We start from the raw sequence: 56505 nt of genomic DNA, 5'->3' as shown, positions 1-56505 counted from the left end.
AGGGCCGCCTTGGTGCGCTCCTCCGCCAGACGGGCCTCCACCTCACCCTGGATGTCACGCCAGCTGCCCACCATGCCCAGCACGTCGCCATCGGCGCCGGACATCGGCCGCAGGGCCATGGAGATCCAGCGACCGTCGCCGTCGGCGGCACGGAAGCGCACATCGCAGCCGCTGCTCTCCCCCTGGAGGACCTGGCCGATGGCCCGATCCAGCCGGGCACGGTCCGACTCCAGCACCAGTTCGGCGATGGTCCGGTCCTTGAGGTCGCGGGCGTCGTGGCCCAGCAGTTGACGCACCGACGGGGAGACCCAGGAGATCCGCCCCTGCCGGTCGCTGCTGAGAACGACGTCGGGGGCGTTTTCGGCCAACAGCTGGTAGTGATCCTTCAGCTCCCGGTTGCTGCGTTCCTTCGCCTGCAGTTCCCGTGCCAGGTGCATCGCGACCCAGGCCATCCCGACCAGGCCGGCCAGCCGCAGCAGCAGCTTCAAGGTGCTGGCCTGGGGTGAGTGGAGCGACCAGACGACCGTCAGGACGATCGCCAGGCTCGTGAACCAGCCCACCTGGCGGGGCGTGGCGAACGAGGCGGCCAGGACCACGGGGATCCAGTAGTACGGAAACAGCGTGATTCCCAGGCGTCTCGACAACAGCAGATCGACGAGAAAAAAGCCGATCAAGGCCGAAGCCAGGAGGACCAGTCGTGATCGATAGCGACGTTGGAAAGAACGCAAATTGTGGTGACTGACGAAGGAAACGGACAATCACGGAGCCGCCGATGCCACCGACTGCCGGTGGTTCAAGGCCTCAGCGGTTCATGCCTTCCGTCTGGGTCTCGGAGCTGTTCTGGTGCCCCTTGAGGTGCTTCTCACAGGCCAGGGTCGCCGAGGCGAAGACCAACGCCATGCCGAGCATCACCGCCTGAAGTTGGGCCTGTCGCAGGAGGGGAGTCATGGGCCGGCGTCCGTCCATATCAAGAATGATTATAGGTATGGCTCCCCCCGTCTCGTCTGCAGGTCTTCTGCCCAGGGCCGTGATGACCTTCGCCCCGACGGTGGCTAACACGAAGACGTGGGAGACCTTCGGCATGACCAGCTCCACCGCAGAATCAGCAGCAGCAGCAGCAAAAGCCGCCGCCGCCGCCGCCAGCGACGATCCGCGCATCGCCCAGGTGGTGCGTCGCCACGGGGCCCGCGCCGATGCCCTGATCGAGGTGCTGCACCAGGTGCAGGAGCTCCACGGCTATCTCTCGCCGGAGTCCCTGCGGCTGGTGGCCGTTGCCATGCGGCTGCCGCTGAGCCGCGTCCACGGCGTGGCCAGCTTCTACCACCTCTTCCGGCTGGAGCCCCCCACCGCCCACCGTTGCGCCATCTGCCTCGGCACCGCCTGCTACGTCAAGGGAGGGGGACAGGTGGCGACGCGCATCGAGCAGCGGCTGGGGGTGCGCCTCGATGACCCGGTGGGGGACGGTGTCTGGGCCCTGCAGCACGTCAGCTGCCTGGGGGCCTGCGGCCAGGCGCCGGTGCTGGTGGTGGACGGCGAGCTGGTGACCCGGCTGCCGGTGGACCAGCCCGAGGAACTGGAGGCCCGGCTGGAGGCCGCCGGCTTGCCTCAGCGCACCACCACCTGATTGGCCCCCAGATCCCGGGACTGGTTCAGGGCCAGCTCCACCCGCGACAGCATGGCCTGGCCGCTGGCATCGGAGGCGGACAGGAGGCTCACCCCCGCATTCATCGCCAGGCCGGTGGCGGGTCCCTTCCCCGCCGGCAGGGCCATCTCGGTCACGACCCTGCGGATCTGTTCCGCCGTGGTGCGGGCCGATTCGAGCGGCTGATCCCAGAGCAGCAACAGGAATTCACTGCCGCCGATGCGGAACAGTTCGTCGTTGGCGTGCAGCAGCTGCTTCACGCTGGCGATCAGCCGCTGCAGGACCTCATCCCCCTTCTGCCGGCCGAGCACGGTGTTGATCGGCCGCAGGCCCTGCACGGCGAAGGCCAGGCAGGACAGGGGCACGGTGCACTCGCAGGCCCGTTGGCTGATCACTTTCAGACTGCACTCCAGCTCGGACCGGTTTCTGGCCCCGGTGAGCAGATCGGTGCTCGAGAGCTGCCTGAGCTGCTCGCTGCTCTGGCGGAACCGCTCGCTCATGGCGGCCAGATCCTGACTCAGGCGGGCCTCCCTGCGCAGGTGTTCGTGGAGGTGCCCCACCAGGCCCTGGACCTCGGCGATGACGCTGCCATCACCGGAATCCCCTTCAGGCTCAGGCCCGCCGGCAAGGCCGGGGACGTCGTCGCCGACCTCCGGCACCGAGGCACGCAGCAGTTGCATCTGGGCCTCCACCAGGCCGGCCATCAGCTCGCTGAGCAGGACCCCCAGCAGCATCAGCCCCAGCGACGCGGTGAGCAGGGTGGTGCTCTGGGCCTGCAGCTTCAGCACCACGGGGCCAGCGGGTTGCACCACCTGCACCCGTTGGCGGCCGGAGATCACGGAAGTGCTCCAGTAGCCCTGGATCCACACCTTGAGGGCGGGCCGGGGGCCCCTTGGCACCAGAATCTGCAGCCCATCCGGCTGGATCCACTCCTGCGGGGCCGGGAGGAAGTTGTTGTCCAGCCGCAGGAACAATCCAGGATTGGAGCTGATCCGGTGGCCCTCCCGATCGATGAGCAGGAAGGCCGTCGCTCCGGGGCTGGCCGGCAGTCGCCGGGTGGGCTCGTCGAGCTGGCTGGGATCCATCCGGGCCGCGGCCTCGGCGACGGTCCGCAGGTTGTCGAGCACCGCCTCCTGGGCGGCACCCTGGAGCAGGTTGCCCGAGAGGAAGGTGAGGGCGAGGGCCGGCAACGTGAAGGCCGCCAGCACCACGGAGAACACGAGGCCCCGCAGGGGCAGCAGTCCCTGACCCCTTCGGTTCCGCCACACTTGCAGCAGCACAAACAGGAGGAAGGCCCCCACCGTGTTGGCCAGGCCGTTGACCGCCTGCTTGGCGGCCGTCACGGCCACGTTTGCCGGATCGATCTGCAGCACCACGCCATAGAAGAAGAACACCATCGGTGTCCCCACCAGGAGCCAGAAGGCGATCTCGGCCAGGATGATCCGGCCTTTGAGGTCGTTCTCCGGCGGGCCGTTGAGGCGATTGACGAACACCGCCTGCCACAGGGCCTCGGCGGTGAAGATGACGATGGCCCAGGGATGGCCCCAGAGCTTCCAGGTGTAGAGGCTGGCCAGGAAGGCGACCGCCACGTTCCACCAGCCCCGGCGCCAGAGAAGGATGAGGGTGGGAACGATCGATCCGAGCAGGATCTGGATGCCGAAGAACAGCGGCAGCGCGCCCACATTGCCGAGCAACGCCAGCCCGGCCAGCAGGGCCAGCAGCAGTCCCTGGCGCACCGTCATGGTGGGGCGGGGGGCTCTCATGGCAGGGGGACCGCCGCCGGTTCGCCGCCCGCCACCGGGCCGAGCCTTGCTCCCCTGCGGAGCAGCTCCTCAAACGCCTCGGCGGACAGTGGGCGGCTGAACAGGTAGCCCTGGAAGGCCGGACAGCCGCAGCGGATCAGGAAGTCCAGTTCCTCGGGGCGCTCCACCCCCTCGGCCAGAACGTTCACCCCCAGGCCCTCGGCCATGGCCAGGGTGGCCCGCACGATCGACTGGGAGGTGGGGTTGCCGTCGACCCCATCCACGAAGGAGCGGTCGATCTTGAGTTTGTGGACCGGAAAGTTGTGGATGGTGCTCAGGGAGGAGAAACCGGTGCCGAAATCGTCGATCGCCAGTTCCACACCCATGCTTTCCAAGTTTAGAAGTTGTTCCCGGGTACCGAGAGCCGGCATCAGGCAGCTTTCCGTGATTTCCAGCTCCAGTCGTTTCACGTCCAGCCCCGAATGGCTCAGGCACGCCTGCACCATGTCCGGCACGGTCTGGCGCGAATCCTGAAACTGCCGGCTCGAGAGGTTCACCGCCAGCCGTCCGGGCTCGAATCCGGCCTCCACCCACAGCTGCCACTGGCGGCAAGCGTTCTTCAGCACCCATTCCCCGATCCTGTGGATCAGGTCGCTGGCTTCGGCGATGGGGAGGAACTCCAGCGGAGACACCGAACCGAACGTCGGACTGCGCCAACGCAGCAGGGCCTCGGCCCCCAGCAGCGTCCCCTGGCCGTCCACCTGGGGCTGGTAGAAAAGCTCCAGCTGACCCGCGTCCATCGCCCGCTGCAGATGGGCTTCGATCGCCAGGCGGTGGCGGCTGCGGACCGTCATCTCGGCCGCGTACCGCTGCACGGCCTGCGGCCCCTGGCGTCTGGCCTGGGCGAGGGCCGTGGAGGCGAACAGCAGCAGGCTTTCCGGCTCCTGCGAGTCCTGGGGGAAGCAGCTGATGCCCGCCCAGGCCGACAGGGTGAGCTCCAGCATTCCTCCCGGAGCCTTTGGATCGGTGAGAGCCGCCATCAGGGAGCGGGCCGACTCCAGGGCCGTGGGGCCGGTCGCCTCCAGGGCATGCACGATCAGGAACTCGCCCCTGCCGACCTGGGCCATGACGTCGACGGGCCCCACGAAGTGTCCCAGCCGATCGACGGCGAGCTGCACCAGCTGATCCCCCTTGGCCTGGCCGAAGCTTTCCTCGATGCGCTTGATGCCGTCCAGTTCGATCCAGATCACCACCAGGGGCTGGGCCTGCTGGCACAGCTGACCGAGCCGCAGTTCGGCCATCTGCAGGTTGGGCAGGCGGGTCAGAGGGTCATGGAAGCCGAGATACTCCAGCTGCCTGTCCTTCTCCCGCAGCACGCTCAGATCGGCGAGGGCGGCGATGTAGTGGCTGGGCTCACCGGAGCTGTCCCGCACCACTGCCATCCGCATCCAGACGGGATAGACCTCACCGCTGCGGCGTCGGTTCCAGATCTCCCCTTCCCAGCGGTCGCTGGCGAGCAGCTGTTTCCACAGGTCGGCATAGAACGCCGTCGACTGATAACCGGAGTTCATCATGCGGGGATTGCGGCCCACCAGCTCCTCCTCCGGGTAGCCGGTGATCGCGACGTAGGCCTCGTTGCAGGCGAGGATCGCCCCGCCCCGGTCGGTGACCACGATCCCCTCCTGGACCAGGGAGCAGGCCCGGCGGTGGAGGTGGAGCCACTGGAGGCTCTCCTCCAGCTGGCTCCGCAGCTCCCCCAGGCTGCGGCCTTCCTGTTCGGCCCGCTGCCGCCGCCGCTGCAGCTCCCGGGTCAGCAGGGCGGCCAGCAGGCTGGTCGTCAGACCGAGCAGCAGCACCGCCACCCAGCTGGGCAGCCAGTCAGAGGGGCCATGCAGGGGGACCTGCACCAGCAGCAGCCACCGCTCCCCCCCGGTGTCGATCCTGCGGGAGAGGGCATGGGGCAGCACGCCCGCCTCGGGGAGGTTGCGGGAGTCGTAGAGGAGCTGGGCGGGGTCGGCGCGATCGCCGATGTACAGCTGCAGATCCACGGGTTCGTGGAGCCGCACCAACGGGTGGTTGAGGGCCGCCCGCACGACATCCCGCAGCGGCAGGGTGGCGAAGGCCCAGCGCCTCGCCGGCGGCGACCCCGGGGCTGCCGTGCCCGGGCTGCTGCCGAAGGGCAGAATCTGCACCAGGAAGGCCGGCTCCCCCGGCCGGGGGCGGCCGGGGAGCAGCCACCCCTCCGGCGGTGCAGTCTCCCGGTCGGGTTCCTTGCCGGAGCCCTGCGCCCACGACCACAGATCCGACCCCAGCAGGGCGCGGCTGCCGGGATCCATCGGGGCGACCAGCCGGATCGGCGCCTGCCCGGCGGCGGCGGTCGCGAAGCCCAGGGTGCCGATGCCCTCCAGGCTGCGGCCATCGCTCTCGAGGGACGCCACGTATCGCTGCAGCTCCGCGAGGGTGACCTCCTGGGACGCCATCTGAAGGCCGACCAGACCCCGCAGCAGCGATTCGGTGTTGTCCAGCTTCCGGTGCAGGGCGGCAACGACGAGATCGGCCGCGGGCTGCTCCCGGTTGCGGTGCGCCGTGATGGTCTGATGGACGCTGCTCCAGGTCAGCAGGGCGGTGCCCAGGGCTCCGATGGCCAACACGGCAATCACCGGGGAGCTTGACTCCCGGGGCTGGGGCCCAACTGGCGGGGGAGAAGGCAGCAGGGGTGGACGCGGCGGCGGGGCCGGGCGGGACGGAAACCGTTCGCTCTGATCACCCATAATACTTTTTTCACATTTCTGGCCCACCCATGGGGGCTGTCGCTGGCTTCGCCATTCCCCCGGGGAGGCGCCGGAACGGCTGGCGGACCCTGAACCGTGTGCTGGTCGCTCTGGCGGCCCTGGTGGTGACGCTGTTGGTCGGCTGCCCAAATCAGCCTCCCCGGTTCGTGCTGGCGATGAATCCCTGGCCGGGCTACGCCTACTTCGCCCTGGCCCAGGCCCGGCAGCACTACGACCCCCGAAGACTCAGGCTGGACCTGCGCAACTTCGCCGACAACGACCGCGCGGTGCAGGCCTACATCGCGGGGGCGGCCCAGGCCATCGCCACCACGGCGATCGATGTGGTCACCATCTGCGGGGTGGCCCCGGAGCGTTGTCCGGTGATCGTCTACGTGATCGATGAATCCCGCGGCGGCGATCAGGTGCTGGCCCGCCGGGACGTGAAGGATCTCAAGGGCCTGGCCGGCCGGCCGATCGCCCTCGACCGCAGCAGCCTCTCCCGCTACCTGCTGGCCCGCGCCTTCGAATCCCAGGACTTGCCACCCCCGCTGCCCTCCCAGCTCCGCTTCCTGCCCGCCACCGCCTGGGAGGCGTCCCTGCGCCAGGGGACGGTGGCGGCGGTGGTGAGCTACCCACCCCGCAGCGAGAGGCTGCTGCGTGCCCTGCCCCTGGACACGCTGTTCACCAGCCGCCAGCTCCCCAACGAGATCCTCGATGTGCTCGCCGTCGAACCCGAGTTGCTGCGCCTTCACCCCGACGCCGTCCTGGCCCTGATCCAGGGCTGGCAGGCGGTGCGGCTGAAGGAGAGGCAATCCCCGTCCGCCGTCCGCCATGAGGTGGCCGACTACCTCGGCCTCGATCCCGGCGCCGCCGACGCCGTGCTGGAGGGGGTCCGCTATCCCGGGGCCCAGGAGCAGTACGAGCTGCTCGACCCGCAACAGAACAACCTGCCCCCGCTGCTGGAGCAGATCCGCCAGGTGCTCTACGCCAATGGCATCATCCCGGCCAACACCCCCCTGCCTGCCACGGACGACACCATGGCCCGGGGCCTCGTCAAGGCCCGCTGAACGGCGCCCCGGCCATTTCCTGGCTAGCAGAAGGAAAGGCGCCCCCGGTTCACCATGCCTTCCCCTGTGCAGGTGCGCTGCTGCGATGCCAGTGGCTGCCGTTCCGCCGGCAGCCAGGCCCTGCGCACCGCGCTGGAGGGCGCCCGTGACGCCGCCGGCCTCGATCCCTCCCAGCTGACGATCAAGCCGGTGGGCTGCCTGAGGCAGTGCGGCAGCGGACCCCTGGTGGCCTGCGACCGGCCCGGCGGCACCCGGCTCTTCGGGGGGCTGGCGCCGGAGCAGGCCGGGGCCCTGATCGCCGATGCCGTCTCCAATGCCGCCGATCCCCTGGCGGCCCATCGGATCGATCTGGAGGGTCCCTTCTTCGCCCTGCAGCGGCCGGTGGTGCTCGAGGGCTGCGGGCAGGTGAATCCCGAGTCCATCGACGACGCGATCGCCTTCGGCACCTACGCCCAGCTGCAGCGTGTCCTGCAGGAGCTCAGCCCCGAGCAGGTGCGGGACGAGGTGCGTCGCAGCGGCCTGCGCGGCCGGGGCGGTGCTGGCTATCCGACGGGCCTGAAGTGGGACACGGTGGCCCTCCAGCCCCCCGGCCCCCGCTACGTGGTCTGCAACGCCGACGAGGGGGACCCGGGCGCCTTCATGGACCGCAGCGTCCTGGAGAGCGATCCGCACCGGCTGATCGAGGGGATGGCGATCGCCGCCTACGCCGTCGGCGCCGAGCGGGGGTTCGTCTACGTGCGGGCGGAGTACCCCCTGGCGATCGAGCGGCTGCGGCTGGCCCTGCAGCAGGCCCGCAGCCGGCACCTGCTGGGCAACCACATCCACGGCACCACCTTCAACCTGCGGCTGGAGGTGCGGGTGGGGGCCGGCGCCTACGTCTGCGGCGAGGAGACGGCCCTGCTGCTCTCGATCCAGGGTCAGCGGGGCATGCCCCAGCCGCGGCCCCCCTTCCCGGCCCAGTCGGGCCTCTGGGGGGCGCCCACCCTGATCAACAACGTCGAGACCTTCACCGCCGTGCCGGCGATCCTGCGGGAAGGCGGCGACTGGTACGCCGCCATGGGCACCGAGCACAGCAAGGGCACCAAGGTGTTCGCCCTCTCCGGGGCGGTGGTCAACACCGGCCTGGTGGAGGTGCCCATGGGCACCCCCCTGCGCACCGTCGTGGAAGTGATCGGCGGCGGCGTGCCCGATGGTTCACCGATCAAGGCGGTGCAGACCGGGGGGCCTTCGGGGGGCTGCATCCCGGCGGAACGGCTGGACACCCCCGTCGACTACGAAAGCCTGGTGGAGCTGGGTTCGATGATGGGCTCCGGCGGCATGGTGGTGATGGGGCAGAGCACCTCCATGCCGGAGGTGGCGCGCCATTTCATGGGCTTCAGCGTCAACGAGAGCTGCGGCAAGTGCATCCCCTGCCGCGCCGGCACCGTGCAGCTGGCCCAGCTGCTCGATCGCTTCGTGGAGCGCCGGGCCACCCCCGAGGACATGGAACGCCTCGATGCCCTCTGCCAGATGGTGAAGGTCACCAGCCTCTGCGGCCTGGGCCAGGCGGCCCCCAATCCGGTGCTCAGCACCCTGCGCTGGTTCCGCCACGAATACGAGGCCGCCTGCCGCCAGCCCGCGGACGCCCTCGCCACCGGGAGGGTCCGCTGATGGCTGTCGTCACCCTCAACGTCAATGGCCAGGACGTGGCGGTGCCGGCCGGCGCCAGCCTGCTGGAGGCCACCCGTGCCGCCGCGGCCGACGTCCCCACCCTCTGCCACCTCGATGGCCTCAATCCGGTCTCCTCCTGCCGGCTGTGCCTGGTGGAGGTGGAGGGGTCGACCAAGCTGCTGCCCGCCTGCAGCACCGCCGCCGCCGAAGGGATGGTGGTGCACACCCACACCCCCCGGCTCAGGGAGTACCGGCGCATGACGGTGGAGCTGTTCTTCGCCGAGGGCAACCACGTCTGCGCCGTCTGCGTGGCCAACACCCACTGCGAGCTGCAGGACATGGCCGTGACCGTGGGCATGGACCACTCCCGCTTCCCCTACCAGTACCCCCAGCGGTCGGTGGATGCCTCCCACCCCCAGTTCACCCTCGACCACAACCGCTGCATCCTCTGCACCCGCTGCGTGCGGGTGTGCGATGAGATCGAGGGGGCCCACGTCTGGGACATCGGCAGCCGCGGCGGCCAGTGCCACATCGTCGCCGGCCTGGATGAGCCCTGGGGCCAGGTGCAGGCCTGCACCTCCTGCGGCAAGTGCGTCGAGGTCTGTCCCACCGGCGCCCTGTTCCGCAACACCGACACCACCGCCGAGAAACAGTCCGACCCCGGCCTGCCCGCCCTGCTGCGCACCGCCCGTGACCATCACCGCTGGCACAACCAGTGACCCCCCACCCCATGACCCCCTCCCCCGCCGCCGCCAAGCTCCGCCTCGCCACCGTCTGGCTGGCGGGCTGCTCCGGCTGCCACATGTCGTTCCTTGACCTCGACGAGTTCCTCTTCGACCTGGCCGAGAAGGTGGACGTGGTCTTCTCGCCGGTCGGAACGGACGTCAAGATCTACCCGGAGAACGTCGACATCGCCCTGGTGGAGGGGGCGGTGGCGAACGTCGACAACCTCGAGCTGGCCCTGCAGGTGCGCGAGCGCACGGCCCTGGTGATCTCCTTCGGCGACTGCGCCGTCACCGCCAACGTGCCTGGCCTGCGCAACCTGCTCGATGGCGGCCACGACGGCGCCAAGGCGGTGCTGGAGCGGGGCTACCTGGAGCTGGCCGATGCCACCGGCCAGCTGCCCTTCGCCCCCGGCATCGTCCCCGAACTCCTGCCCCGGGTGCTGCCCCTGCATGAGGTGATTCCGGTGGACATCTACCTGCCGGGTTGCCCCCCTTCGGCTGAGCGCATCCGTGAGGCGATCACCCCGTTGCTGGCCGGCGAGCGGCCCGTGATGGAGGGGCCCGCCATGCTGCGCTTCGGATGAGGACCTCGCCATGACCCGCACCGTCATCATCGATCCGGTGACCCGCATCGAGGGCCACGCCAAGATCACCCTCCACCTCGATGGGGCCGGCCACCTCACCGACACCCGCTTCCACGTGGTGGAGTATCGGGGTTTCGAGAAGTTCTGCGAGGGCCGGCCCTTCACCGAGATGGCGGGCATCACGGCCCGCATCTGCGGCATCTGCCCGGTGAGCCACCTGCTGGCGGCTGCCAAGACCGGCGACAAGCTGCTGGCCCTCGCGATCCCCCCGGCGGCCGACAAGCTGCGGCGGCTGCTCAACCTGGCCCAGCTCACCCAGTCCCACGCCCTCTCCTTCTTTCACCTCAGCAGCCCCGATTTCCTGCTGGGCTGGGAGAGCGATCCGGCCAAGCGCAATGTCTTCGGCCTGATGGCGGCCGACCCCGACCTGGCCCGCGCCGGCATCCGCCTGCGCCAGTTCGGCCAGCAGATCCTGGAGCTGCTGGGCGGCCGCAAGATCCACTCCGCCTGGGCGGTGCCCGGGGGCGTGCGCTCCCCCCTCAGCCAGGAGGCGAAGGACTGGATCCTGGATCGCCTGCCGGAAGCCCGCGCCACGGTGACCCTGGCGTTGGAGCTCTACAAGAAGCTGCTCGATGGTCCGCTGCAGAAGGAGCAGCGGGTCTTCGGCGACTTCCCCAGCCTGTTCATGGGTCTGGTGACCCCCAGCGGGCTCTGGGAGCACATCGAGGGGCGCATCCGCTTCCGGGACGCCACCGGGGCGATCGTGGCCGACCAGCTCAGCGAGGACGACTACGCCGATTTCCTCGGCGAGGCGGTGGAACCCTGGAGCTACCTCAAGTTCCCCTACTACAAGCCCCTGGGCTACCCGGCCGGCATCTACCGGGTGGGCCCCCTGGCCCGGCTCAACGTCTGCGACAGCGTCGGCACCCCCTGGGCCGACCGGGAGCTGGCGGAGCTGCGCCAGCGCAGCGGCCAGCCTGCCACCTCGAGCTTCGGGTACCACCACGCCCGGCTGGTGGAGATCGTGGCTTGCCTGGAGGCGATCGAGGTCCTGGTGCAGGATCCCGAGCTGATGCACGGCCGCATCCGACTGCGGGCCTCCCTCAACCGCAACGAGGCGGTGGGCGTCAGCGAGGCGCCCCGGGGCACCCTCTTCCACCACTACAAGGTGGATGACGACGGCCTGCTCACCAGCGTCAACCTGATCATCGCCACCGGCCAGAACAACCTGGCGATGAACCGCACCGTGCACCAGATCGCCCAGGAGTACATCCCCGATCCGGTGCCCGCCGGCGCCGAGATCCCTGAGGCGATGCTCAACCGGGTGGAGGCGGGCATCCGCTGCTTCGACCCCTGCCTCTCCTGCTCCACCCATGCCGCCGGCCAGATGCCGCTGCGCCTGCAGCTGCTGGCCGCCGATGGCACGGTGCTGGCCGAGCGCCAGCGGGGATGAGCGGCGGCGGCGTCGGCACCGGAGGCGCCCTGCTGATCGGCATCGGCAACCCCCTGCGGGGCGATGACGGGGTGGGCTGGCACCTCGTGGAGGGCCTGGGGCTGCAGCGCCACCAGCTCACCCCCGAGCTGGCCGAAGCCGTGGCCGCGGCCGACCGACTGCTGATCGTCGATGCCTGGCTGGCGCCCCCGCGCAGCCGCTGCCTGCTGCGGCCCCTGCTGGCCACGGATGGCTGGGAGCGGGACACGCACCGGGTGGCCCCCGCCCGGCTGCTGGCCCTGGCCGAGCAGCTGTTCCACCGCTGCGTGCCGGCCCACGAGCTGCTCGTGCCGGCCTTCGACTTCTCCTGGGGCGAGTGCTTCTCGCCCCAGCTGCGGCGCCAGCTGCCCCAGGCGCGCCGGCTGCTGCGGGCCTGGTTGCGGGAGGGGGCGGCGCCCCATGCATGAACTGAGCCTCATGGACGCGGTGCGGGAGAAGGTGCTGGAGCAGGCCGCTCTGCACGGGGCCGGCCGCATCACCGCCATCACCCTGCGGGTGGGCAGCCTGGCGGGGGTGGAGATCGAGGCCCTGCGCCTGGCCCACACGGTGGTGATGGCGGGAACCATCGCCGCCGGCTCCCGGCTGGTGATCGAGGCGGTGAGCGCCGAATGCCTCTGTGCCACCTGCGAGCAGCCCTTCGCGGCGCGCGATGGCTGCTGCGCGTGCCCCCGCTGCGGCCGCATCAGTCGGGAGCTGCTGCGGGGCCGGGAACTGCAGCTGGCCTCCCTGGACCTCGACTGAACCGGCGACGTCGGACCGGAATAGGCGATGGACCGGAATGGGCGGTGCAGGCGGCGAACCGCCCGAGGTTGACGGTGATCCCGCCCAGGATTGAAAAAAATCCTACCTATTTTATGTTGAAGCCCAATGGGCACTGGATTAAGGGACGAAACGTAATCTTGTGCAAGTTTTCTTATTTTGGCTTCTCTGTGCCAGGCCTGATGCTGTCCATGGCATTTCAATTCGTCCATGGAGCGGGTTTATCTGTAAATGAGTGAGAGGAGCACAACCCCCATGACTTATTTCTCGAAGAATTTCACCAGGACATTCCGTCGGACGTTTCTCCGCGGGGTGGGAATCGCCGCAACAGGTGGTCTCCTGCTTGGCGGTCCCGCGATGGCGGAAATCAGGGCTGTTGGCGAACGCACCGAGCCCGTGACGAATCCCTTGACGTCGGAATCGTCCGCAGGTCTTCCAGGGCTTGCTGAGGCCGGCGCCAGTGATCGTCCCGCCGCGGCGGTTCCGACCCTGGACTCCGCTCCTTCGGTGGCAGCCCCCAGCGCAGAGCTGGCTCCCCAGGTCGCCCCGGACGCCACCCTCATCGCCCAGACCTACCCCCAGCCGGTGGTGAAGGAGGTCTATTCCGCCAAGGGGTGGTACCTCACCATCGGTGCCGGCGCCCAGACCCCCAGCGACCAGACGGTCAACAGCACCGGCACGCTCGTTTCTCCCTTCTTCACGCCGCTGCTGTTCAACTTCGGCAACAACAACTCCACCAAGCTTGACCTCGGCGGCGGCTTCTCCGGGGACGTCGGCGTGGGTTACGACTTCGGCGCCCTCCGCGCCGAGCTCACCTACGGCTACAGCCGGGCCAGCCTCAACGCCGTTGGTGCCGCCAATCCGATCGGCTTCGGGGCCTTCGGCATCGTGCCCTTCACCAACAACGTCTCCGGCATCATCAACAAGAATGATGTGCTGGCCAGCCTCTACTACGACATCGAGACCAACAGCCGCTGGACGCCCTACATCGGCGGTGGCATCGGGTACACCAACCTGAGCACCCCGAGTTTCAGCCTCAATGGCTTCCCCACCAACAGCGTCAACAAGGGGCTGTTCGGCTGGCAGGCCAAGGTCGGTGTCAGCTACGCCATGAGCTACAACTCCGATGTCTACCTTGAGGGCGTCTATCAAGGTGCCGGCGGTTATTCCTCCGAGAACCTGACCTTCGACGCCTTCAACAGCTTCGGCGGCAAGATCGGCTTCCGTTACCGCTTCGGTGCCCGTCCTGTGGCGGCCGCGCCCGCTCCCACCCCGGAGCCGGAACCCGTCATGCAGCCCGCGCCGGCTCCTGCGCCGGTCTTCCAGCCCGAACCGGCCCCCGCGCCGATCCGCGGCCTCTGGTGATCAACGGATGGCCCCTGTGGCCATCCGGCCCCGTCGGGACTCCGTGCCTAGCCTTCGGGCGAGGCCGGGCCCCGGCGGGGCTTTTCCGTGCCGCTCTCCTGTCTGGGGTCGATCCTGCGATGTGTGTCGACTGCAACTGCGGCCAACCGGTCTTCCCCTCCCTTGAGGCCCCCCGACACCTGGAGCTGGGCCAGCGCCTGCTCGTCCACAACGATGCCCAGGCGGCGGCCAACCGGGAGCATTTCGCCGCCGCCGGTGTCCGGGTGATCAATCTGCTCTCCTCGCCGGGCTCCGGCAAGACCGCCCTGCTGGAGCGGCTGGCCCTGGAGCTGGCCCCGTCCTCTCCGGCGGTGCGCCATCCGATGGCGGTGATCGTGGGGGATCTGGCCACCGACAACGACGCCCGTCGCCTGCGGGCCGCCGGGGTGCCGGCCCTGCAGATCACCACCGGCCAGGCCTGCCACCTGGAGGCGGCGATGGTGCACCGGGCCCTGCACGACCTCGACCACCTCGGCCATCCCCTGGGGGGCCTGGAGCTGCTGGTGATCGAGAACGTGGGCAACCTGGTCTGCCCGGCCGCCTTCGACCTCGGCGAAAGCCAGCGGGTGGTGCTGCTGTCGGTCACCGAAGGGGAGGACAAGCCTCTCAAGTACCCGGCCACCTTCCATTCCGCCGACGTGGTGGTGATCAGCAAGGGCGACCTGGCTGACGCCTGTGGCTTCGATGCACCCCAGGCGCGTCGCCACATCGCCCGGGTGGCCCCCCGTGCCCGGATCGTGGAGGTCTCCGCCCGCAGCGGCGAGGGCATCGCCGCGCTGCTGGCGGCCCTCGGCATGGAGCGGGTGGCCGTCGCCGGGTGAGCCGGCCACCCATGGCCGGCCGGGTCCGGCTGCACCTGGAGTGCCGCGGTGTGGTGCAGGGGGTCGGTTTCCGGCCCCTGGTGCATCGCCTGGCCGCCGAACTGGAGCTCAGCGGCGAGGTGGAGAACGGCCCGGGGGCGGTGCGCCTGCGGCTGGAGGGGGAGCGGCCTTCGCTGGAGGCGTTCCTGCGTCGCCTGCCGCTCCAGTTGCCCCCCGGGGCCCGGCTGGAGCCGTTGGATCCCGTCTGGTCGGTGGCCGCCGCCCCCGCGGCGGGTCCCTTCCAGGCGGGGGTGCGGATCGTGACCGGCCAGGCCGAGCCGCTCGGCATCGACCTGTTCGCGTCGTCGCTGGTGGCCGATCGGGCCCCCTGCAGTGCCTGCCTGGCCGAACTGGCCGATCCCGCCGATCGCCGTTTCGGCTATCCCTTCATCAGCTGCTGCGACTGCGGCCCCCGCTTCAGCATCGCCACCGCCGAGCCCTGGGCCCGGGCCCATACGACCCTGGCACCGTTCGCCCTGTGCCCGACCTGCCGCCGGGAGTTCGAGGATCCCGCCGATCGCCGCTTCCACGCCGAGACCATCGCCTGCCCGGCGTGCGGGCCGCGGCTGGCGCTCCTCGATGGCTCCGGGGCGCCCCTGGGGGGCTCCGCTGCCGGCGACGACGCCAGCCCCGCCGCCTTGCTCCGGTCCTGCTGCGATCTGCTGGCGGCAGGGAAGGTCCTGGCCCTGCAGGGCGTGGGCGGTTTCCAGCTGCTGGTGGATGCCACCAACGCCGCGGCGGTGGCCCGGCTGCGGCGGCGCAAGCGACGGCCCGCCAAGCCCTTCGCCCTGCTGGTGGCCGAGGCCGAAGCCCTGGCCCCCTTCTGCGCCATCGACGCCGCCGAGCGGCGGGCCCTGGCGGATCCCGCCGCCCCGATCGTGCTGCTGCGGCGCCGCCTGGCCGCCACCGACGCCCTGCCGGGGGTGGCTACAGGCAGCCCCTCCCTGGGGGCGATGCTGCCGGCGTCGCCGTTGCACCACCTGCTGGCGCGTGCCTTCGGCGGGCCCCTGGTGGCCACCAGCGGCAACCCCAGCGGTGAGCCGCTCTGCATCGATCCCGCCGAAGCGGTGGGGCGGCTGGGGGGCGGGGCCGGCGGCCCCATCGCCGATGTCTTCCTGGTGCACGACCGCGCCATCGCCCGGCCCCTGGACGATTCGGTGCTGCAGCTGATCGATGGCCGGCCTGCCCTGTTGCGCCGGGCCCGGGGTTATGCCCCGGAGCCCCTGGTGCTGGCTGGGGGTCCTGGTGCGGCACCCGATGGTGTGGTGGCCCTTGGGGGGGATCTCAAGAGTGCGCCGGCCCTGGCGCTGGACGGGCGGCTGTGGCTGGCCCCCCACCTGGGGGACCTGGCCGAGGGCCGCCTGCTGTCGCGGCTGGCCGACGGTCTGGTGGCGATCGAGCGGCGCTGGGGCGGGCGGCTGACCCGGATCGCCTGCGATGCCCACCCCGGTTACCTCAGCCACCAGCTCGCCGCCGATCAGCCGTGGCCGCGGCGAACGGTGCAGCACCACCGGGCCCACGGCCTGGCCGTGCTGGCCGAGCACGGACTGTCGTTTCCGCTGTTGGCCGTCACCTGGGATGGGCTCGGCTACGCCCCTGCCCCTGCCGCCGATGGCGGTCCCGAGCTCTGGGGCGGTGAGCTGCTGCTGCTGGGCGGGCCCGGCGATCCATCCTGCGAGCGACTGGTGGCCCTGCGGCCCTTCCCCCTGCCGGGCGGAGAGCGGGCCATGGCGGAACCCCGCCGGGCGGCCCTGGGGCTCCTGGCCGCCGCCGGGTCCCGGGCCCTGGGGCACCCCGGCGCCCGCCACAGCCTGGCCGCCTTCGCGGCCGGTGAGCGCCGCCTGCTGCTGCAGGCCATCGCCAGCGGCTGCAACTGCCCCCTGACCACCAGCATGGGCCGGCTGTTCGATGCGGTCGCCTCCCTGCTGGGCCTGGTGCAGGTGCAGAGCTACGAGGGCGAGGGGGGTCTGCGCCTGGAGGGGGCCGCCGCCGCCGCACCCCCGCAGCCTGGGCGCTGGTCCCTTCCCCTGGTGCCACCCGACGCCGTCAAGGGGGTCGGCGCGGCCGGTGGGCCGAGCCTGGGCTGGCTTGACTGGGAACCGCTGCTGGACGCCCTGCTGGCGGCGATCGCCGCCGGTACCTCGCCGGCCCTCTGCGCCGCCCGGTTCCACCAATCCCTGGCGGAGGCCCTGGCTGAAACGGCCGCCCTCGCCACGGCCGGCCGTGGTGGGGTGCCGGTGGCCCTGGCGGGGGGCTGTTTCCAGAACCGGCTGTTGCTGGAGGCGGCGATCACGGCGCTGCGGGCACGGGGCCTGCGGCCGTTCTGGCCGGAGGTCGTGCCCTGCAGCGACGGCGGGCTCGCCCTGGGGCAGGTCTGGGCGGTGGGCGGTCCGTGGGCAGATCCGGCCGGCGCGCCTACAACCGGGTGGAGTGCCCCCGAGCCGAACCCACCCCATGTGCCTGGCCGTGCCGGCTCGCATCCTCTCGATCCGGGTCCAGCCGCCGCCGGGAGTGCCTGAGCCCACCGGGGCCGCCTCCGACGACGACAACGACAGGCTCTGGCGCATGGCCGAGGTGGATTTCGGGGGGGTGCGCCAGCAGGTGAGCCTGGCCTGTCTGCCCGAGGCGGCGGTCGGCGATCGGGTGCTGGTGCACGTGGGCCTGGCCCTCAGCCTCGTTGAGGACGACCCCCCATGACCATCACCGTCGACGGCAACGAGGCCGTGGCCCTGGTGGCCTACCGCCTCAACGAGGCGATCGCCATCTACCCGATCACCCCCGCCTCGCCGATGGGGGAGTGGGCCGACGCCTGGAGCACCGAAGGCCGCCCCAACCTCTGGGGAACGGTGCCGGCGGTGGTGGAGCTGCAGAGCGAGGCCGGCGCCGCTGGCACCGTCCACGGGGCCCTGCAGGCGGGGGTGCTGACCACCACCTTCACGGCCTCCCAGGGGCTGCTGCTGATGGTGCCCAACCTCTACAAGCTGGCCGGCGAGCTCACCCCCGCCGTGCTGCACGTGGCGGCCCGCTCCCTGGCGGCCCAGGGCCTTTCGATCTTCGGCGACCACAGCGACGTCATGGCCTGCCGCGGCACGGGCTGCGTCATCCTCTGCTCCGCTTCGGTCCAGGAGGCCGGCGACTTCGCCGCCATCGCCACCCGGGCGAGCCTGCTGGGGCGGCTGCCGGTCCTGCACATGTTCGACGGCTTCCGCACCTCCCACGAGATCCAGAAGATCGAGCCCATCGCCGACGACGTGCTCCACGCCCTGATGCCGATGGAGGCGGTGGCCGCCCACCGCCAGCGGGCCCTGTCCCCGGACCATCCGGTGCTGCGGGGCACGGCCCAGAACCCGGACGTCTACTTCCAGGCGCGGGAGTCGGTGAACCGTTTCTACGACGCCCTCCCCGGCCACCTGGTGGAGGCGATGGAGTGCTTCGCCGGCCTCACCGGACGCCGCTACGGGCCCTACGAATATGTGGGGGCCGCCGACGCCGAGCGGGTGGTGGTGCTGATGGGCTCCGGCTGCGAGACCGCCGAGGAGACCGCCCTGGCCCTGAACGCCGCCGGCCAGCGGGTGGGGGTGCTCAAGGTGCGCCTGTTCCGGCCCTTCGTGGCGAGCCTGTTCGCGGCGGCCCTGCCGCCGACGGTGCGGGCTCTGGCGGTGCTCGACCGCTGCAAGGAGCCGGGGGCCGGCGGTGAACCCCTCTACCTCGATGCAGTGGCCGCCCTCAGCGAGGAGTGGCGCCCCTGCCACGGCGATCGTCCCCTGCCCCAGGTGGTGGGGGGCCGCTACGGCCTCTCCTCCAAGGAGTTCACCCCGGCGATGGTGAAGGCGGTGTTCGACAACCTGCTGCTGAGCCAGCCCCGCAACCACTTCACGGTCGGCATTGACGACGACGTCACCCATCGCTCGCTGCCCGTCGCGACGGACTTTCACGTGGATGGGCCCGACCAGGTCCGGGCCGTGTTCTACGGCCTGGGCTCGGACGGCACCGTCGGGGGCAACAAGGCCACGATCAAGATCATCGGCGAGCAGACCGACCTGTTTGCCCAGGCCTATTTCGTCTACGACTCCAAGAAATCCGGGTCGGTCACGGTGTCGCACCTGCGCTTCGGCCCCCGACCGATCCGCGCCCCCTACCTGATCGAGCGTCCCACCCTGGTGGCCTGCCACCAGTGGGATTTCGTCGACCGCTTCGACCTGCTGGCGGGCCTGGACGCTGGTGGGGTGCTGCTGCTCAACAGCCCCTTCCCGATCGAGGAGAGCTGGCGGCGCATGCCGGCCGCGCTGCGCTGCGGCATCCGGGAGCAGGGCCTGTCGGTGTGGCTGATCAACGCCTACCGGGTGGCGCGGGAGGCCGGCATGGGGAACCACATCAACACGGTGATGCAGGCCTGCTTCTTCGCCGTCAGCGGCGTGCTGCCGCGCCAGGAGGCGATCGAGCAGATCCGCGCCTCCCTGCGCAAGACCTACGGCCGCAAGGGGGAGGCGGTGGTGGCCATGAACCTGCGCGCCCTCGACGCCACCCTCGACAACCTGCAGCCGCTCGACTGGCGCCAGCTGCCGGCCGAGGACGACCTCCCGCCACCGGCCCCGGTGGCCGACCGGCTCGCTGACGCCCCACTGTTCGTGCGGGAGGTGATCGCCCCCCTGCTGGAGCGGCGCGGCGATGCCCTGCCCGTGAGCGCCCTGCCCTGCGACGGCACCTGGCCCACCGGCACGGCCCAGTGGGAGAAGCGCAACATCGCCGAAACGGTGCCGGTGTGGGAGAGCGATCTCTGCGTGCAGTGCGGCAAGTGCGTCATGGTCTGCCCCCATGCGGTGATCCGGGCCAAGGCGGTGGCGCCGGCGGCCCTGGCAGGCGCCCCGGAGGGCTTCCGCCAGGCCCCGGCCCGTGACCCCGACTTCAAGGGCCGCAGCTTCACGATCCAGGTGGCCGTCGAGGACTGCACCGGCTGCGCCCTCTGCGTGGAGGTCTGCCCGGCCCGCGACCGCACCGAGCCGAAGCGCAAGGCGATCAACATGGCCCCCCAGCGTCCCCTGCGGGAGCTGGCCCGGGGCCACTGGGACTATTTCCTGGGGCTGCCGGAGATGGCCCGCGGCGACCTCAACCTGCACAAGATCGGCCAGCAGCAACTGCAGCAGCCCCTGTTCGAGTTCTCCGGCGCCTGCGGCGGCTGCGGCGAAACGCCCTACCTGAAGCTGGCCAGCCAGCTGTTCGGCGACCGCATGCTGGTGGCCAACGCCACGGGCTGCTCCTCCATCTACGGCGGCAACCTGCCCACCACCCCCTGGAGCACCAACGCCGAGGGGCGTGGCCCGGCCTGGAGCAATTCCCTGTTCGAGGACAACGCCGAGTTCGGCCTGGGCATGCGGGTGGCGATCGACCAGCAGCGCCAGATGGCCCTCGAGCTGCTGGAGCGGCTGGGGCCGGCGCCGGAGCGGGCCGACCCCCTGCTTCCCGGCGCCCTGGTGGCGGCGATCCGCGACGGCGACCAGCACGACGAGGCCGGCATCGTCGCCCAGCGCCAGCGGGTGGAGGAGCTCAAGCGCCTGCTGTGGGCCGCGGCGGGTGAGGCCCCCGGGGCGCCCCTCAGCCCCCGTGATGCCCAGGCGGCCCGCCTGCTGGATCTGGCCGATTCCCTCGTCAAGAAGAGCGTCTGGCTGGTGGGGGGCGACGGCTGGGCCTATGACATCGGCTTCGGTGGCCTCGACCACGTGCTGGCCAGCGGCCGGGACGTCAACGCCCTGGTGCTGGACACCGAGGTGTACTCCAACACCGGCGGCCAGATGTCGAAGGCCACGCCCCGGGCGGCGGTGGCCAAGTACGCCGCCGGCGGCAAGGCCGCCCCCAAGAAGGATCTCGGCCTGATGATGATGAGCTACGGCTCGGTCTACGTGGCCAGTGTGGCCATGGGGGCCCGCGACGAGCACACGGTGCGGGCATTCCTGGAGGCGGAGAGCTATCCGGGGCCGTCGCTGATCCTGGCCTACTCCCACTGCATCGCCCACGGCATCGACATGGCCCGGGGCATGGAGCAGCAGAAGGCGGCGGTGGACTCCGGCCGCTGGCTGCTCTACCGCTACGACCCGCGCCGCACCGAGCGGGGGGAGCACCCGCTGCAGATCGACAGCCGGGGTCAGAAGCGGCCCCTGGCGGAGGCGATGGCCACGGAAAACCGCTTCCGGATGCTCTCCTTCAGCCAGCCGGAGCGGGCCCGGGCCCTGGCGCGCCAGGCCGAACTGGAGGTGACCCGACGTTGGGCCATGTATCAGGCCCTCGCCGGCACCCCGGCCCCATCCCCGAGGGAGGCACCGGCATGACCCGCCCCGATCTGTCCGTCACCTACCTGGGCCTGGAGCTGCGCAGCCCCCTGGTGGTGGGGGCTGCGGCCCCCCTCAGCGAGGACATCGACCAGCTGCTGCGGCTGGAGGAGGCCGGCGCCGCCGCCGTGGTGCTGCATTCCCTGTTCGAGGAGCAGATCGAGCGCGACCAGCTGGAGCTGCACCGGGTCACCCTGCAGGGCGCCGACAGCTACGGGGAGGCGCTCAGCTACTTCCCCGAGCCCTCGATCTTCCACGTGGGCCACGACCTCTACCTGCGCCACCTGGAGCAGGCCCGCTCCCGGCTGGCGGTGCCGGTGATCGCCAGCCTCAATGGCGCCCATCCCGGCCAGTGGGTGCAGGCGGCGCGGCGGATGGAGTCGGCCGGCGCCAGCGCCCTGGAGCTGAACATCTATGCCGTCCCCACCGATCCGGACCTCTCCAGTGCGGCGATCGAGAACCAGGTGCTGGAGATCGTCGCCGAGGTGCGCGCCGAGGTGACCCTGCCCCTGGCGGTGAAGCTCAGCCCCTTCTTCACCAACTTCGGTGCCATGGCCAAGCGGCTGGCCGCCGTCGGGGCCGATGGCCTGGTGCTGTTCAACCGCTTCTACCAGCCCGACATCGACATCGAGGAACTGGAGGTGCGACCCAACCTGCTGCTGTCCACCCCCCACGACCTGCGGCTGCCCCTGCGCTGGATCGCCCTGCTGCACGGCCGCCACCCGCTGGATCTGGCGGCCACCGGCGGCGTGCACCGCGGCACCGACGTGGTGCGCCTGCTGATGGCCGGCGCCGCCATCACCCAGGTGGTGGCCGCCCTGCTGCGCCACGGTCCGGGCCGCCTCACGGGGCTGGAGGAGGAGCTCAGCCAGTGGCTGCTGGAGCATGAGCACGCCACGGCCCGGGAGCTGATCGGCTGCATGAGCCAGCAGCGCTGCCCCGATCCGAGCGAATACGAGCGCTCCCAGTACATGCGCGCCGTCCAGACCTTCCTGCCCGCCGATGCCGCGGCGGCGCCGGGGCCCTGGTGAGTGCTCCGCTGGCGGCGACGGCGGAGGTGGCCGCCGTGCGGGAGCTGGCGGCGGAGCTGGCCGCGATCACCACCCGACCCTGGACCCTGATGGAGGTGTGCGGCGGCCAGACCCACGCCATCGTGCGCTGGGGGCTCGATCAGCTGCTGCCTCCCGGACTGCGGCTGATCCACGGCCCCGGCTGCCCGGTCTGCGTCACTCCCGCCGCCACGATCGATGCCGCCCGGGCCCTGGCCCGCCGGCCCGAGGTGATCCTCTGCTCCTACGGCGACATGCTGCGGGTGCCGGGCAGTGACGCCGACGGCGGACCGGGGGATCTGCTGGGGGTGCGGGCCGAGGGGGGCGACGTGCGCCTGCTCACCTCCCCCCTGGAGGCCCTCGCCCTGGCCCGGCGCCATCCGGATCGCCAGGTGGTGTTCCTCGCGGTGGGTTTCGAGACCACGGCCCCGGCCACGGCCCTGCTGGTGCGTCAGGCGACGGCCGCCGGAGCGGCCAACCTCTCCCTGCTGGCGGCCCACGTGCGGGTGCCCCCTGCCATGGCGGCGATCCTCACGGCCGACGGCAACCAGGTGCAGGGGTTCCTGGCGGCCGGGCACGTCTGTGCCGTGATGGGCACCGCGGAACTGGAGGACCTGGCGGATCGGCACCGGGTGCCGGTGGTGGTGAGCGGCTTCGAGCCCCTGGATCTGATGCGGGGCCTGGTGGCCTGCGTGCGGCAGCTGGAGCGGGGCGAGGCCCGGGTGGCCAATGCCTACGGCCGGGTGGTGCGCCAGCAGGGCAACCCGGCCGCCCGTGCCCTGCTGGAGTCGGTGTTCGAGCCGGTGAACCGGCCCTGGCGGGGCTTCGGCGTGATTCCGGGTGGCGGCCTGGGGCTGAGGGCGCCTTTCCGCAACCTGGAGGCCGGGGCCCGCTTCCCCGACCTGCCCGGAGGGCCCGAGGCCGGGGTGGAGGCGCAGGGCGTCTGCATCAGCGGCGCCATCCTGCAGGGGCGCGCCCGTCCCATGGACTGCCCGGCCTTCGGGACCACCTGCACCCCCGAGCATCCGCTGGGGGCACCGATGGTGTCCTCGGAGGGGGCCTGCGCCGCCTACCACCGTTACGGCCGCCGTGGCTGAGCCGGCCCCGCCCGCCACCCCCCGCATCCAGCTGGCCCACGGCGGTGGCGGCACCCTGATGCAGCAGCTGATCGACGCTGAGCTGCGCCGCCTCTACGCCGACCCCGCCCAGGCCCTGCACGATGCCGCCCGCCTGTCCCTGCCCCACGGCCGGCTCGCCTTCACCACCGACAGTTACGTGGTGCAGCCCCTGGAGTTCGAGGGGGGCGACATCGGCAGCCTGGCGGTGACGGGCACCGCCAACGACCTGGCCATGGCCGGCGCCAGGCCTCTGGTGCTGAGCCTGGGCCTGATCTTGGAGGAGGGGCTGGAGCTGGCCCTGCTGCGCCGGATCGTCAGCTCGATGGTGGAGGCGGCCCGGTGCTGCGGGGTGACCATCGTCACCGGCGACACCAAGGTGGTGGAGCGGGGCAAGGGGGACGGGGCCTTCCTCAACACCAGCGGCATCGGGCTGCTGGTGGTGGACGATCCCATCGATCCGCTGGCGATTGTCCCAGGGGACCAGCTGCTGGTGAGCGGCGACCTGGGCCGCCACGGGGTGGCGATCCTGGCCGCCCGCCATGGCCTGGACCTGCAGCCCCCCCTGGCCACGGACTGCATGCCCCTGTGGCCGGCGGTGGAGGCGCTGCTGGCCGCCGGGGTGCGGCTCCACTGCCTGCGGGATCTCACCCGGGGCGGCCTGGCCAGCGCCCTGCAGGAACTGGCGGCCCCCAACGCCCTGGCGCTGCAGATCGAGGAGGAGCGCATCCCGGTGGCGGAGCCGGTGCGACGCACCTGTGAGCTGCTGGGCTTCGACCCGCTGCACCTGGCCAACGAGGGCCGCTTCCTGGCGGTGGTGCCCGAGGCCGATCGGCAGCGGGCCCTGGAGGTGCTGGCGCCGGCCGGTGGGGCCTGGGTCGGCCGGGTGGCGGCGGCAGGTCCCGGAGCCGGCCGTCCCCGGGGCCGGGTGCTGCTGCGCACCCCCTACGGCAGCGAGCGGGTGCTGGTGCCCCTCAGCGGGGAACTGCTGCCGCGGATCTGCTGAAGCCTCGCGGCAGCTGGCCAGCGTGTCGCCAGCGTTTGTCGAGGGCATCCACCAGGATCACCAGCAGCGGAGCCAGGGCCATCGGCCCCAGCCAGGCCATCGGGAATGGCCGCATCCCGAACACCGCCGCCACCGGAGCCAGCAGCACCAGGGCACTGGCCAGCAGCGGCTCGCTGACCAGGCCCAGCCAGAGCAAGGGGTTGGGGATGCCCAGCATGGCCCAGGCGGGTCGGCGTTCACTGCGGCAGGCCAGCAGGGTGCCCATCTGGCCGGCCACGATCAGACAGAAGGTGACGGTGGTGGCCTGCTGCTGGATCGCCACCACGCCGGCGTCAGCCGTGTGATGCAGCAGCTGGGGGGCCAGGACCCGCAGCTGGCTCCAGCCGACGCCGTTGGCCCGCCAGGTCAGCAGATAGCCCGCCATGGCCACCAGGCCCTCCACCAGCCCCAGCACCAGATAGGCGCGCACCATCACGGCCCGGTTGAGCAGCGGCAGGCCCCTGGGGCGCGGGGCCAGGCGCATCACCCCTGGCTCGGGGGGGTCGGCCCCCAGGCCCAGGGCCGGCAGCAGGTCGGTGCCCAGGTCGACGGCCAGGATCTGGAGCACCGTGAGGGCGGCGGGAATTCCGGCGATCACCATCGCCAGGAAGGGCAGCACCTCCGGCACGTTCGAGGCCAGCACGTAGGTGATGAAGCGGCCGATGTTGGTCACCACCGAGCGGCCGTAGCGGACGGCCTCCACGATCGTGGCGAAGTTGTCGTCGAGCAGCACGATGTCGGCGGCCTCACGGGCCACATCCGTGCCGCTGATCCCCATCGCCAGGCCCACATCGGCGGCGCGCAGGGCCGGGGCATCGTTGACGCCGTCGCCGGTGACGGCCACCACCTCGCCGAGGGCGCGGTAAGCCTGCACCAGGCGCAGTTTCTGCTCCGGTGCCATGCGGGCGAACACCAGCCGGCGGCGGTACTTGAGCAACTGGCGCAGCTGCACGTCGCTGATCTGGGCCAGGGTGGAGCCCTCGATCACCCGCACCGGATCGGCGCTGGCCCGCTGCTGCGCCGTCGACCGGCTCGGGGAGCTGGGGGGGTCGAGCAGGCCGATCTGCTGGGCGATCGCCTGGGCCGTGAGGCCGTAGTCGCCCGTGACCATCGTCACCTTGATGCCGGCGTCACGGCACTGCCGAATCGCGTCCGGCACCTCCGGCCGTGGTGGGTCGTAGAGACCCAGCAGGCCGAGGAACATCTGGCCGCTCTCCAGGGTCTCCGCCGGAGCGTCGCCGCAGCCCCCGTCGCCACGGCGGAGCGCCACGGCGATGACGCGGAAGCCCCTGGCGGCCAGCCCATCGTTGGCGGCCACCACCTGCTGGCGCAGCTCGGCGGGCAAGGGGGCGTCGCCACTGGAGGACAGCCAGCTGGTGCAGTGGGCCAGAACCTCCAGAGGGGCCCCCTTGGTGATCAGCAGGGAGCCCCCCGAGACGATCGGCAGATCGTCGGCATGGTCGCTCCAGTCCACCAGCACGGTCATGCGGCGGCGCAGGGAATCAAAGGGAATCTCCCGCCGCCGTGGATGCCGGCCCGGCAACGCCTCCGGCACCAGCCCGGCTTCCGCGGCGGCCACCAGCATCGCCGTTTCGGTGGGATCCCCCACCCCCAGCCGCGGTGCGGCGGCTCCACCAGCCCCAGCCACCGCCGCCTCGAGGCGGGCGTTGGAGCACAGGGAGGCGGCCCGCAGCAGCAGCCGCTCCAGCCCCTCGGCGGGCAACGGCAGCCAGGTGCTTTCCACCGCCATGCGGTTTCCGGTGAGCGTGCCCGTCTTGTCGGAGCAGATCACACTCACCGACCCCAGGGCCTCCACCGCCGAGAGGCGGCGGACCAGGGCCTGGCGGCTCGCCATGCGCTGCACCGCCATGGCCAGGGCCAGGGTGACGGTGGGCAGCAGCCCTTCGGGAACGTTGGCCACGATGATCCCCGTGGCGAACACCACGCTCTCCAGCGGGGCCATCCCGACCAGCAGGACGCTGAGGCCGAAGGCCAGCACGCCCATGGTCACGGCGATGGTGCAGATCGTCTGCACGATCCGGCTGACCTGCACCTCCAGGGTGCTGGCGCCGCGGGTGGTGCCGGCCGCCAGACGGGCCACCTGGCCGAACTCCGTCTCAGCGCCGGTGGCATAGACGAACGCCTCGCCCCGCCCCGAGGCCACGGTGCTGCCGGCCATCACCAGGTTGGCCCGCTCACTGGTGCTGACCTTCGCCTGCCGCTGGCTGCCTTCGATGGGCCCGCTCCGGCGCGCCACCGGCAGGGATTCGCCGGTCAGGATCGAGAGATCGAGATAGAGCGCGTGGGCCGTGCTCACCCGACAGTCGGCCGGGACCCGATCCCCCTCCTCGAGCCGAAGCCGGTCTCCGGCCACCAGCTGTTCCGCCGGCAGGAGGCCCAGCTGGCCATCGCGCCACACCTGCACCTGGCTGGGCAGGGCGCGGGTGAGGGCGGCCAGGGTGCGCTCGGCCTGGAACTCCTGCCAGAAGGAGAAGACGCCATTGATCAGGACCACCGCCCAGATGGCCCAGCCCAGCTGGGGGGTGCCGGCGGCGAAGGCCAGGGCTCCGGCGATCCACAGCAGCAGGGCCATGAAGTGGACCATCTGGTCCAGGAAGCGCAGGGCCAGGGGCCGGCGCCGGGCGGGAGGGAGGCGGTTGGGTCCGAAGTGGGCCAGGCGCTGTTCGGCCTCCGCGCTGCCGAGGCCCTCCGGTGTGGTCTGCAGGGCCTGGTGGACCTCTTCCAGCGGCAGCGACCAGATCGGCTGGGAGGCGGCGAGAAGCACGGACCGGCTGCGGGGGCCAGGATCAGCATGATCAGCTTGGGGAGCCGCGTAGCGCCCTCGCTAGCGTCCGCAGGACGTTGTTGATGCCGCAGCCCATGCCCGCGCCGGCGCTGCGCCGCCCCCTGGCCGTGCTGGCCCTGCTGCTGGTGGCCGTTCCAGCGGCGGCGGCTGTTCCAGCGGCTGCTGAGGTCGGCACCCTCTGGCGGGTGCGGGACGGGGCCGGCAGCGTGTTCATCGCCGGATCCCTACACCAGCTGCGACGCGACCGGGCCGGCCTCCCCCCGTCCTATGGCCTGGCCTACGTCGAGGCGGAGCGGCTGGCGATGGAGCTCGACATGGACGCCATCAGCCCGGCGTCCCTGGCCGGGGAGCTGGTGGCGCGGGCCCTCGATCCCGACGGCCGCTCCCTGCGCGAGGGTCTGCCGGCGGCCACCTGGCGGACCCTCCAGCCACGCCTGGCGGGCCTGGGTCTGCCCGAGGCGGCGATCGATCGTTTCGAGCCCTGGGCCGTGGCCCTGCTGCTGGCCTCAACCGAGTTCCTGCAACGGGGGTATTCCCCCGATAGCGGGGTGGAGGGCCAGCTCCAGGCCAGGGCCGCCGCCGACCGCAAGCCCATCGATGGCCTGGAGACCCCGGCCCAGCAGTTCGAGCTGTTCGACGGGCTGCCCCGGACCGACCAGGTGCAGCTGCTGGAGGTCACCCTGAAGGAACTGGATGGGGTCGGGCCCCGGCTGGACGCCCTCGAGGGGGCCTGGCGGGCCGGTGACCTGCCCCGTCTCGAGGCCCTCCTGCTCGGCGACTACCGTCAGCGGCCCGATCTCTTCCAGCGCCTGGTGGTCCGGCGCAACGCGGCCTGGGTGGATCCCGTGCGGGGGTTCCTGCAGCGCCCCGACGACACCCTGGTGGTGGTGGGGCTGATGCACCTGCTGGGGGATCAGGGGCTGATCGCCCTGCTGCGCCAGCAGGGGCTGAAACCGGAGCGGTTCGTGGATGGGGCCTGGCGGCCGGATCCCTGACGGCCAGTGGCACCGCCCGGTGGCGATCGCGGCCTGGCTCAGGCGTCCGGGGCCGGCCCGTCGGGCAGGGTGTCCACGGGTTGCAACCGCTGCCGCCCCAGCCGCCCGCGCAGTTCCCAGCCCTTGACGATCCGGTAGACGGCGGGCACCACTGCCAGGCTGAGAACGGTGGAGACCAGCTGGCCGCTGAACACCACCGTGCCGATGCTCAGACGGCTGGCGGCCCCCGCTCCGAAGGGAAACAGCAGCGGGATGCAGCCCGCCAGTGACGAGATCGTCGTCAGCAGGATCGGCCGCAGACGGGCGACGGCGGCGCCCTGGATCGCCTCCTCCAGGGGCAGGCCGGCCCGGAGCCGTTGGTTGGCGAACTCGACGATCAGGATGCCGTTCTTGGCCGCCAGGCTGGAGAGCACCAGCAGACCCATCTGGCCGTAGACGTCCAGGGGCAGGCCCCGCAGGCTCAGCCCCAGCACCGCCCCCAGCATGGCCAGGGGCACGGTGACCAGGATGATCAGCGGATCGATGAAGTTTTCGTAGAGGGCCGCCAGCACCAGGGCCATCACCAGGATCCCCAGGGCGAAGACCCGCACGTTGCCGCCACCGGCGCGGGCTTCCTCCCGGGCCAGCCCGGCCCATTCGAGATCCACGGCGTCGGAGGCGCGGCTGCGGTGCACCTGCTCGAGCAGGGCCATGGCCTGGCCGCTGCTGACACCGCGCCGCGGCAGGGCCCGGATGCTGATCGAGCGCACCAGGCGGGTGTGGTTGATCGTGGTCGGGCCGGCCCCCTGCTCCACCTGCACCACCTCGGCCAGGGGGATCAGCCGCCCCTCCCGGTTGCGCACCTGCAGGGCCAGCACGTCCTCGGGACCGGAGCGGGAGCGGCCGTCCAGCTGGACGATCACCTTGCGGACCTGGTCGCCCTCAAAGGTGTCGTTGACGTAATCACTGCCGAAGCTGGCCCCCAGGGTGTCGACCACGGCCGACAGATCCACCCCCAGGGAGGCCATGCGCAGCCGGTCGGGCACCAGGGTCAGCTGGGGGGCCCCGGCGCTGAAGCGGGTCGACACCCGCTGGAAGGCCGGCCGGCCCTGGACCTCGCTGGCCTGGGCGTCGGCGATGAAGGAGCGGGCCTCCTGCTCGAAGGCGGCCAGGCTGAGCAGGCCGCCGCTGGTGTCGAGCAGTTCGAGCTCCAGGCCCCCTTCGCTGCTGAAGCCGCGCACGCTCGGGGCCTCGCTGAGCTGGACCACGGCATCGCGGATGCCCTTGCCGAGGAGGGCGTTCATCCGTTCCGCCACGGCCACGCTGCTCTGGTCGGCCTCGGGGCGCTCCTTGATGGGGCGCAGCCGCAGGAAGAACTGCCCCTTGTTGGGGCTGCTGTCGCCGAAGGAGCGGCCCGCATAGAAGTTGGCGCTCCGGATCGCCGGTTCCTTGCCGGCGAGGAGCCGCACCTGCTCCAGCACCTTCTGGGTCTGGGGCAGGGCCGAGCCCTCCGGCAGGATCACCACCCCGCGCAACTGGCCGGTGTCCTCCTGGGGAATGAAGGCGGTGGGGAACTGGCGCAGGGTGAGAACGGTGAGCAGGAGCCCCGCCAGCAGCAGCGCCACCACGAGCCGACGCCGGGCCAAGACCCCCTCCAGGAGGTGGCCGTAGGGGGCTTCGAGGGATTCCAGGGCCCGCCGGGGAGGGTCGATCCAGCGCCGCAGCCAGGCCGGTTCCCGCCGCTCGGCGTGGAGCAGGCGGCTGGCGGCCACCGGGGTGAAGCTGAGGGCGTTGATGGTGGAGAAGACCACCGCGCTGCTGATGGCGATGGCGATCGGGGCGTACAGCCGGCCCACGCTCCCCTCCATGGTCAGCACCGGCAGGAACACCACCACCAGCACCACCGAGGTGGCGACCACCGCACTGCCGAGCTCCGCCATCGCTTCGCGCGCCGCCTGCAGGGGGGGGCGACCGTTCTCGATCCGCCGGCCGATGTCCTCACTCACCACGATGGCGTCATCGACCACCAGCCCGGAGGCCAGCACCATGCCGAACAGGGTGAGGGTGTTGATCGAGCTGCCGGTGAGCTTCAGCACGCTGAACGAGCCGATCAGGGCCACCGGCACGGCGCCGGCGGTGATCAGGGCCAGGCGGCTGTTGCCCAGACCCAGCAGCAGCACCAGGAACACCAGCAGCACCGCGTCCCTCAGGGCCTCTACGGCGCCATCGATGCTGGCGCGCACGTTCTCGGCCTCATCGACGATCACCTCCATGGCCACCCCCGGCGGGAAGCGGGGGGCCAGGGCGTCCAGGGCCATCTCGACGCCCTGCCGCACCTCGAGGGCGTTGCTGCCGTCGCGCTGGAAGATGCCCATCGCCACGGCCGTGTTGCCGTCCAGGTTGGTGGCGATGGTGTCGTAGGTCTCGCTGCCGAGCTCCACCCGGCCCACGTCCTTGAGCAGGGTGACGCCGCCGTCGCCGGTGCGGGCCACCACCAGCTGCTCGAACTCCTGGGGCGTCCGCAGGCGTCCCTCCATCCGCAGCGGCAGGGTGGTCACCTGGTCCGCCGGGACGGGGGCTTCTCCCGTCTGTCCCAGGGCCGCCAGCACGTTCTGCTGCTGCAGGGCCTGGCGCACCTCGGCGATCGTCAGGTTGCGGGACTGGAGCCGGTCCGGGTCCAGCCACAGCCGGAAGGCCAGGCTGCTGCCGCCGAAGAGATTGACGTCACCGACGCCGGGCACCCGCCGCAGCCGGTCGCGCACCACCTGATCCACCCAGCCGGTGAGGAAGGTGTCGGCATAGGTGCCGCGGCTGGCGCTGAAGCTCAGCACCATCAGCAGATCATCGGAGCTGCGGCGCACCTGCACCCCGAAGCGGGCCACCGGCGCCGGAAGCTGGCGCGCCACCACGGCGGCTTCGTTCTGGGTGTTGATCTGGTTGAGCTCGGGGTTGCCGCCCTCGAAGCCCAGGGTGATCGTGCTGCCGTTGGCGGAGCTGGTGGAGCGGATCGTGTCGAGGCGTTCAAGCCCGTTGAACTGCTTCTCCAGCAGGGCGGTGACGCCCTGCTCGACCACCTCCGGTCCGGCCCCGGGATAGCTGGCCCGCACGGTGACCCGCCCTGGCGCGATCGGTGGCAGGTTCTCCACCTGCAGCACCGGCAGGCTCACCAGGCCCCCCAGCAGGATGAGCAGGCTGACCACCAGCGTCAGCACCGGCCGGCGCAGGAAGGGGTCGGAGATCGACTTCACGGAAACGCCTGGGTGGGCACCGACCCTGATCGCCGCCCGATCCTGGCAGGGGCGGCCTCCGGCCCGCGATCAGCGCAGGTCGCGTTTCAGCACGGCATAGAGGTAATCCGGGGATTTGTAGCGGCTGGGAAGGCAGATATGGAGCTGCTCCAGGCGGCTCCAGCAGACCGTCTTCTGAATCGCCTCCATCGTGCGGCCCTCCTTCAGCAGGAGCCGCATCGCCTTGCAGTAAAGGGAATATTTCGCCTCCAGCTCTCCGATCGTGGGGGGCTGACCCTGGACCTGGGGCATGGCGGAAGGGGGCACCCGGGTTTTGCAGGGATGCTGCTCCACTCTACGAGCTGGCCAGTATCCCCTCGACGTCCGGCGCCAGGGTCGCTGGGGCATGGCCCAGGGTGGCGGCCTGGTCATCGCTGAGCCGCCCGGCAGCGTGCAGCACCGCGGTGATGCGGGCGATGTCGAGCACGGCGTGGCAGCGGTAGCCCGCCCGGGTCAGCCGCTCGCGGGCGCTGGTGTCGGCCCGGCCGCCGTGGTCGATGAACACCACCACGTCCTCCACCTCCAGGCCGGAGCTTTCCAGCTTGGCGATGCCCTCGAGCACGCTGTTGCCGGTGATCAGGATGTCGTCCACCACCACCACCCGGTCGCCCTCCTCGAAATCCCCTTCGATCAGGCGGCGGGCCCCGTGGGCCTTCACCTCCTTGCGGGGATAGAGGAGGGGTTTGTGCAGCTGCAGCGACAGCCCGGTGGCGGTGGGCAGGGAGCCGTAGGGAATGCCGGCGATGCGGTCGAAGACCAGCTCGCCGAGCTGGCCGGCGTAGGCATGCAGCACCCGGTGGAACAGGTTGGGATCGGAGATGATCTGGCGCAGATCCACGTAGTAGTTGAAGACGGCCCCCGAGGCCTGCACGTAGTCGCCGAACAGCAGGCAGCCGATGTCAAACAGGTCGAGGATCAGGCTGGCCAGGGGATCGCCGGAGCCATCGGCGTCCGCGCCGGCCCCGGCCTCGGCGCTGCCCTCCGGGCGACGCTCCGGCAGCCACAGGCTGCAGGCCTCGCCCTGGTCCGGCGCCCGCCGCTCCAGCCAGCGGTCCCGGCGCTCGCTGATCCGCTGCTTGAGGGCGGCGGCGCGCACGGCGATGTCGTCCTCCACCAGCAGGTTCTGGGGCAGGGGCATCAGCAGGCCGTCGGCGGCCGGACTCAACCCGGCCTCCAGCAGGGCGTCGAGGCGATCCTCCTCGCCCCAGAGGCTGCGCAGGATCAGGAACCGTTCCGGGGCCTCCTGGCGCACCCGGGCCAGGATCGCCGGGTCACTGGTGCCCACCTCCAGCAGCAGCTGGTCGGGGGTGGCCCAGAGCTGGCATTCCCGCACGATGCGCAGGTAGAGGGGATCGCTCTCGTCGGGGTGGTGCTGCAGCACCCTGGCGGCCGCGTTGGAGCTGTGGCAGGTGATGACCACCGCCTTGTCGGGATACAGCAGGAACGGCGCGGCGATGTCCTGGCCGGCCAGGGGGGAGAGGGTGACGCCATCGGCGCCGAGTTCACGGAACAGGTAATGGGCCAGCGCCGAGGAGCTGTTCAGGTCCCCGTGCTTGGTGTCGATGATCAGGGGAATGTCGAGCGGCACCAGTTCCCGCACCTCCCGCAGCAGTTCCAGCCCCACCGGGCCGAGGGCCTGGTAGAAGCCGAGGCTGGGCTTGTAGGCGCAGACGTGGTCGGCGGTGGCCTCCACCACCGCCTTGATCCAGTGGCGGGCCTGGGAGAGAAACGAACGGCCACCCATGCCGCGGCGATGGGCCCAGGCCTGCAGCATCTCCGGGTTGGGATCGAGGCCGGTGACCAGCAGCGACTGACGGGCGGCGATGGCGTCGGTGAGCTGGACGAAGAAGCCCATCGCGCGGGGGGTTGGTGCCCAAGGTGCTAAGGCGAGGGCCGGCGCCTGCGCGAGGGGGTGACACAGGACTTATTGATCCCCGTGCCCCAGCGGCTGCCTCAGCCCTGCAGTTCGGCGTACGCGGGGCTCCAGCGGCAGGCCTCCAGTCGTGCGAGGGCGGCCTCGGGGGTGGCGGCCCGGCGGGCCAGTCCCTCCCGCACCGCCTGGATCGCCACCGCTTCGGCCACCGCCCGCGACACCGCCTGAACGGCTGCCAGGGGTGGCATCAGCGGAGCGTCGGGATCGGTCGCGGCCGGGATCACCCCGGCCAGGGCCTCGATGCTGGCATCGATCATGGCGTCGCTCACCTCGGTGGCGCCCACCGCCACGGCGCCGTAGCCCAGGCCCGGGAACACGAAGCAGTTGTTGCACTGGCCGATCACCCGTTCGATCGGCTCGCCCGCGCTGCCGGCGCAGACCACCGGCGGGAAGGGGCTGCCGGTGGCCACCAGGGCCTGGCCCCGGCTCCAGCGCAGCAGGTTCTCCGGGGTGATCTCCGCCAGGGGGGTGGGATTGGACAGGGGCAGGACGATCGGCCGCCCGCCGTCGGCGCAGAGGGCCTCCACCACCGCCTGATCGAAGGCCCCGGCGGCGGTGGAGGTGCCGATCAGCACCCCCGGCCGCACCGCCTCGATCACCGCCAGCAGGCCCGGCCCCGGCCCATCGGCCGCGGCCGTCGCCCCGAACCGGGCCGCCAGCAGCTCGGGCCCCTTGGCGAACGGCCGGGCGCCGCCGGAAAGCCCCGGACTCCCGGCGTGAATCAGTCCGTCGCGGTCGATCAGCCAGAGGCGGTCGGCGGCCTCGGCGGCCGAAAGCCCCTGGCGCTGCAGCAGGCGCCAGAGCCGCTCGGCGATGCCGCAGCCGGCGCTGCCCGCCCCGAAGATGACGATCTGCTGGTCGGCCAGCGGCCGCCCGAGGCCCCGCAGGCCGGCCAGGATCGCCGCGGCGGCCACGCTGCTGGTGCCCTGGATGTCGTCGTTGAAGCTCGGCACCCGGTGCCGGTAGGCCTCCAGCACGGGGCGGGCGTGGGCGGCGCCGAAGTCCTCCCAGTGCACCAGGGCGCCGGGGCAGACCGTCTGCACCGCGGCAATGAAACGGTCGAGGAAGGCGGTGTAGGCCTCCCCCTGCAGCCGGGGCCGGCGCAGGCCGGGGTAGCAGGGGTCGGCCAGCAGTTCGGGCCGGTCGGTGCCCACGTCGAGCATCACCGGCAGGCCCCGGGCCGGATCGAGCCCGGCGCAGAGGGTGTACACCGCCAGCTTCCCCTGGCAGATCTGGATGCCCCCCACCCCCTGGTCGCCGATGCCGAGGATCCCCTGGGCGTCGGTGACCAGGAGCAGGTCCGGAGCCTGGTCGGCGGGGCCGCCGCAGGCCTGGGCCAGCAGCTCCTCGAGCCGCTCCTGCTGAGTGGCCGCTAGGTAGATCCCCTGGCTGGGGCTGCGGTAGGTGTGGCTGAAGTGCTGGATCGCCTGCCCCACCGTGGGGGTGTATACGATCGGCATCGCCAGCTCGATGTGGTCGGCGAGGAAGCGGTGGAACAGGGTGACGTTCCGCTCCCTCAGGGTCTGGAGATAGGCGTAGCGCTCCAGGTCGCTGCCCATGGCGCCGAAGGCCAGCCGGCAGCGCTCCACCTGGGCCTCGATCGTCTCCACCTGCCAGGGCAGCAGGGCCTCCAGCCCGAGCGCCCGCCGCTCCTCCCGGCTGAAGGCGGTGCCCTTGTTGAGCAGCGGATCATTGAGCAGCTCGGCGCCCCGGAGGGTGGTGCTCCGCTGGCGACGGGGTTCGGCGACCACGGCGTGCTCCTGGTTCCGCTGGTGCCCCCATCATCCACGGGCTGCCGGGCGAGAGTGTTCGCCGCAGGCGCCTCCCAGCCTGCCGGCAGCCCATCGGCAGGTCCTCCGTTCAGCCCCCCGCGAAGCCCCCATGAAGATCGTGCGCTACGAGGATCCAGCCGGCGCCATCCACCTCGGCTGCCGCCATCCCGACGGCAGCCTGGAGCGCCTGGCGGGCGATCTGTTCGGCGCCCTTGAGCCCACGGGCGAGCCGGCCGCGGCCCGCAGGATCCTGGCCCCCCTGGAGCCGCGCGCCATCCTCTGCATCGGCCTCAACTACCGCCGCCATGCCGCCGAGACCGGCGCCACGATCCCCACCTGGCCGGTGCTGTTCATGAAGGTGCCGGGGGCGGTGCAGCATCCGGAGGCGCCGATCACCCTGCCCACCACCTTGGCCAGCCACCAGGTGGATTACGAGGGGGAGCTGGCGGTGGTGATCGGCCGCACCTGCCGCAACGTGCCCCGCTCCGAGGCCCTGGGGGTGGTGCTGGGCTACACCTGCGCCAACGACGTCAGCGCCCGCGACTGGCAGAAGCAGCCCCAGCTCGGCGGCGGCCAGTGGTGCCGCGGCAAGAGCTTCGACAGCTTCGCCCCCCTGGGCCCCTGCCTGGTGACCGCCGCGACGATCCCCGATCCCCAGGCCCTCACTCTGGAGACCCGCCTCAACGGCGAAACGGTGCAGGCGGCCAGCACCGCCGACATGATCTTCACGGTGGCGGAGATCATCGAATTCCTGAGCGCCAGCACCACCCTGGCGGCCGGCAGCGTGATCCTCACCGGCACCCCGAGTGGTGTCGGCATGGCGGCCGATCCGCCCCGCTGGCTGCGCCGCGGCGATACGGTCGAGGTGGAGATCCAAGGCATCGGTGTGCTGCGCAATCCGGTGCTGGAGGAGTCCACCCCAGAGCAGGCCCGCTGAGGGTCGTTCCCCGTGTCGCGCCCCATGAAGCTGTCCGCCGCCTGGACCTGCCAGCCCGCCAGGGCCGCCGGCTGCGGCGGCTATCGCCACTTCGCCGTGCTGGGCCAGCGGGGCCGGGGCCGGGAGCGCACCGTGGAGCTCCAGGCGGTGCTCGACCCCGGCTTCCGGCTGCTGGTGCCCACGGGCGAGCTCCGCGACCGCGCCGCCTGGCTGCCGGGCTGGCAGCGCCTGCCTCGCGAAGAGGAACTGCCCGTAAACTTCGACAACTCCACCGTGGACCTGTGACCTTCAACGGAACCCTGGAGGAACTTCAGTCGCTGGTCGAGGGCCTCGGCTGTTTCGGTCACTGGGTCCACGAAGGGGCCTTCGAGATGCTCGTCATCGAGGACGGCGAATCGAACCTGCGCCTCAACTGGTGGCCCGGCACCGGCACCCTGATGCTGGTGGGGGACCCGGCCCAGCGGCGGGACCTGGAGCCGCGGCTGAAGGAGGCCCTGGCCGGTCGCGCCTGAGCTCAGTCCTTCACCACCAGCTCCGTGGTGCCGCTGCGGCGCAGCAGATCGCCGAGCACCAGCAGGTCGTTGCCGTGGATCAGCCCGATGCAGCCGTCGGTGCCGCTGCTCCGCCCCCGGCCGGCGCTGGGGTCGTGGTGGATCCCCAGGCCCCGGCGGGCGGTGGGAAAGGCGGGCTCCAGCCCGATCCAGAGGAAACGGCCGAGCTCCACATCATCGGTGGGCGCGACGGGCGTGATCTCGGTGACGGCATAGCGTCCCCGCGGCAATGGGGCCTTGCTGCCGAGCCGGTCGCGGTCGCCCCCCTGGCGCCGCACCCGGCCCACCAGGGCCTCGTAGGCCCGCGCCGGCTGGCCCGGGAGCAGCAGCTGCAGTTCCCAGATCGGATCGCCGGTGACGGGCAACTGGCGGTTGGTACGCACCAGCACCATCCGGCCGCCACCGGCCGCCACCGCCTGGGCGGCCTGGGTGGCCTGGGCCGAGGGGGCGGGAGCGGCCAGCACCAGGCCCAGGGCCCAGGCGAGGACCAGCGGGGCCTGGCCGGTGGAACGCGTCATGGACAGCACGGGACCAGCGCCCGTGTTACTGCCCCGGCACGGGCGCCACAAGGGCGGGGCAGCCAGCCCTCGAAGACGCACCGCGAAGGTTCAGGCCCGTTCGTCCTGGTCCCGGCTGATCGTCACCAGGGCCGGCGCGAACAGGAACACCGTGTCCCCCAGCCGCTCCGACTGACCGTCCAGGGCGAAGACGCCGCCGGAGACGAAATCGATGGTGCGCTGGGCCTCCTCCGGCGCCATGGCACTGAGGTGCAGCACAACGGTCTTGAACTGCTGCACCGCCAGCACCGCCTCCACGGCCTCCTCAAAGCGGCCCGGTGTCATCACCACCACCTCGTGAAACCAGGTGCCGAAGGGGGTTTCCATCGCTCCAGGTTGCCTCAGTCCGTCCCCGCCAGCCAGCGGCAGAGCGTGAGCCTCCGGTGAGAACCGGCTCAGGCGACCAGGGCGATGGCGTCGATCTCCACCCGGGCGCCCTTGGGCAGGGCCGCCACCTGGACGCAGGCGCGGGCCGGTGCGACCCCCTCGCTGAAGAGACCGGCGTAGAGGGCGTTCACCCGGGCGAAGTCGCCGAGGTCGACCAGATACACCGTGGTGCGCACCACCTGATCCGGACCGCAGCCGGCGGCCGCCAGCACCGCCTGGAGATTGCTCAGCACCTGGCGGGTCTCGGCCTCCACGTCGCCATCCCCCACCAGCACCCCGCTGACCGGGTCAAGGGCGATCTGGCCGGAGCAGTAGAGAACCCCGCCGGCGAGCACGGCCTGGTTGTAGGGACCTACCGGCGCGGGGGCCTCCGGGGTGTTGACCGGATGAGACAAGGGGCTGTGCCTTTGGTCACCTCCGCCAGCGCTGGAACTCATGACGGGTAAAAATGCGGGACAGGGATCTTATGGCCTACTCCAACACCATCGTCACGACCATCGTCACGCCGTCCACCGCCGCCGCCACGGCCCTCACCCCCGGGGATGTCACCGGCCCCGGCGCCCACGTCCGCATTGAGGACCTCTGGTACCGCTACCCGGGCCGCGACGTCTCCACCTGGACCCTCCAGGGGATCGACCTGGTCCTCGGGGCCGGCGAGCTGGTGGGGCTGCTGGGGCCCTCCGGTTGCGGCAAGACCACCCTGCTGCGCCTGATCGCCGGCTTCGAGCGCCCCGGCCGCGGCACCATCCGCATCGGCGGCCAGACGGTGGCGGGCCCGGATCGCCTGTTGCCCCCCGAGCGGCGGGGCGTCGGCATGGTCTTCCAGGACGATGCCCTCTTCCCCCATCTCGATGCCTGGCGCAACGCCTGTTTCGGCCTGCGCCGCGGCCAGGACACCGCCCGGGTGGCCTGGCTGCTTGATCTGCTGGGTCTGGGCGGCCTGGAGCGTCGCTACCCCCACGAGCTCTCCGGCGGCCAGCGCCAGCGCCTGGCCATGGCCCGCGCCCTGGCGCCGTCCCCCTCGGTGGTGCTGCTCGATGAGCCCTTCTCCAACCTGGATGTGGAGGTGCGGCTGCGGCTGCGCAGCGAACTTCCGGCCGTGCTGGCCCGCTGTGGTGCCAGCGGCCTGATGGTGACCCACGATCCGGAGGAGGCGCTGGCGATCTGCGACCGGGTGGGCGTGCTCCGCGACGGGGTGCTGCACCAGTGCGCCCCGCCGCGGGAGCTGGTCGACCAGCCCGCCACCGCCTTTGTCGGCCAGTTCGTGCTCCAGTCCAACCTGTTGCCGGCCACCTGGCGCGGTCGGCGGCTGCAGACCGTCCTCGGCGAGCTCGAGCCGATCTCCGGGGGGTACGACGGTTCCGGGGGATCCGAGGCCGTTGAGGTGATGGTCCGCCCCCAGGCCCTGGAGTTCCTGCCCGGGGAGGATGGAACCGCCTGGATCAGCGGCCGGGAGTTCCTGGGCCGGGAGTGGCTTTACCAGGTGCAGCTCGGTGACCAGCGGCTGCGCTGGCGGGCGCCCCTGGAGGCCGACCACCCCCATGGCCGCCGGGGACGGCTGCGGTTCCGTGCCGGCGAGTCGGCGCTGCTGTTCCCCGGTGGCCGGCCGCTGGTGACGCTGCCCTCGGGCCGCAACGCCGGGGGCCTCAGCTCCCCTGGCTGACCCCGGGGGCTGGCGGGCGCCGCAGCAGCAGCAGGGTGGCGTCGTCCTCGAGGTGGTTGCTGCTGGTGAAGCCCCGCAGGCTCTGACGCAGGCCATCGATCAGGGCATCGAGCGGGGCCTGGCCCGTCTCCGCCAGCAGGCGCTGGCACCCCTGGACGCCGAAGGGTTCGCCGGCGATGTTCTCCGCTTCGGTGACGCCGTCGGTGTAGATCATTAGCAGGTCGCCCTGTTCCAGCTGCAGGGCCTGGCTCCGGTAGGTCCGGCCGGGAAACACGCCCAGCAGGGTCCCGCGGGGGAGCGGGATCGGATGGCTCTCCCCACCGTGCAGCAGCAGGGGCGGGCAATGGCCGCCGTTGGAGTAGCTGAACTGGCCGGAGGTCAGATCCAGAAAGCCACAGAACATCGTCACGAAGAGGCCCGCCTCGTTGCCCTCACTGAGGGTGTCGTTGAGTCGCTGTAGGACGGCATCCGGCGAGGACTCCGTGTTGGCCAGCACCCTGAGCAGGCCGACCGTGCGGGCCATGAACAGGGCGGCTCCGAGACCATGGCCGGAGACGTCGCCGATGCAGAGAAACAGTCGGTTGCTGTCAACGAAGAAGGCATCGAAGAAATCTCCGGCCACCGTGGTGGCCGGTTCCATCAGGCTGGCGAGCTCTATGTCGGGATGCTCGGCGAACAGACGTCCCTGCGGCGGCAGCATGGTTCGCTGCAGGTCACGGGCCAGGTCCAGTTCCTTGCGCAGATGGGAGAGCTCCAGGGCTTCCCGCTGGGCCTCCAGGGTCAGCTGGTTGGTCAGCCTGGTGCGCTCCACCAGGGAGATCATCATGTTGCGCGCGACCCCAGGAAGCTGGACCATGTGCGACCAGAACACATGCTGCGGAATCCTCAGCACGATCGCGTCATCTTCGGCACGCACCAGCGCCGAGGCCGGCCGTCCGTCGATGGCGGAGAACTCGCCGATGCACTGGCCAACGGGTATCGCCATCCCCTTGCCCCGATAACCATCGGCGCCCAGATGAACCGAGACGGTTCCGGCGACGATGATGAAGATGTCGGCGTTCGTTTGTCCTGGGCTGAGCAGCACATGGCCCGGAGCCAGGGGCAGCAGCTCACAACGGCTGACGGCCGCCTTCAGGTGCTTTCTCTTGACATTCCGAAACAGCGGGATTTTCTTGTAGGGAAGGGAGGCTTTTTTGGACAGGTCCAGGGAGAGCGAGGGCTCAACGCTCATGCCGATCAGGGGCTTTTCAACCAGCGGATGCCGAGCTTAAGCACGTTCCTGTCCCCCTCCCGCCGATAGCTGCATTCATCCATGAATCGATTCACCAGGAGCAGTCCCAACCCGCCGGGCTCCGCCTCCTGAAGGGTCCGGGGCAAGGGCTCGCGGCTGAAGGACAGGGGGTCGAAGGGTGGACCCGCGTCGCTGATGGTCAACGTGGCGAGGCTACGGTCGGCGCCACCTTCGCCGCCACCTTCGTCGCCATCGACCCGCTCCAGGGTCAGCTGCACCGGACAGCTCGACGTTCTGGCCCCGCCGTGTTCGATGAGATTGGCCAGAACCTCGTTGAGGCAGAGGTCGAGCTTGCCGCTGGAAGCGGCGGGGACATCCAGTCGCAGGCAGGTGGCCTGGAGCCAATCCGAGCAGCGCCGCAGTTCCAGGGGGTTGGGCTGCAGCAACAGGCTGAGGGTTTCGGGCAGTGGCGGCGCCATCGCAGCGGTCTCAGGCCAGCACGTCCCGTTCGGCCTGATCCGCATCAAAGACCATCGGAATCACGTCATCGATCCCTGTGGACTCCAGCGTCGCCTGCACCAGCTCATTGCCGCCAAGGAGAATCACCATGCGGCCACCTTTCTGATCCAGGGCCCGGGCGCTGGAGATGATGCTGCGAATCCCGATGGAAGCGAGAAAACTGACATCCCGGAGATCAAGAATCACCGGCAGAGGTTTGATGGCGGTCAGGGAGGTGAGCTTCAGGGAAATCTCTTCCATGCCGAGCATGTCAAGGCGGCCGGAAAGAACAACCCTACGCAGCTTCGTCGAACCGTCGGCCTCCAGGACATCATCCGATCGGATTGAAGCCGTTTCCATCCTGTCCGCTGGAAATTCAACCTGATGAGATTACCTGTCGAGGGCCATCACCTGACAGAACAAACAGGGGGTTGTGTCGCACAACACATTGGGTTTTGCCGCTCATCCCACCCAGTCATTTTTGCTGCGGCGCAGATCGGCCAGTTCCCGGGGATCCGCCGCCCGCAGGAACAGGTTGGTGCGGCGTTCCTCGCCGATGCTGCTGGGGATGGTGGGTCCGGCCTGGGAGCGGATGATCCGCACCGCGGACAGCCGTTCGGCGATGGCCCCGTCCCCGGGCCGCAGTGCCGCCGCCCAGTGCAGGTTGGCCTCGGTGTACTCATGGGCGCACCACACCCGGGTGGTCTCCGGCAGGGCGGCCAGCCGCTGCAGGGACCGATGCATCTGCTCGGGGGTTCCTTCGAACAGCCGGCCGCAGCCAGCGGCGAACAGGGTGTCGCCGCAGAACAGCTCCCCCTGCAGGGGCAGGTGGAAGGCGATGTGGGCGCGGGTGTGGCCCGGCACCGCCAGGACCTCCACCGGCTGGCCCAGCAGGGTGAAGCGATCGCCCTCCGCCACCCCCCGGGTCTGGAAGGGGATCCGCTCCCGGTCGTCCCGGGCCGCCACCACCTCGGCCCGGGGCCATTCCCGCAGCAGGGCGGGGGTGCCGCCGATGTGGTCGCTGTGGTGGTGGGTGTGCAGCACGGCCACCAGCTCCAGGTGCCGCTGCTTCAGCCAGGCGATCGCCGGCTCCGCCACCGCCGGATCCACCAGCGCCGCCCGCCGGCCGTCGTGGAGCACGAACAGGTAGTTGTCCCGCAGCACCGGCAGCAGCTCCACCTGCAGCGGGGCCGGGTGCTCGGCTTCGGCATGATCCGGCATCGTTACAGTCCAGGTTGCTGCTGGCTTCCATGATCACCGCGAACCAGCGGTCCCCGATCACCGTCGCCCTGGCCAAGGGCGCCCTGCTGAAGGACTCGGTGCGCCGCTTCCAGTCGGCCGGCCTCGATTTCTCCGCCCTGCTGGAGGAGGACAACCGCCTGCTGATGGTGCCCAGCCGCTGTGGCACCGCCCGGGCCCTGCTGGTGCGCAACGCCGATGTGCCCGTCTATGTGGCCTACGGCCAGGCCCAGCTCGGGGTGGTGGGGTACGACGTGCTGCGGGAGCACCAGCTGCCGGTGGCCCAGCTGGTGGATCTGGGGTTCGGCGGCTGCCGCATGGCGGTGGCGGTGAAGGCGAGCAGCGGTTACCGCCGGGCCGCCGACCTGCCAGCCCACTGCAGGGTGGCGAGCAAGTTCACCCGCTGCGCCGAAGCCTTCTTCGAGCAGCTGGATCTGCCGGTGGAGCTGATCCATCTCACCGGCTCGGTGGAGCTCGGGCCGATCACGGGGATGTCCGAGGCGATCGTCGATCTGGTGGCCACCGGCCGCACCCTGCGGGACAACGGCCTGGTGGCGATCGAGGACCTGTTCAGCAGCACGGCCCGGCTGATCGGTCACCCCCTGGCCCTGCGGCTCGACGACGGCACCCTCCAGGGCCTGGTGGAGCGTGTCGCTGCCGCCCAGGTGCCGGCCCGATGAGCAGCCTCGATGGCCAGCGACTGCGGCGCCTGCTGCCCTACCTGGGCCGGGATCGAAAGCGGCTGCTGCTGTCCCTGCTGCTGCTGATTCCCCTGGCCCTGGCGGCCTCCGTGCAGCCGCTGCTGGTGGGCCAGGTGATCTCCAAGCTCCGGGGCGAGGAGGTGCTGCCCTGGCTGACCCCCCTGTCGGTGCCGACGGCCCTGCGGGTGCTGGTGGCGATGCTGCTGGTGGCGATGCTGCTGGCGGCGGTGCTGCTGCGGCTCTCCCTCCAGGGCACCCAGACCTACAACGTGCAGGTGGTGGGCCAGCGTCTCACGGCGCGCATCCGCGACGACCTCTTCCGCCATGCGATGGCCCTGTCGCTGCGCTTCCACGACCGCACGCCGGTGGGCAAGCTGCTCACCCGCCTCACCAGCGACGTCGATGCCCTGGCCGAGGTGTTCGGCAGCGGCGCGGTGGGGGTGCTCTCCGATCTGGTCACCCTGCTGGTGATCGGCCTCACCATGCTCTCCATTGAGTGGCGCCTGGGACTGCTGCTGCTCGTCAGCCAGGTGCCCGTCACCCTCGGTGTGCTCTGGCTGCAGGGCCGCTACCGCAAGGCCAATTACCGGGTGCGGGAGGAGCTGGGCCAGCTCAACGCCGACCTGCAGGAGAACCTCCAGGGTCTGGAGGTGGTGCAGATGTTCCGCCGCGAGGCCGTCAACGGCCAGCGCTTCTCCCACACCACCGACGCCTACCGCCGGGCGGTGACCGGCACGATCTTCTACGACAGCGCCATCTCCGCCTTCATCGAGTGGGTGGCCCTGGCGGCCGTCGCGATGGTGCTGGCCCTGGGCGGTGCCATGGTCACCGGCGGTGCGATGGGCCTGGGCACCCTGACCACCTTCATCCTCTTCTCCCAGCGGGTGTTCGACCCCCTGCGCCAGCTGGCGGAGCGCTTCACCCAGATCCAGGGGGGCCTCACGGCGGTGGAGCGCATCGGCGAGCTGCTGGAGCAGCCGATCGAGATCGCCGATCTGCCCACCAGCCAGCGCAGCGCCGCCGCCATGGTGTCGGGGGCGGAACGGTTCAGCCCAGGCGAGGTGGAGTTCGAGAACGTCTCCTTCGCCTACCGCCCCGACGACCCGATCCTCACCGATCTCTCCTTCCGCATCGCCCCCGGCGAGCACGTGGCGATCGTCGGGCCCACCGGATCCGGCAAGACCACCGTGATCCGCCTGCTCTGCCGTCTCTACGAACCCCAGCAGGGAACCATCCGCCTCGACGGCGTCGACATCCGCGAGCTGCCGATCGCCACCCTGCGCCGTCGCCTGGGGGTGGTGCTGCAGGACACGTTCCTTTTCAGCGGCAACGTGGCGGAGAATCTGCGCCTCGATGCGGCCATCAGCGATGCGGATCTGGAGCGCCTCTGCAGCGACCTCGGCCTCGGCCCCCTGCTGGCCAGGCTTGGGGATGGGCTGGCCTCGGAGCTGCGGGAGCGGGGCGGCAACCTCTCCTCCGGCGAGCGTCAGTTGCTGGCGGTGGCGCGGGTGGCGATCCGCGACCCGTCGGTGCTGGTGATGGACGAGGCCACGGCCTTCATGGATCCCTCCACCGAGGCCACCCTGCAGCGGGACCTCGACACCCTGCTCAGCGGCCGCACCGCCATCGTCATCGCCCACCGCCTGGCCACCGTCGAGGCCGCCGACCGGATCCTGGTGCTGCGCCGCGGCCGCCTGATCGAGGAGGGCAACCACCGCGAGCTCCGGGCCGTCGGCGGGCTCTATGCCCAGCTGGCGGAGCTGCAGGAGAAGGGACTGGCCACGCTCTGAGGCCCGGGCGGCTGGGACGACAGGCCCAGGTCGTCCGCCAGCCAGGCGTCGATCAGGGCCGCCAGCTCGCGGGGCTTCTCGACCATCGGCAGGTGGCCCAGCCCGGGAAGGATCGCCAGCTGGTGGTCGGGGCTGTAGCCGGCCAGGTGGCGCACGTAGCGGGGCTCCATCACCTGGTCGCGGCTGCCGGCGAGCCAGAGGCTGGGCACCGTGAGGGCGGCGGCCAGCCTGGGCAGCTGACGCACGGCGCCCCGGTTGGTGCTGCAGGCCAGCAGCCCCTGGGCGGCGCGGCCGTCGGCCAGCAGCGGACTGCGGATCGCCTCCGTGCCCGGCAGACGGGCCAGCCAGGACGGCCGCCAGCGCAGGAAGGCGGCCCCGCCGCGGCGCACCCGGGCGAAGGGGCGGGGCTGGAACACACCGCCCCCCGCCGCGATCTGCACCAGGCCCCGCAGCTGTCCCCCCAGCAGGGGCGCCGCATGCAGCGCCACGCTGCCCCCCAGCGAGTGACCCAGGAGCACCACCGGCCGCCCGGCGGCTTCCCGGTGGACGGCCTCCGCCAGCCAGCGCCCGTAGCTGGCCAGGCTGGCCTGCAGCCCCCGGGGCCGGTCGCTGCCGCCGAATCCGGGCAGATCGGGGCACCACAGCGCCCAGCGGGGCGCGAGTTCCCGCTGGAGCGGGTGCCAGAGACGTCCCGCCAGCAGCCAGCCGTGCACGCCCACCAGCAGGGGCGAACCAGGCGTCACCGCAGCAGCCTGGGTCCGATCGGAGCCGGTGGAGGGGACGCTCAGGACGATGGCCGCGTCAATCCCCCACCCTGCCGCAGTCCGGCCGGCATCCGTCAGGATCTTCAGAACGCGTAGCCCTCTCGCCGTGCCCGGGACCCTTCCGCTGATGACCGACCTCTACGGGCCCGGCCACCGCCTCTGCGCCTGCCCCAACCCCAGCCTGGAGCTGGTGCTCAGCCAGGCCCGGCCGATCGACCTGATCGAGCTGGAGGCGCTCTGTGACGCCGTGGGCTGGAGCCGCCGCCCGCTGCGGCGCGTGCGCAAGGCCCTCCAGCACAGCCTGCTCCAGGTGGGGCTCTGGCGCCATGATGCCCGCCTGCCGCGGCTGGTGGGCTTCGCCCGCTGCACCGGTGACGGGGTGGTGGAGGCCACCGTCTGGGATGTGGCGGTCCATCCCCGCTACCAGGGAGCCGGGCTGGGCAAAGAGCTGATGGACTACGTGCTCGAACAGCTGCGGGCCATGGGCGTCGACCGGGTGAGCCTGTTCGCCGACCCCGACGTGGTGGGCTTCTATGCCGCTCAGGGCTGGGAGCTGGAGCCGCTTCAGCGCCGCTGCGCCTTCTGGTATGCCCCCTGAGGGGCAGCCCCGTAGTAGCGGGCGGCCAGCTGCTCCACCGGGGTGCCGCGGCGCCAGTCGCGGCGCAGGCGGGCATTGGCCAGCATCGTCTGCCACACCCCCAGCCGGCGCCAGCGCCGGCCGTTGACCCGCAGGGCCGGCGCCAGGAGGCCAATCCGGGCCAGGGGCCGCAGCCGCTGCACGAACTCCAGGTCCTCCATCAGGGGCAGCGGGGCGATCCCGCCGGCGGCATCGTGCAGGCGTCGGGCCAGCAGCAGCCCCTGGTCGCCATAGGGCAGCTGGCGCCAGCGGCTGCGCAGCGCCACCGCCAATTCCACCAGGCGCAGGGCCGGATCGTTGCCGGCGATGCGCAGCCGGAAGGCCCAGGCGGTGGACGCACCGCCGCCGATTGCGGCGGCCAGGGCCTCGGCCCATCCCGGCGGCAGGCGCACGTCCGCATGGAGCAGCAGCAGCCATGGGGCCGTGCTGCCGGCCACCCCGGCGGCCAGCTGGCCGCCGCGGCCACCGCCCTGGTGCAGCACCATGGCGCCGGCCAGGGCGGCCAGCCGCGGGGTGGCATCGGTGCTGCCGCCATCCACCACCAGCACCTCCCGGACCAGGGCGGGCGCCGTGGCCAGGTCGGCGAGCAGTCCCGGCAGGCCCTCGGCCTCATCACGGGCGGCGATCACCACGCTCAGGGGCGGGCTCATCGCCAGCGGTCCAGGTCAGCGGGACGGTCGAGATCGTGACGCTCCGCCAGCAGGGCCGTGCCCAGGCCCGCCCTCCGGGCCAGCTGGAGGGTCTGCGCCAGCACCCGGTCGCTGCCCCAGTCGATGCCGCTGAACACCTGGGGCGTCGCCCGGCGCCGGCCGACCAGCCAGTAGCCCCCGTCGCCGGCGGGACCCAGCACCAGGTCGTTGTGCTCGAGCGCCTGGAACGCGGCCAGCAGGTCGTCGGCCGCCAGCTCCGGCAGGTCGCTGCCGATCAGCACCACCGCGGCGGCCCCCTCCCGCCAGCCGCGCCGCATCTGGCGCTGCATCCGCAGGCCGAGGCTGCCGGGTCCCTGGTCCACCACCCGGTCGACACCGAGCCGGCGCCCCCAGCGGCCCGCGGCCCCGGGGCCCAGGCCACTGGTCGCCAGCACCAGCCGCAGCCCGGTCCCGGGGCGTCCATCGCCGCCGGCCGCGGCCATCCCCCGGCGGGCTTCGGCGGCGGCGGCCAGCCCGTGCTGGGTGAGGCGGGCCTGGATCGCGGCCGCCCGCCCCATCCCCACGCCGGGGACGAGACGGCTCTTGCAGCGACCCGGCGCCGGCCAGCGGGCCAGCATCACCAGCTGGGGCGGCCCGGTTCCCCGGTCCTGCGGCGGTCTCAACCCTCGCGCGGCAGTTCGGCGGGACGAACGGTGAGGTTCTGGCGGGAGCCATTGCGCTGCACGGTGATCGTCAGCGGCTCGCCCACCTTGCCCCGGTCGACGGCCAGCTGCACCTCCGAGGCGTTCTTCACCGCCTTGTCGCCGACCTTCTCGATCAGGTCGCAGGGCTTCAGGCCGCCCCGGGCCGCCGGGCTGTTGTCCATCACCTCGACCACCACCACCCCGTTCACCTCCGGCAGGCGGCACTCGTTGGTGGTGGCGTTGATCTCCTTGGCCAGCTGGGGGGTCAGGGCCTGCAGGCGAACGCCGATGTAGGGGTGGCTGGCGTAGCCGCGCTCGAGGATCTGGGCGGCGATCTGGCGGGCCGTGTTGATCGGGATCGCGAAGCTCAGGCCCGCCCCCGGTGCCTGGCGGATGGCGGTGTTGATGCCGATCACCTGGCCCCGGTCGTTGATCAGGGGGCCGCCGCTGTTGCCGGGGTTCACGGCCGCATCGGTCTGGATGTAGGGCACGCGCTGGCCCTCACCCACGGCGTTGGTGCGCTGGATGGCGCTGATGATCCCGGCCGTGACCGTGTTGTCGAGACCGAGGGGGTTGCCGATGGCGATCGCCCATTCCCCCGGCCGCACCTTGTTGGAGTCGCCCAGGGTGGCGACCGGCAGCTTGGAGGCCACCACCTTCACCACCGCCACGTCGGTGAGGGGGTCGGCCCCCAGCACCTTGCCGGTGAAGCTGCGGCCATCGGGGAGGGTGACGCTCACCTCGCTGGCGCCCTCGACCACGTGGGCGTTGGTGAGCAGCACCCCGTCGGAGCGGGTGATGAAGCCCGAGCCCTGGCCCTGCTGCTGCTGGATCGCCGGACCGCGGCCGAAGATCCCCCCGAGGGGGTTCACGGTGCGCTTGACCGTGTCGATGCGCACGACCGCCGGACCGGCCTTCTCGACGGCATCGACGATCACCGAGCTGCTGGGCTGCAGCGTCGGTGCCGGAGAGGCATCACTGATCGGGGGCTGTTCGGGCTGGCGCACCCCCGGCAGGGCCAGACGGGTGCCGGTGCAGGAGGTCAGCAGGCCTGCCATGGCCGCCAGCAGGGTGAGGCGTGACAGGAAACGGGGCTGGACCATCGGAGGTGGGCGGTCGGCGCTGAAGGATTCATTAAAGACGAACCTCCGGGCCGGGGATGCCTATATTCGGCCATCGCGTCGTGGGCTCCTGGTGCAGCAGGGTGATCAGCTGTGGCACCGGGTGAGCCAGGATCTTCAGGGCAGGCTCAGCAAGCCCACCTACGAGACCTGGATCCGTCAGGCCCGTTGCCGCGACTACGCCGACGGGCTGCTGCGTCTTGAGGCCCCCAACAGCTTCGCCTGCGGCTGGCTGCGCAAGAACTACCTGGTGATGATCGCCGCGGTGGCCAGCGAGCACGCCGGTCGGCAGGTGCGGGTGGAGGTGGAGGTGGCCCCCGATGCCGAATCCCTGGGCGCGCCCCCGGAGCTGGTGGGCGAGAACGGCGCCGGCGTGCCCACGCCGCTGCCGCCGGCCGCGGCCCCCGAGCGGCCCCAGGCCTCTGCGGCCTCCGGTGCCGCCGCCGCCCGGCCCCTGCCCGGCCCCCTGCGCCCCGGGGCGGGCCTGAACACCCGCTACGTGTTCAACCGCTTCGTGGTGGGGGCCAACAGCCGCATGGCCCATGCCGCTTCCCTGGCGGTGGCCGAGGCCCCGGGCCGGGAGTTCAATCCCCTGTTCATCTGTGGTGGGGTGGGGCTGGGCAAGACCCACCTGATGCAGGCCATCGGCCACTACCGGCTGGAGATCGACCCGGAGGCGCGGGTGTTCTATGTGAGCACCGAGACCTTCACCAATGACCTGATCCAGGCCATCCGCAAGGACGGCATGCAGGCCTTCCGGGACCGGTACCGGGCCGCCGACCTGATCCTGGTGGACGACATCCAGTTCATCGAGGGCAAGGAGTACACCCAGGAGGAGTTCTTCCACACCTTCAACGCCCTGCACGAGGCGGGCCGCCAGATCGTGATCGCCAGCGACCGGCCCCCCAGCCAGATCCCCAGGCTCCAGGAGCGGCTGATCTCCCGCTTCTCGATGGGGCTGATCGCCGACATCCAGATCCCCGATCTGGAGACCCGGATGGCGATCCTGCACAAGAAGGCGGAGGCCGAGCAGGTGGCCCTGCCCCGGGAGCTGATCCAGTACATCGCCGGGCGCTTCACCTCCAACATCCGCGAACTCGAAGGCGCCCTCACCCGAGCGGTGGCCTTTGCCTCGATCACGGGCCTGCCGATGACCGTGGAATCGCTGGCACCGATGCTCGATCCGGTGGGTAACGAGGTGGCGGTCACCCCCCAGCAGGTGCTGGAGAAGGTGGCCGAGGTGTTCGAGGTGCGCATCGAGGAGATGCTCAGCCCCAGCCGCAAGCGGGCCGTGAGCCAGTCGCGCCAGGTGGGCATGTACCTGATGCGTCAGAACACGAACCTGTCGCTGCCGCGCATCGGCGAAGCCTTCGGCGGCAAGGACCACTCCACCGTGATGTACGCGGTGGAGCAGGTGGAGAAGAAGCTCAGCAGCGATCCCGCCCTGGCCAGGCGGGTGCAGCAGGTGCGCGACCTGCTGCAGATCGCCTGCCGCCAGCGCCGCTGAGGCTCAGCCCGCTCCGGTGAGGGGCCGGGCCGGATCAAGCCCCTCCACTTCCCCGTGGAACACCCGGCTGGCGGTGATGTCCTCGGCCTCGATCGTCATCAGGTCGGTCTTGGAGAGGGCCCGGCCCATGCCGCTGAACAGGCGGTTGGCCTGGCGCATGCGGGAGCGGTCGATGGCGTTGCGGATCGAGCGGGCATTGGCGAAGAAGGGCAGCTGCATGCGGCGCTGGATGTACTCGGCGAAGGCGGCGGCGGCCTCTGGGCTGAAGCGGTAGTTCTCCGCCGCCAGGATCAGCTGGGCGATCGCCAGGAGCTCGCTGGCGGTGTAATCGGGAAAGTCGATGTGGTTGGCCACCCGCGAGGAGAGGCCCGGATTGCTCTGGTAGAAGACGTCCATCCGCTCCTTGTAGCCGGCGAAGATCACCACCAGGTCGTTGCGGTTGTTCTCCATCACCTGCAGCAGGATCTCGATCGCTTCGGCGCCATAGTCCCGCTCGTTCTCCGGCCGGTAGAGGTAGTAGGCCTCGTCGATGAACAGCACGCCGCCCATCGCCTTCTTGAGCATCTCCCTGGTCTTGGGGGCGGTGTGACCGATGTACTGGCCCACCAGATCGTCGCGGGTGGCCGTCACCACATGGCCCTTGCGGACGTACCCGAGCCCGTGCAGGATCTTCGACATCCGCTCCGCCACCGTCGTCTTGCCGGTGCCGGGCCGGCCGGTGAACGACATGTGCAGGCTGGGGGGCGCCGTGTCGAGACCCACCTGGGTGCGGGCCCGGTTGATCACCAGCAGGGCGGCGATCTCCCGGATCCTGGCCTTCACCGGCCGCAGGCCGATCAGTTCCCGGTCGAGCTGGTCCAGCACCTCCTTGATGCCGGCGGCGTCGTAGGCCGCCCGCAGGTCCACCAGCCTTGTCTCCGGCGGCGGAGCCCCATCCCCCTCGTCGGAACCGGCGCCCTCAGAGGAGACCATCGATGGCCTGCGCGAAGGTTTCCTCCGGTTCGCCGATGGGGTCCTCGTCGGCTTCGGCGCGGACGGTGAGGTTCACGTAGGTGCGCCCGAAGCTGATGTCGGGGAAGCGGCCCTCCTGCTCCGAGAGGCCGTTCAGGCGCTCCAGGAAGACGCGGGTGCTTTCGTAGTCGTCGAACTCGATGCGGCGCTCAAGCCGATCGGGTCGGGGCCGACGGGTCCAGGGCTGATCCATGGGTCCGACCCTAGATCAGCCCGGATCGTCGAGGCAGTCGGTGCGGGCCACGCAGAGGCGGGCGGCCCAGGCGGCGGCATGGGCCCGGTTGGCGGCCTGTTCCGCCGGCGCCTGGCTCGTGAGCGGGTGGGGGAAGGTGCCGGCGATGGCCGCGTTGGTGACGCAGAACATCGCCTTCTGGAAACTCATGCAGATCTTCACCCGCATGTCCCCGTCGCCGCGGATGCCGGCCAGGTAGCGGTTGCGCAGCCGTTCGGGGAGGTGGCGGTACATGTCCTGCATCAGCAGGCTGGGCGGGATGCCCGATCCCATGGTGGGCAGCGGATCGGCGTAGAGGGCGCCGTACATGAACTTGGCCTGGTCGGGGGAGATCTGCTGGGCCTGGGCGTTGAAGGACACCGTGCCCAGGAACGGGGTGCCGCGCAGGAACACCGCCTCCACGTAGGGCACGGCCACATCCCCCAGGAAGGTGAGACCGGCCTCGGGGGGAAGCACCCAGAAGGAGGTGCCGGCCACATCCACCGCATAGGTGATCGGCGCCCCCGCCGCCGCCACCAGGCCCTCCTTGATGAAGGTCACCACCGCGGCGATCGAGTCGACGCGCCCGTCCCGCTCGGCCCGGGCCAGATCGAGGAACAGGTCGCTCATCACCCGCCAGAACTGGCCCAGGGCATGGGTGGTGGCGGCCGAGCGGATCAGTTCCGTGAGGAACTGGGGGAAGAGGGGGTTGAGCGCCGCCAGCAGCGGGTCGCGCCGGGTCTTGCGGGCGACGATGGCGGCGCAGTTGGCGGCGAACGCCTCGCTGTCGAGATAGGCATCGAGGCCGCCGGTGCCGTGCCAGAGCATCGCCTTCTGGCAGTACTCCGCGTACTCGAAGTTGATCCGGTCGTGCAGCAGGTGGCGCCAGATCTTCGCCGGGCTGAGGTCGCCGTCGAGGAAGCGGAACACCGGGAAGGGGTTCAGGAACTGCTTCTCGGCCTGGTAGATGAGATTGATGCTGTAGGCATCCAGCACCTCGCCGTAGCTCTCCAGCACGTCCACCACCTGGGCCAGGTGATCGGGGGACTCGGCCAGCAGGGTGTGTCCGGCCAGCAGGGTGTCCGCCAGATCGCTGCCGGTGGGGCGGCCCCCGGCGTAGGTGAGGGGCGGTTTGGGGGAGCGGGGGATCGGTCTCATGACACCGCTCCGGCACCCTGGAGGGCCGCCACCATCGCCGGCAGCTGGGCCATGGCAGTGGTGGCCTGTTCGCTGAGCCGTCCCAGGCCGAAGGGCAGCACCCCCAGGGCCACCACGCCGCTGGCCAGGGCCAGGGCGGGCAGGGTTTCCCGCAGGGCCACCGCCGGCAGTCGCACCTCCAGGCGGGAGTCCGCCACCGGATCGCCGCTGGGTGGGGTCACCGCCAGGCGGCCGAAGAAGGCCCGGTTGACGAGCAGCAGGAAGTACACCGCCGTCAAACCCGAGCCCACCATGCACAGCAGGGTGGCCACGGGGAAGGCGGCCAGGCTGCCGCGGAACACCAGGAATTCGGAGATGAAGCCCGCCATGCCGGGCATGCCGGCGCTGGCCATCACCCCCAGGATCATCAGGGTGCCGGTGAACGGCAGGCCCCGCTCGGGGTTCAGCAGGCCGCGCAACACCTCCAGGTCCCGGGTGCGGGTCTTGCGGTAGACGATGCCCACCAGCAGGAACAGCAGGGCGGAGATCAGTCCGTGGCTGACCATCTGGAACACGGCCCCCAGCATGCTGACCGGGGTGGCCGCCGCCGCCGCCAGCAGGATGTAGCCCATGTGGCCCACCGAGCTGTAGGCCACCATCCGCTTCATGTCCCGCTGGGCGATGGCCGCCAGGGAGCCGTACAGCACCGACACCGCCGCCCAGCCCGCCAGCCAGGGGGCGAGCAGGGCCCAGGCCTCGGGGAACATCCCCAGGCAGAAGCGCAGCAGGCCGTAGGTGCCCAGTTTCAGCAGCACGCCCGCCAGCAGCACCGACACGGGCGTGGAGGCCTCGGTGTGGGCGTCGGGCAGCCAGGTGTGGAACGGCACCAGGGGAATCTTGATGGCGAAGCCGATCAGCAGCGCCCCCAGCAGCGCCAGCTGGGTGCCCATGCCCAGCTGGGCGGTGGTGACGGGGTTGATGCTGAAATCCGCCTGGCCGGTGAACAGGGAGAGGCCGAGGAAGGCCCCCAGGATCAGCACCCCGGACACGGCCGTGAAGATCAGGAACTTGGTGGCGGCGTAGCCCCGGTTGGCGCCGCCCCAGATGGAGATCAGCAGCCAGAGGGGAATCAGCTCCAGCTCATAGAAGAGGAAGAACAGCAGCAGGTTTTCGGAAAGGAACGCCCCGTTGACGGCCCCGCTGATCGTCAGCAACAGGGCGAAGTAGAGCCGGGGGCGCTGGCTGAGGTCGCGGGTGCAGATTCCCGACACCAGGGTGAGGGCGGCGTTCACCAGCACCAGGGGCATGGCCAGGCCATCGACGCCCAGGCGGTAGTCGAGGCCGATGCTGTCGACCCAGGCGAAGGACTCCTGCAGCTGCAGGCCCGCCTGGCCGGGGTCGAAGGCCAGCAGCACCCGCAGGCTCCAGAGCAGCTGCAGGCCCAGCAGGGCCAGGCCGGCGCGGCGGATGCGCTCGGTGGCCAGTTCGCCCGGCCAGCAGAGCAGGCCGAGGGCGCCGGCGAAGGGAATCAGCAGCAGGGCGCTCAGCATCGTCCGGTCAGCCCCCCAGCCAGGAGAGGCTGCCGACCAGCAGCACGATCGCGGCCACCACCGTGAAGACGTAGGTCTGCAGCCGGCCGCTCACCCCCAGCTTGAGGCTCTCGGCCGAGCCCATCGAGACGGCGGCGATGCGGTTGACCATGCCGTTGACCACCAGCTGGTCGAAGCCGTTGGTGATCCGGGCCAAGCCGGCCACGAAGGCCACGATCGTGGCCCGGTAGATGCGGTCGGTGTAGAAGTCGAAGGCCAGCAGGTCCTGCAGGACCCGCAGGGGCCGCAGCACCGAGCGGGACCAGAAGGTGTCCAGGGGGACCAGGCTGCCGACCAGGAGCCCGGCCAGGCCGCTGCCCACCAGGGCCAGGGCGGTGCCGGTTGAGAAGGCGCCGATGCCGGGAACCCGGTCGATGCGGGCCATCACCAGGGGCGTCACCAGCACCAGCACGGCGACGGTGACCATGGGCAGGGCCATCAGCCAGTTGACCTCCGGCGTCCGCCGGGTCTTGGGGTGGGGCGCCCCCACGAACACCTGGCGGTAGACCCGGGTGAGGTTGAGGGCCGTCAGGGCGTTGGTGAGCAGCACCACGGCGGCGAAGAACGGGGCCCGCGAGCCCAACCCCTCCACCATCAGGCCGAAGCTCCAGAAGCAGCCGAGGGGAAGCAGGCCGGTGAGGCCGGCGGCCCCCACCAGGAAGCCGGTGGTGGTGGCGGGCATGCGGGAGCCGAGGCCGCCCAGTTCGGTGAGGTCCTGGCAGTTGGTGGTGGCGATGACGCTGCCGACACTCATGAACAGCACGGCCTTGGCCAGGGCATGGGAGAAGAGCAGCAGCAGGGCGATGAAGGGCTGCTGCAGGGCGATGGCGATGAACACCAGCCCCAGATAGGAGGTGGTGGAGTAGGAGCAGGCCCGCTTGAGGTCGACCTGGGAGATGGCCACCAGGGCGCCGCCGAGGGCACTGATGGTGCCCACTGCCAGCAGCACATCGATGGCCACCGGCGAGATCAGCAGCAGCGGCATCACCTTGAGCAGCACCACGGCACCGCAGGTCACCACCACGGAATTGCGCAGGATCGAGGCCGGATTCGGACCCTCCATCGCCTCATCCAGCCAGAGGTGCATCGGGAACTGGGCGCACTTGCCCATCGGGCCGGCGATCAGGGCCAGGCCCAGCAGGGTGGCCCCCAGGGCCGGCAGGGTCTCGTTGGCCGACCAGGCGTAGAGGTCGTTGAACTCGAGCGATCCGGCCCAGGCCGACAGGGTCACCACCCCCATCAGCAGCAGCACATCCCCCACCCGCTTGGTCAGGAAGGCATCGCGGGCGGCGGTCACCACCAGGGGCTGGGCGTACCAGAAACCCACCAGCAGATAGGTGGAGAGGGTGAGCATCTCCAGCAGGAAGTAGCTCATGAACAGGTTGCTGCTCAGCACCACCCCGGCCATGGCCCCCTCGAAGAAGCCCACCAGGGCGTAGAAGCGGGCCAGGGACCACTCCTTGTCGAGGTAGCCGAGGGCGAACACCTGGCCCACCAGGCTCAGGCCGGTCACCAGCTCCAGGGCCGCCAGGTTGGTGAGGGACAGATCGAAGCCGATGCGCAGATCCAGATCGGCCGCCGAGAACCAGGCGATGTCGAGGTGCTGGGGCCCGAGGGCCAGCACGGCGCGCAGCACCAGGCTGCCGTGCAGCACCGCCAGCAGGGTGACAAGGAGATTCAGGTAGGCGGCCGGACGGGGGCCGTTGCGCTTGACCCAGCCCGCCGCCCAGGGCAGCGACAGCAGCATGCCGCTGAACCCGTAGAGGGGAATCAGCCAGCTGAGCTGGATCGACAGGGGAAGGGTGTCCGGCAAGGGGGGGGAGGGACCTCAGAAGGTGGCCCGTTCCAGGGCCCTGGACGGGACGGTGGCATGGCTGCCGAGCCAGGCGGCCAGATCTTCCCCATGCTGCTGTTCCTCGTCCCGCAGGGCACGGAAGAAGGACGCATTGTTGCCATCGCCGATCAGCAGGCAGAAACGCATCGCTTCGCCGTAGTGCTGGATCAGGTCCTGTTCGAGCACCGCATTCAGCCGCAGCAGACCCTCCAGGTCGGCGGCGTGGGCGACCGGCCGCAGCTGGGAGGCGGCGGGGGCTACTCCCAGCTGCAGCATGCGCTGCACCAGCCGTTCGGCGTGCCGCAGCTCCTCCACGGTCTCCTGGCGGAACCGTTCGGCGGCGGCGGTGTCGCCCCAGAGCTCCACGAGGGAGGCCTGGGTCATGTACTGCTGCACGGCGGACAGCTCCAGACTCAACGCGCGGCCCAGGTAGCCGAGGACGCGCGGATGGGCGGCGTCCATGGGGATCAGCCCCTGCGGCCGACGCCGGAGGCTGCCAGGGCCGGCTCCACCTCGCTGTGGGGACGGGCGATGATGTGGGCCGCCACCAGGCCGTCGCCGACCCGCTCGCAGGCATCGGCGCCGGCCCGCACGGCGGCGTTCACGGCGCCGGTCTCGCCACGGACCATCACGGTGACGTAGCCGCCGCCGACGAATTCGCGGGCGATCAGGGTGACTTCCGCGGCCTTGGTCATGGCGTCAGCCGCCTCGATCGCCGGCACCAGGCCCCGAGTTTCGATCAGACCGAGGGCGATGCCGTGGATGGTGGGGGCCATGGGGGAGGTACGGGGAGTGGGGGTCTTGGTG

General features: G+C 71.1%; 52 protein-coding genes (1 of these 52 only partly in view). 25 read left to right on the top strand and 27 right to left on the bottom strand.

The annotated features are described in order from the left end of the window. A protein-coding gene (locus KUG38_RS13880; RefSeq protein WP_216922646.1) for a sensor domain-containing protein crosses the window boundary here: on the bottom strand, nt 1-674 show its 5' portion. Its footprint begins 1303 nt before the window's first position; only the first 674 of its 1977 coding nucleotides appear in the window; it begins with the start codon at nt 672-674; the stop codon falls past the left edge of the window. A gap of 127 nt (nt 675-801) precedes the next feature. Then, a complete protein-coding gene (locus tag KUG38_RS13875) occupies nt 802-948 on the bottom strand; it encodes a hypothetical protein (RefSeq protein WP_216922645.1) in 147 nt (48 codons plus the stop codon). A gap of 133 nt (nt 949-1081) precedes the next feature. Here KUG38_RS13875 and KUG38_RS13870 point away from each other — a divergent pair, with 133 nt between their 5' ends. Next, entirely contained in the window at nt 1082-1624 is a 543-nt protein-coding gene (locus KUG38_RS13870; protein WP_286196047.1) for an NAD(P)H-dependent oxidoreductase subunit E, read from the top strand. On the opposite strand, the gene KUG38_RS13865 is transcribed toward KUG38_RS13870, so the two are convergent. Together KUG38_RS13865 and KUG38_RS13860 are read right to left on the bottom strand one after the other, a co-directional pair. Continuing rightward, nucleotides 1606-3405 carry a sensor domain-containing diguanylate cyclase gene (locus tag KUG38_RS13865; protein ID WP_216922642.1) on the bottom strand — a complete coding sequence of 600 codons (1800 nt, stop codon included), beginning with the start codon at nt 3403-3405 and terminating at the stop codon, nt 1606-1608. The two genes, KUG38_RS13870 and KUG38_RS13865, sit on opposite strands and share 19 nt — an antisense overlap. After that, nucleotides 3402-6032: a putative bifunctional diguanylate cyclase/phosphodiesterase gene (locus KUG38_RS13860; protein ID WP_216922640.1), complete on the bottom strand. Its 2631-nt coding sequence runs from the start codon at nt 6030-6032 to the stop codon at nt 3402-3404. Before KUG38_RS13860 ends, KUG38_RS13865 begins: the two co-directional genes overlap by 4 nt. Before the next feature lie 221 nt (nt 6033-6253). Between KUG38_RS13860 and KUG38_RS13855 the strand changes: the two genes are divergently transcribed. The 15 genes from KUG38_RS13855 (at nt 6254) to hypE (ending at nt 24189) form a co-directional block, all read left to right on the top strand. Then, the gene (locus KUG38_RS13855) at nt 6254-7222 is read left to right on the top strand and encodes a type 2 periplasmic-binding domain-containing protein (RefSeq protein WP_216922638.1); all 969 of its coding nucleotides are present in this window, start codon (nt 6254-6256) and stop codon (nt 7220-7222) included. A 54-nt stretch (nt 7223-7276) separates the two neighbouring features. Further along, a complete protein-coding gene (locus KUG38_RS13850) occupies nt 7277-8872 on the top strand; it encodes a NuoF family protein (protein WP_216922636.1) in 1596 nt (531 codons plus the stop codon). After that, nucleotides 8872-9591 (top strand): bidirectional hydrogenase complex protein HoxU, encoded by a 720-nt coding sequence (gene hoxU, locus KUG38_RS13845; RefSeq protein ID WP_216922634.1) that lies wholly within the window; start codon nt 8872-8874, stop codon nt 9589-9591. The genes KUG38_RS13850 and hoxU overlap by 1 nt, the downstream gene beginning before the upstream one ends. 11 nt (nt 9592-9602) lie before the next feature. Beyond that, complete coding sequence (locus KUG38_RS13840; RefSeq protein WP_216922632.1) at nt 9603-10181, top strand: NADH-quinone oxidoreductase subunit B family protein; 579 nt, start codon at nt 9603-9605, stop codon at nt 10179-10181. 10 nt (nt 10182-10191) lie between these two features. Then, on the top strand, nt 10192-11634 hold the full coding sequence (locus KUG38_RS13835; protein WP_216922630.1) for a Ni/Fe hydrogenase subunit alpha: 1443 nt from the start codon (nt 10192-10194) through the stop codon (nt 11632-11634). Beyond that, a complete protein-coding gene (locus tag KUG38_RS13830; protein WP_216922628.1) occupies nt 11631-12080 on the top strand; it encodes a hydrogenase maturation protease in 450 nt (149 codons plus the stop codon). The genes KUG38_RS13835 and KUG38_RS13830 overlap by 4 nt, the downstream gene beginning before the upstream one ends. Beyond that, the gene (hypA, locus tag KUG38_RS13825) at nt 12073-12414 is read left to right on the top strand and encodes a hydrogenase maturation nickel metallochaperone HypA (protein ID WP_216922626.1); all 342 of its coding nucleotides are present in this window, start codon (nt 12073-12075) and stop codon (nt 12412-12414) included. The genes KUG38_RS13830 and hypA overlap by 8 nt, the downstream gene beginning before the upstream one ends. A gap of 525 nt (nt 12415-12939) precedes the next feature. Continuing rightward, nucleotides 12940-13797: an outer membrane protein gene (locus KUG38_RS13820; protein ID WP_216922624.1), complete on the top strand. Its 858-nt coding sequence runs from the start codon at nt 12940-12942 to the stop codon at nt 13795-13797. A gap of 119 nt (nt 13798-13916) precedes the next feature. Beyond that, nucleotides 13917-14657 carry a hydrogenase nickel incorporation protein HypB gene (hypB, locus tag KUG38_RS13815; RefSeq protein WP_216922622.1) on the top strand — a complete coding sequence of 247 codons (741 nt, stop codon included), beginning with the start codon at nt 13917-13919 and terminating at the stop codon, nt 14655-14657. 11 nt (nt 14658-14668) lie between these two features. Next, complete coding sequence (hypF, locus tag KUG38_RS13810) at nt 14669-17215, top strand: carbamoyltransferase HypF (RefSeq protein ID WP_216922620.1); 2547 nt, start codon at nt 14669-14671, stop codon at nt 17213-17215. Then, nucleotides 17208-17393, top strand: coding sequence for a HypC/HybG/HupF family hydrogenase formation chaperone (locus tag KUG38_RS13805; protein WP_353617822.1), 186 nt, complete (start codon nt 17208-17210; stop codon nt 17391-17393). Before hypF ends, KUG38_RS13805 begins: the two co-directional genes overlap by 8 nt. Next, nucleotides 17390-21019: a pyruvate:ferredoxin (flavodoxin) oxidoreductase gene (nifJ, locus tag KUG38_RS13800; RefSeq protein WP_216922616.1), complete on the top strand. Its 3630-nt coding sequence runs from the start codon at nt 17390-17392 to the stop codon at nt 21017-21019. Before KUG38_RS13805 ends, nifJ begins: the two co-directional genes overlap by 4 nt. Then, entirely contained in the window at nt 21016-22050 is a 1035-nt protein-coding gene (locus KUG38_RS13795; RefSeq protein WP_216922613.1) for a dihydroorotate dehydrogenase-like protein, read from the top strand. Before nifJ ends, KUG38_RS13795 begins: the two co-directional genes overlap by 4 nt. Next, entirely contained in the window at nt 22047-23165 is a 1119-nt protein-coding gene (hypD, locus tag KUG38_RS13790) for a hydrogenase formation protein HypD (RefSeq protein ID WP_216922611.1), read from the top strand. Before KUG38_RS13795 ends, hypD begins: the two co-directional genes overlap by 4 nt. Beyond that, nucleotides 23158-24189, top strand: coding sequence for a hydrogenase expression/formation protein HypE (gene hypE, locus KUG38_RS13785; RefSeq protein WP_216922610.1), 1032 nt, complete (start codon nt 23158-23160; stop codon nt 24187-24189). The genes hypD and hypE overlap by 8 nt, the downstream gene beginning before the upstream one ends. Here the strand turns inward: hypE and KUG38_RS13780 are convergent. Continuing rightward, nucleotides 24158-27013 carry a cation-translocating P-type ATPase gene (locus KUG38_RS13780; RefSeq protein WP_216922608.1) on the bottom strand — a complete coding sequence of 952 codons (2856 nt, stop codon included), beginning with the start codon at nt 27011-27013 and terminating at the stop codon, nt 24158-24160. The genes hypE and KUG38_RS13780 overlap by 32 nt on opposite strands. A 95-nt stretch (nt 27014-27108) precedes the next feature. Here KUG38_RS13780 and KUG38_RS13775 point away from each other — a divergent pair, with 95 nt between their 5' ends. Further along, nucleotides 27109-28029 carry a TraB/GumN family protein gene (locus tag KUG38_RS13775; protein WP_216922606.1) on the top strand — a complete coding sequence of 307 codons (921 nt, stop codon included), beginning with the start codon at nt 27109-27111 and terminating at the stop codon, nt 28027-28029. 38 nt (nt 28030-28067) lie between these two features. Here the strand turns inward: KUG38_RS13775 and KUG38_RS13770 are convergent, their stop codons facing one another. The 4 genes from KUG38_RS13770 to KUG38_RS13755 form a co-directional block, all read right to left on the bottom strand. Beyond that, entirely contained in the window at nt 28068-31256 is a 3189-nt protein-coding gene (locus KUG38_RS13770; protein ID WP_216922604.1) for an efflux RND transporter permease subunit, read from the bottom strand. Nucleotides 31257-31325: 69 nt separating this feature from the next. Next, nucleotides 31326-31547 carry a DUF3136 domain-containing protein gene (locus tag KUG38_RS13765; RefSeq protein ID WP_094584893.1) on the bottom strand — a complete coding sequence of 74 codons (222 nt, stop codon included), beginning with the start codon at nt 31545-31547 and terminating at the stop codon, nt 31326-31328. Between the two features lie 43 nt (nt 31548-31590). After that, on the bottom strand, nt 31591-33150 hold the full coding sequence (locus KUG38_RS13760) for a bifunctional orotidine-5'-phosphate decarboxylase/orotate phosphoribosyltransferase (protein ID WP_216922602.1): 1560 nt from the start codon (nt 33148-33150) through the stop codon (nt 31591-31593). Nucleotides 33151-33248: 98 nt separating this feature from the next. After that, nucleotides 33249-34979, bottom strand: a complete 1731-nt coding sequence (locus KUG38_RS13755) for an NAD-dependent malic enzyme (RefSeq protein ID WP_216922594.1) — start codon at nt 34977-34979, stop codon at nt 33249-33251. 130 nt (nt 34980-35109) lie between these two features. Between KUG38_RS13755 and KUG38_RS13750 the strand changes: the two genes are divergently transcribed. The 3 genes from KUG38_RS13750 to KUG38_RS13740 are packed head-to-tail and all read left to right on the top strand — an operon-like array spanning nt 35110 to nt 36449. Beyond that, nucleotides 35110-35937, top strand: a complete 828-nt coding sequence (locus KUG38_RS13750; protein WP_216922592.1) for a fumarylacetoacetate hydrolase family protein — start codon at nt 35110-35112, stop codon at nt 35935-35937. A gap of 24 nt (nt 35938-35961) precedes the next feature. Beyond that, a complete protein-coding gene (locus tag KUG38_RS13745; protein WP_216922590.1) occupies nt 35962-36222 on the top strand; it encodes a TIGR02450 family Trp-rich protein in 261 nt (86 codons plus the stop codon). Further along, nucleotides 36219-36449, top strand: coding sequence for a hypothetical protein (locus KUG38_RS13740; RefSeq protein WP_094584757.1), 231 nt, complete (start codon nt 36219-36221; stop codon nt 36447-36449). Before KUG38_RS13745 ends, KUG38_RS13740 begins: the two co-directional genes overlap by 4 nt. 2 nt (nt 36450-36451) lie before the next feature. Here KUG38_RS13740 and KUG38_RS13735 read toward each other — a convergent pair whose 3' ends face one another. The 3 genes from KUG38_RS13735 to KUG38_RS13725 all read right to left on the bottom strand — a co-directional run bounded on the left by KUG38_RS13735 (nt 36452) and on the right by KUG38_RS13725 (nt 37869). Further along, nucleotides 36452-37006, bottom strand: coding sequence for a L,D-transpeptidase (locus KUG38_RS13735; protein ID WP_216922588.1), 555 nt, complete (start codon nt 37004-37006; stop codon nt 36452-36454). Between the two features lie 90 nt (nt 37007-37096). Next, nucleotides 37097-37372 (bottom strand): cell division protein SepF, encoded by a 276-nt coding sequence (locus KUG38_RS13730; protein ID WP_216915716.1) that lies wholly within the window; start codon nt 37370-37372, stop codon nt 37097-37099. A gap of 68 nt (nt 37373-37440) precedes the next feature. Beyond that, nucleotides 37441-37869: a Rid family detoxifying hydrolase gene (locus KUG38_RS13725; protein WP_286196041.1), complete on the bottom strand. Its 429-nt coding sequence runs from the start codon at nt 37867-37869 to the stop codon at nt 37441-37443. Nucleotides 37870-37898: 29 nt separating this feature from the next. Here KUG38_RS13725 and KUG38_RS13720 point away from each other — a divergent pair, with 29 nt between their 5' ends. Beyond that, a complete protein-coding gene (locus tag KUG38_RS13720; protein WP_286196040.1) occupies nt 37899-39095 on the top strand; it encodes an ABC transporter ATP-binding protein in 1197 nt (398 codons plus the stop codon). Here KUG38_RS13720 and KUG38_RS13715 read toward each other — a convergent pair. From KUG38_RS13715 to gloB, 4 genes are all read right to left on the bottom strand, one after another. Continuing rightward, nucleotides 39079-40326 (bottom strand): PP2C family protein-serine/threonine phosphatase, encoded by a 1248-nt coding sequence (locus KUG38_RS13715; protein ID WP_216922582.1) that lies wholly within the window; start codon nt 40324-40326, stop codon nt 39079-39081. The genes KUG38_RS13720 and KUG38_RS13715 overlap by 17 nt on opposite strands. A gap of 5 nt (nt 40327-40331) precedes the next feature. Further along, nucleotides 40332-40805 (bottom strand): ATP-binding protein, encoded by a 474-nt coding sequence (locus tag KUG38_RS13710; protein WP_216922580.1) that lies wholly within the window; start codon nt 40803-40805, stop codon nt 40332-40334. A gap of 10 nt (nt 40806-40815) precedes the next feature. After that, nucleotides 40816-41184, bottom strand: a complete 369-nt coding sequence (locus tag KUG38_RS13705) for an STAS domain-containing protein (protein WP_216922578.1) — start codon at nt 41182-41184, stop codon at nt 40816-40818. Between the two features lie 102 nt (nt 41185-41286). After that, nucleotides 41287-42045, bottom strand: coding sequence for a hydroxyacylglutathione hydrolase (gene gloB / locus KUG38_RS13700; RefSeq protein WP_216922577.1), 759 nt, complete (start codon nt 42043-42045; stop codon nt 41287-41289). Nucleotides 42046-42074: 29 nt separating this feature from the next. Here gloB and hisG point away from each other — a divergent pair, with 29 nt between their 5' ends. Both hisG and KUG38_RS13690 read left to right on the top strand, forming a co-directional pair. Next, complete coding sequence (hisG, locus tag KUG38_RS13695) at nt 42075-42743, top strand: ATP phosphoribosyltransferase (RefSeq protein WP_094584890.1); 669 nt, start codon at nt 42075-42077, stop codon at nt 42741-42743. Beyond that, nucleotides 42740-44554 carry an ABC transporter ATP-binding protein gene (locus KUG38_RS13690; RefSeq protein ID WP_216922575.1) on the top strand — a complete coding sequence of 605 codons (1815 nt, stop codon included), beginning with the start codon at nt 42740-42742 and terminating at the stop codon, nt 44552-44554. The genes hisG and KUG38_RS13690 overlap by 4 nt, the downstream gene beginning before the upstream one ends. Here KUG38_RS13690 and KUG38_RS13685 read toward each other — a convergent pair. Then, nucleotides 44506-45297: an alpha/beta fold hydrolase gene (locus tag KUG38_RS13685; protein WP_216922573.1), complete on the bottom strand. Its 792-nt coding sequence runs from the start codon at nt 45295-45297 to the stop codon at nt 44506-44508. The genes KUG38_RS13690 and KUG38_RS13685 overlap by 49 nt on opposite strands. A 148-nt stretch (nt 45298-45445) precedes the next feature. Between KUG38_RS13685 and KUG38_RS13680 the strand changes: the two genes are divergently transcribed. Next, nucleotides 45446-45916, top strand: a complete 471-nt coding sequence (locus KUG38_RS13680) for a GNAT family N-acetyltransferase (RefSeq protein ID WP_216922689.1) — start codon at nt 45446-45448, stop codon at nt 45914-45916. Here KUG38_RS13680 and KUG38_RS13675 read toward each other — a convergent pair. The 3 genes from KUG38_RS13675 to KUG38_RS13665 are packed head-to-tail and all read right to left on the bottom strand — an operon-like array spanning nt 45883 to nt 48391. Further along, nucleotides 45883-46605, bottom strand: coding sequence for a TIGR04283 family arsenosugar biosynthesis glycosyltransferase (locus KUG38_RS13675; RefSeq protein WP_216922571.1), 723 nt, complete (start codon nt 46603-46605; stop codon nt 45883-45885). The two genes, KUG38_RS13680 and KUG38_RS13675, sit on opposite strands and share 34 nt — an antisense overlap. After that, nucleotides 46602-47267, bottom strand: a complete 666-nt coding sequence (locus KUG38_RS13670) for a TIGR04282 family arsenosugar biosynthesis glycosyltransferase (protein ID WP_216922569.1) — start codon at nt 47265-47267, stop codon at nt 46602-46604. The genes KUG38_RS13675 and KUG38_RS13670 overlap by 4 nt, the downstream gene beginning before the upstream one ends. Beyond that, complete coding sequence (locus KUG38_RS13665) at nt 47264-48391, bottom strand: trypsin-like peptidase domain-containing protein (RefSeq protein WP_216922567.1); 1128 nt, start codon at nt 48389-48391, stop codon at nt 47264-47266. The genes KUG38_RS13670 and KUG38_RS13665 overlap by 4 nt, the downstream gene beginning before the upstream one ends. An 88-nt stretch (nt 48392-48479) precedes the next feature. Here KUG38_RS13665 and dnaA point away from each other — a divergent pair, with 88 nt between their 5' ends. Continuing rightward, a complete protein-coding gene (gene dnaA, locus KUG38_RS13660) occupies nt 48480-49916 on the top strand; it encodes a chromosomal replication initiator protein DnaA (protein WP_216922688.1) in 1437 nt (478 codons plus the stop codon). A 3-nt stretch (nt 49917-49919) separates the two neighbouring features. Here the strand turns inward: dnaA and cbbX are convergent, their stop codons facing one another. The 7 genes from cbbX to csoS1 all read right to left on the bottom strand — a co-directional run. Next, entirely contained in the window at nt 49920-50888 is a 969-nt protein-coding gene (gene cbbX, locus KUG38_RS13655) for a CbbX protein (RefSeq protein ID WP_286196039.1), read from the bottom strand. Next, the gene (locus KUG38_RS13650; RefSeq protein ID WP_216922565.1) at nt 50875-51120 is read right to left on the bottom strand and encodes a 4a-hydroxytetrahydrobiopterin dehydratase; all 246 of its coding nucleotides are present in this window, start codon (nt 51118-51120) and stop codon (nt 50875-50877) included. The genes cbbX and KUG38_RS13650 overlap by 14 nt, the downstream gene beginning before the upstream one ends. A 15-nt stretch (nt 51121-51135) precedes the next feature. Next, nucleotides 51136-52296, bottom strand: coding sequence for a CO2 hydration protein (locus KUG38_RS13645; protein ID WP_216922562.1), 1161 nt, complete (start codon nt 52294-52296; stop codon nt 51136-51138). Further along, nucleotides 52293-53825 carry an NADH-quinone oxidoreductase subunit M gene (locus KUG38_RS13640; RefSeq protein WP_216922560.1) on the bottom strand — a complete coding sequence of 511 codons (1533 nt, stop codon included), beginning with the start codon at nt 53823-53825 and terminating at the stop codon, nt 52293-52295. The genes KUG38_RS13645 and KUG38_RS13640 overlap by 4 nt, the downstream gene beginning before the upstream one ends. A gap of 7 nt (nt 53826-53832) precedes the next feature. Next, the gene (locus tag KUG38_RS13635) at nt 53833-55677 is read right to left on the bottom strand and encodes an NAD(P)H-quinone oxidoreductase subunit F (protein ID WP_216922558.1); all 1845 of its coding nucleotides are present in this window, start codon (nt 55675-55677) and stop codon (nt 53833-53835) included. A gap of 15 nt (nt 55678-55692) precedes the next feature. Continuing rightward, entirely contained in the window at nt 55693-56160 is a 468-nt protein-coding gene (locus KUG38_RS13630; RefSeq protein WP_216922556.1) for a ferritin-like domain-containing protein, read from the bottom strand. Nucleotides 56161-56165: 5 nt separating this feature from the next. Next, nucleotides 56166-56505 (bottom strand): alpha-carboxysome major shell protein CsoS1 (csoS1, locus tag KUG38_RS13625; protein WP_286196038.1); only part of this gene is annotated, 340 nt, incomplete at its 5' end.

It is taken from the genome of Synechococcus sp. CCAP 1479/9 (genome assembly GCF_019038535.1).
Lineage (GTDB): Bacteria > Cyanobacteriota > Cyanobacteriia > PCC-6307 > Cyanobiaceae > Cyanobium.
The sequence above is the reverse complement of the archived record's forward strand: the minus strand, read 5'-3'. Positions and strand labels throughout refer to the sequence as shown.

Excerpts from the sequence above, each read along its gene's own strand:
- KUG38_RS13875 (WP_216922645.1), bottom strand. The coding sequence starts at position 948 with ATGACTCCCCTCCTGCGACAGGCCCAACTTCAGGCGGTGATGCTCGGC.
- KUG38_RS13870 (WP_286196047.1), top strand. The coding sequence starts at position 1,082 with ATGACCAGCTCCACCGCAGAATCAGCAGCAGCAGCAGCAAAAGCCGCC.
- KUG38_RS13865 (WP_216922642.1), bottom strand. The coding sequence starts at position 3,405 with ATGAGAGCCCCCCGCCCCACCATGACGGTGCGCCAGGGACTGCTGCTG.
- KUG38_RS13850 (WP_216922636.1), top strand. The coding sequence starts at position 7,277 with ATGCCTTCCCCTGTGCAGGTGCGCTGCTGCGATGCCAGTGGCTGCCGT.
- hoxU (WP_216922634.1), top strand. The coding sequence starts at position 8,872 with ATGGCTGTCGTCACCCTCAACGTCAATGGCCAGGACGTGGCGGTGCCG.
- KUG38_RS13840 (WP_216922632.1), top strand. The coding sequence starts at position 9,603 with ATGACCCCCTCCCCCGCCGCCGCCAAGCTCCGCCTCGCCACCGTCTGG.
- KUG38_RS13835 (WP_216922630.1), top strand. The coding sequence starts at position 10,192 with ATGACCCGCACCGTCATCATCGATCCGGTGACCCGCATCGAGGGCCAC.
- KUG38_RS13830 (WP_216922628.1), top strand. The coding sequence starts at position 11,631 with ATGAGCGGCGGCGGCGTCGGCACCGGAGGCGCCCTGCTGATCGGCATC.
- hypA (WP_216922626.1), top strand. The coding sequence starts at position 12,073 with ATGCATGAACTGAGCCTCATGGACGCGGTGCGGGAGAAGGTGCTGGAG.
- hypB (WP_216922622.1), top strand. The coding sequence starts at position 13,917 with ATGTGTGTCGACTGCAACTGCGGCCAACCGGTCTTCCCCTCCCTTGAG.
- hypF (WP_216922620.1), top strand. The coding sequence starts at position 14,669 with ATGGCCGGCCGGGTCCGGCTGCACCTGGAGTGCCGCGGTGTGGTGCAG.
- nifJ (WP_216922616.1), top strand. The coding sequence starts at position 17,390 with ATGACCATCACCGTCGACGGCAACGAGGCCGTGGCCCTGGTGGCCTAC.
- KUG38_RS13795 (WP_216922613.1), top strand. The coding sequence starts at position 21,016 with ATGACCCGCCCCGATCTGTCCGTCACCTACCTGGGCCTGGAGCTGCGC.
- KUG38_RS13775 (WP_216922606.1), top strand. The coding sequence starts at position 27,109 with ATGCCCGCGCCGGCGCTGCGCCGCCCCCTGGCCGTGCTGGCCCTGCTG.
- KUG38_RS13765 (WP_094584893.1), bottom strand. The coding sequence starts at position 31,547 with ATGCCCCAGGTCCAGGGTCAGCCCCCCACGATCGGAGAGCTGGAGGCG.
- KUG38_RS13760 (WP_216922602.1), bottom strand. The coding sequence starts at position 33,150 with ATGGGCTTCTTCGTCCAGCTCACCGACGCCATCGCCGCCCGTCAGTCG.
- KUG38_RS13750 (WP_216922592.1), top strand. The coding sequence starts at position 35,110 with ATGAAGATCGTGCGCTACGAGGATCCAGCCGGCGCCATCCACCTCGGC.
- KUG38_RS13745 (WP_216922590.1), top strand. The coding sequence starts at position 35,962 with ATGAAGCTGTCCGCCGCCTGGACCTGCCAGCCCGCCAGGGCCGCCGGC.
- KUG38_RS13735 (WP_216922588.1), bottom strand. The coding sequence starts at position 37,006 with ATGACGCGTTCCACCGGCCAGGCCCCGCTGGTCCTCGCCTGGGCCCTG.
- KUG38_RS13730 (WP_216915716.1), bottom strand. The coding sequence starts at position 37,372 with ATGGAAACCCCCTTCGGCACCTGGTTTCACGAGGTGGTGGTGATGACA.
- KUG38_RS13725 (WP_286196041.1), bottom strand. The coding sequence starts at position 37,869 with ATGAGTTCCAGCGCTGGCGGAGGTGACCAAAGGCACAGCCCCTTGTCT.
- KUG38_RS13720 (WP_286196040.1), top strand. The coding sequence starts at position 37,899 with ATGGCCTACTCCAACACCATCGTCACGACCATCGTCACGCCGTCCACC.
- KUG38_RS13715 (WP_216922582.1), bottom strand. The coding sequence starts at position 40,326 with ATGAGCGTTGAGCCCTCGCTCTCCCTGGACCTGTCCAAAAAAGCCTCC.
- KUG38_RS13710 (WP_216922580.1), bottom strand. The coding sequence starts at position 40,805 with ATGGCGCCGCCACTGCCCGAAACCCTCAGCCTGTTGCTGCAGCCCAAC.
- KUG38_RS13705 (WP_216922578.1), bottom strand. The coding sequence starts at position 41,184 with ATGGAAACGGCTTCAATCCGATCGGATGATGTCCTGGAGGCCGACGGT.
- gloB (WP_216922577.1), bottom strand. The coding sequence starts at position 42,045 with ATGCCGGATCATGCCGAAGCCGAGCACCCGGCCCCGCTGCAGGTGGAG.
- hisG (WP_094584890.1), top strand. The coding sequence starts at position 42,075 with ATGATCACCGCGAACCAGCGGTCCCCGATCACCGTCGCCCTGGCCAAG.
- KUG38_RS13690 (WP_216922575.1), top strand. The coding sequence starts at position 42,740 with ATGAGCAGCCTCGATGGCCAGCGACTGCGGCGCCTGCTGCCCTACCTG.
- KUG38_RS13680 (WP_216922689.1), top strand. The coding sequence starts at position 45,446 with ATGACCGACCTCTACGGGCCCGGCCACCGCCTCTGCGCCTGCCCCAAC.
- KUG38_RS13675 (WP_216922571.1), bottom strand. The coding sequence starts at position 46,605 with ATGAGCCCGCCCCTGAGCGTGGTGATCGCCGCCCGTGATGAGGCCGAG.
- KUG38_RS13665 (WP_216922567.1), bottom strand. The coding sequence starts at position 48,391 with ATGGTCCAGCCCCGTTTCCTGTCACGCCTCACCCTGCTGGCGGCCATG.
- cbbX (WP_286196039.1), bottom strand. The coding sequence starts at position 50,888 with ATGGTCTCCTCTGAGGGCGCCGGTTCCGACGAGGGGGATGGGGCTCCG.
- KUG38_RS13650 (WP_216922565.1), bottom strand. The coding sequence starts at position 51,120 with ATGGATCAGCCCTGGACCCGTCGGCCCCGACCCGATCGGCTTGAGCGC.
- KUG38_RS13645 (WP_216922562.1), bottom strand. The coding sequence starts at position 52,296 with ATGAGACCGATCCCCCGCTCCCCCAAACCGCCCCTCACCTACGCCGGG.
- KUG38_RS13640 (WP_216922560.1), bottom strand. The coding sequence starts at position 53,825 with ATGCTGAGCGCCCTGCTGCTGATTCCCTTCGCCGGCGCCCTCGGCCTG.
- KUG38_RS13630 (WP_216922556.1), bottom strand. The coding sequence starts at position 56,160 with ATGGACGCCGCCCATCCGCGCGTCCTCGGCTACCTGGGCCGCGCGTTG.